The sequence below is a fragment of the Variovorax sp. Soil_C_19 genome (assembly GCF_057657255.1).
In genome coordinates this window covers 277725-335395 of record NZ_JBDGIV010000002.1, presented here as the reverse complement: position 1 = coordinate 335395, position 57671 = coordinate 277725, and the positions used below count along the sequence as shown (strand labels likewise).

Here is a 57671-nt window from a genome sequence, read left to right as displayed (position 1 = left end):
CTCGCGCGCCTGCGGGGGGCGGCTGGTGCTCGAGCTCTGAAGGCGGCGCCCGTGCGCTACGCCATCGCCTCGGCGTGCACGGTGACCGCCAGCTTGCGATAGATGTTCTTCGTGAGGCAGGCCACCGTCAGCCGGGAGAGCGACAGCGACTCGGCCATCTCGTGATGGCTCTGGCCTTGCGAGACGAGTTCGAGGATCTTGCGCTCCTGCGATGCGAGCGCAACGGGCACTGGTGCGTCGTCCGTCGCGGGGGCCGCGGCCGACGGCCTGGCCCCGAGCCAGGCCAGGATGCAGCGTGCGATGGTGAGGTCGATCGGTGCGCCACCCTGTTCGATGCTGCGCAGGGCAATGCTCAGTTCGAGGTCGTCGTTTTCCTTCAGCAGGTAACCGATCGCGCCCGCGCGCAGCGCCGCGAAGACGATCTGCTCCATGCGCCGGTCCGCCACGGCCACCGCAGGCACCTGCCGGTGGTGCGTCTGCATCCAGCCGATCAGTTCGACCGCGCCGCCGCCGGGCAGGCCCACGTCGACCAGCACCACGCCGTAGGCCTGGGCGCCCCGGCGGCGGTGCTGCGCATCGAGCAGTTCCCTGGCCGCGGCAACGCTGTCGGCCCACGCGATCTCCGGCTCGTCGCAGCCCAGTGTCGACAGCACATAGGCCAGCCGCTCGCGCATGGCCGGATCGTCCTGGACCACCAGCGGGGGGCTCAGGGTCACGGCTTCGACTTCTTCCAGCAGCAGGTCCGGCATGACGGCAGCGTTGCGATGTGACGCGTGTTTGTAGGTCGTTCTAGTTGGTTTCTGCTGGATTTTGACAGATTGGCATCATTTGTTTCCTGCAATCCCTCCGCCGATAAGGGGAAAGTTCGCCGACCGGAAAGAGGGCCACCATCGACAATCGCCGCATGCCGGACCTCCACGAACTCATGCGGCAGTTCCCGCGCGCTGGCCGGCTCGACGCGATCTTGCTGCGCCCGGCCCGCCGGGTGGCGGTTCAATCGGTGCAAGAGGCCAGGGCGCTCGACGGCCGGGGCCTCGAAGGCGACCGCAGCAGCGCCGCCGCACGCGCAGGCGGCAAGCGGCAGGTCACGCTGATTCAGCAGGAGCACCTGCCGGTGATCGCCGGGCTCGTGGGCCGGCCCCGCGTCGATGCAGAAGGCTTGCGGCGCAACCTGGTCGTGTCGGGCTTGAACCTGCTGGCGGCGCGTTCGCTGTTTGCCGACCAGCCGCTGGTGCTGGCCATCGGTGCCGAGGTGCTGCTCGAGATCAGCGGCCCCTGCGAGCCCTGCTCGCGCATGGAGGAACTGCTGGGCCCCGGAGGCTACAACGCGATGCGCGGCCATGGCGGCGTGACGGCGCGGGTGCTGCGCGGCGGCGTGCTGCGCGTGGGCGACGGCATCTGGTGCCGGCCGGCTTCAGAGCAGGTTGCGTAGCGCCGCTTCGATCGCCGCCGCGGTGGCGAGCGGCTTTTCCATCGGGAACAGGTGGCTGCCGTCGAGCATCGTGATGCGCCCCTTGGTCACCCGCTCGGTCATCGCCATGCCGACCTGCTTCATCTCGACCGACTGCCGCCCGCCGATGAAGGCCGCCTTGCACTTGAGCGGATGCCGGCGCAGCAGCGCGGCCAGGTTGTGGGGCAGGGTGTTGTAGATCGCGGTCTCGACGTCGCGGTCGAAGCTCAACTGGCGGTTGTCGTCGCCGCCGTCGAAGGTGCCGTGGTCGATGTAGTCGTGCAGCACCTGCTCGTCCCACTTGGCGAAGGCCTTCTTGCTGCGGAAGTGCTCGAACACCGCCTCGCGGTGGGCCCAGGTGTTCTTGCGCTTGCGGCTGATGGCGCCGGGCGAGATGCTCTTCATGAGCGGCGTGCGCTTGACCATGTTGAGCGTGTTGGCGCGCCAGCCGCCGAGGATCGGCGAATCGACCATCACCACGCCGCAAGCGAGCGCCGGATGCTCGGCCGCGCACATCAGGCTCAGGAAGCCGCCGAGCGAATGGCCGACCAGCAACACCGGGCTGCCCGCGCGGTCGGCGCGCGCCTGCGCGAAGTCGGCCAGCTGCCGCACCAGGTGCGGCCAGTTGTCGGTGACTGGGTACTTCGGGTCGTGGCCGAACTTCTCGATCGCATCGACCTCGAAGCCGCGGTTGCGCAAGCTGTCGAGCACGACGCGGTAGGTGCTCGCAGGAAAGCTGTTGCCGTGCGAGAAGACGACCGGGGGCAGGGCCATGGGAAGAGCCGCTGTTAGATGAGCTTTTCGTCGGGCGTCGAGATCTTGCGCAGCGGGCTGTGCCGCGTGACGGGCATGCGCAGCGGATGCGCGGTGGCGCCGTCGTCCCACACCGGGTCCTCGATGCTGTCGAACACCTCGCGCAGCTTCTGGCCCCAGCTGTTGTGCATCATGCGGTAGTAGGGGTTTTCGTGGTCGATGCAGATCACGCGGTCGGTCTCGAGCTTGTTGGCTTCGTACACCACAAGGTCGAGCGGCAGGCCCACCGAGAGGTTCGACTTCATGGTCGAGTCCATCGACACGAGCGCGCACTTGGCGGCCTCGTCGAGCGGCGTTTCGGGCGTGAGCACGCGGTCGAGCACCGGCTTGCCGTATTTCGACTCGCCGACCTGGAAGTACGGGGTCTCGGTGGTGGCCTCGATGAAGTTGCCGGCCGCATAGACCAGGAACAGCCGCATGCCTTCGCCCTTGACCTGGCCGCCGAAGATGAAGGAGACGTTGAAGTCGAGGCCCGCATGCTTGAGCGCCTCGGCATCGCGGTCGTAGACGTGGCGCACCGCCGAGCCGAGCACGCGCGTGGCGTCGAACATGCTCTTGGCGTTCCAGATGGTGATCGGATCGCCCAGCGTGCCGTCTTCGCGGGTTTCACGCAGCTCCTCGACCTGCAGGATCTCGCGCACCGACTGCGAGATGCTCAGGTTGCCCGACGACAGCAGCACCATGAAGCGGTCGCCCGGCTGCTCGTAGACGATCATCTTGCGGAAGGTGCTGATGTGGTCCACACCCGCATTGGTGCGGGAGTCGGAGAGGAACACCAGCCCGGCGTTGAGTTTGATGCCGACGCAGTAGGTCATTGTGGGGTCTCGCAAGGCGGATGCCGGTTCACGCGGCGCTGCGTTCGCGCGCGTTCAGTTTTTGCAGTGCATAGAGCGCGTCGAGCGCCTCCCGCGGCGTCATGGCGTCGGGGTCGAGCGCGGCCAGCGCGGATTCTACGGCGCTGGCCATCGGCGTTTCGGCGGCCGGCGGCGGCGCGAACAGGTCGACCTGAGCGCGGGTCTGCGCATGCTGCGACTCCAGCGCCTCGAGCGCCTGCCGCGCATGGTTGACTACCGCGGCCGGCATGCCCGCGAGCCGCGCCACCTGGATGCCGTAGCTCTTGCTGGCGGGGCCGGGCTGCATCTCGTGCAGGAACACGATGTCGCGGCCCGCCTCGGTCGCGCTCACATGCATGTTGACGGCGCAGTGGTGGGTGGCGGGAAACTCCGTCAGCTCGAAGTAGTGGGTCGCGAACAGCGTGAAGGCCTTGCTGCGGTCGTGCAGCTGCGCCGCGATGCCGGCGGCCAGCGCGAGGCCGTCGAAGGTGCTGGTGCCGCGGCCGATCTCGTCCATCAGCACCAGCGACTGCGCGGTGGCACTGTGCAGGATCTGCGCGGCCTCGGTCATTTCGAGCATGAAGGTCGACTGCGCGTTGGCGAGGTCGTCGGCCGCGCCGATGCGCGTGTGGATCGCGTCGATCGGCCCGAGCCGGCAGCCCGCCGCCGGCACATGCGAGCCGATGGATGCCAGCAGTACGACGATCGCCACCTGCCGCATGTAGGTCGACTTGCCGCCCATGTTGGGCCCGGTGATCACCTGCATTCGCTGCTGCGGCCCGAGCTGCGTGTCGTTGGCGATGAAGCCGCCCGAGGATTTTTCGGCGAGCCGCGCCTCCACCACTGGATGGCGCCCTTGCTGGATCTCGATGCACGGGTGCGAGACGAAGCTCGGCGCCCGCCAGTGCAGCGTGTGCGACCGCTCGGCCAGCGCGCAGAGCGCATCGAGCGCGGCGAGCGCGCCCGCCAGCTGCGTGAGCGCCGGCACCGAGGGCTGCAGCGCGTCGAGCAGCTGTTCGTAGAGCCACTTCTCGCGCGCCAGCGCGCGGTCCTGCGCGCTCAGCGCCTTGTCCTCGAAAGCCTTCAGCTCGGGCGTGATGAAGCGCTCGGCGTTCTTCAGCGTCTGGCGGCGGCGGTAGTTGTCGGGCACCTTCGAGAGCGCGCTCTGCGTCACCTCGATGTAGAAGCCGTGCACGCGGTTGAACTGCACGCGCAGGTTCGAAATGCCGGTGCGCTCGCGCTCGGTAATCTCCAACTGGAGCAGGAAGTCGTCGCAGTTCTCGCTGATGGCGCGCAGCTCGTCGAGCTCGGCATCGTGGCCGGTGGCGATCACGCCGCCGTCGCGCACCAGCGCCGACGGATCGGGCTTGACCGCACTCGCGAGCAGCTCCGCGCAGCCCGGCGGTGGTGCCAGCCGCTCGGCGATGCGCTCGAGCAGCGCGGCCGCCGGCGGCAGCAGCGGCGCGAGCTGCCCGGCCTTGGAAAGCGCGAGTTGCAGTGCCACCAGCTCGCGTGGGCGCACCTGGCGCAGCGCGATGCGCGCCGCGATGCGTTCCACGTCGCTCGTATTCTTGAGCTGCTCGCGCAGCATGCGCCAGGGCGCGGCCGTGCCGCCCAGCACCGTGGACTGCAGCGCGCCGATGGCCTCGAGCCGCGCCTCGGCATCGTGGCGGTCGCGCCGCGGCGACAGCAGCCAGCGCTTCAGCAGGCGGCTGCCCATGCCGGTCATGCAGGTGTCGAGCAGCGAGAACAGCGTGGGCGCGTCTTCGCCGCGCAGCGTCTGCACCAGTTCGAGGTTGCGCCGCGTGGTCGGCGGCAGTTCGATCAGCTCGCCGTCGCGCTCCACCGACAGGCGCTGCACGTGCGACAGCGCGCGCCCCTGCGTGTGTTCGGCATAGCCGAGCAGTGCTGCCGCCGCGGCATGCGCATTGACGAGCGCTTCGGCGTTCCAGGCCGCAAGGCCCTGGCTGCCCATCTGCTCGCTGAGCTTGCGCTCGCCCAGGCCGCCATCGAACTGCCAGGCCGGGCGGATCGACAGCGTGAACGGCGTGGCCGCGCGCGCGGCCTTCAGGCGTTGCTCGAAAGCGGGCGTGACCTCGGCGCTGTAGAGCAGCTCGCTGGGCGCAATGCGTGCGATCCAGGTCTCCAGCGCATCGGCCGGGCATTCGGCCAGCCGCAGTTCGGCCCCGGTGACGCTGAGCCAGGCCAGCCCGCAGAAGTTGCGCGTGCCCGCATGCACCGCCAGCAGCAGCGATTCGCTCTTGTCGTTGAGCAGTTCGGCGTCGGTGAGCGTGCCGGGCGTGACCACCCGCACCACCTTGCGTTCGACCGGCCCCTTGCTGGCACCGACCTCACCCACCTGCTCGCAGATGGCCACCGACTCGCCGAGCTTGATGAGCCGTGCGAGGTAGGTGTCGACCGCATGGAAAGGCACGCCGCACATCACCACCGGCTGCCCCGCGGACTGCCCGCGCTGGGTCAGCGTGATGTCGAGCAGGCGCGCGGCTTTTTCGGCGTCGGCCCAGAACAGCTCGTAGAAATCGCCCATCCGGTAGAACAGAAGGGTGTCCGGATGGTCGGCTTTCAGGCGCAGGTACTGCGCCATCATGGGGGTGTGCGCAGCAAGTTCTATTTTATCCATTTAAATCAACAACTTATAGATTCTGCCGTGGTGCAAGTATGGGGCACTTTGTGCCATGTATTGCATGGCCTCCCAGATGCACTCCGGGGCGAAATTTACAGGTGTCTCGTTTTCGGCCGCTCGAACGTCTAGGCAGGGAGAGAGACAGAAAGGTGCCACTGGAAAAAACAGGGCCCTCTTCCGTTCTCAAATGGTAATAAGTCTTATTTACATCTTTGCCCTTGAATACGTCAGGAGTACCCATGGATCTGTCGCTTTCCCCGTCCGCGCCCACGCTGGGGGAAGTCTTCATCGCGAACCGCGCCCAGCTCCAGCGCGTCGCGCAAAAGATCGTCCGGACCGCCGACCTGGCCGATGAAGTCCTGCAGGACGCCTACCTGAAGCTCGCCGACGGCGCTTCGGTGCGCGATGTCCGCAAGCCGCTCGGCTATTGCTGCCAGGTGGTGCGCAACGTGGCGGTCGACTACCACCGTCACCATTCCATCGAGGCCAGCTACCGCACCTACTGCGACGACGTGGAACTCGTGAGCCTGCCCAGCAGCAACGACGCGCCCGACCGCGTGCTCGGCGGCCGGCAGGCCTTGGTGGCCATCGACCGCGTGCTCGAAGCGCTGGCGCCGCGCACGCGCCTCGCGTTCGAACTCAACCGCCTCGGCGGCCTGACCCAGCGCGAGATCGCCACGCGCCTGGGCTGCTCCGCCACCCTCGTGAATTTCATGATCAAGGACGCCGACGCCGCACTCGAAAGCTGCCGCTACCTCGTGCAGGCCGGCTGAGTTTTCCGATGCCCCTCATCGGCGCTACGATGGCGGCCGATGAGCAGCAGCAACGACACGCAAAGCGACCCCACTTGGCAGACCGCCTGGGCGTGGGTCCGCCGCCAGCACGCCGGTGAGGGCGCGCTGGATGCCGCCGCGAGCGCCGAGCTTGCGCAATGGCTCGCTGCCGATTCCGCCCATCGTCAGACCTACGCCGAGGCGGCCCGTCTCTGGCTGTTCGTCGGCCTGGTGCCGCCCGCGCACGACGTCCATACGCCCGACGCCGAAGACGCGGCCCGCTAGCCCGCTCCCTCTTTTTTTCGCAGCTCCCCAGCGGGCCCGCCGCGGCGCTGCCGTGCGCAGTTTTCATGCATGGGGGACTAAACACCCGGCCTCGCGGCGCGTCTTGTATCGCAAGGGCAAACCCTGCCCGTCATTGCACTTATCAAGAGGACCGCCCATGTCTACCAACTGTTTCGACCGCGAGGACGAGACCTTCATCGTGCTCGTCAACCACGAAGCGCAGTATTCCATCTGGCCGCACTGGAAGGCCGTGCCCGGCGGCTGGAGCGCTGTCGACGGCGTCAAGGGCGACAAGAAGACCGTGCTCGACTACGTCGAAGCCCAGTGGACCGACATGCGCCCCAAGTCGTTGCGCGACTGGATGGCCGCGCAACAGTCGCAGCAGCAACCCGACAACGCCTCCGCCTGACGCGCATGCAGGCATCGCTGCCCCTGCTGTGCCTGCCTTGCGCGGGCGCCAGCGCCACCATGTACCTGCGCTGGCGGCGGGCGCTGCCGCGCTGGATCGAGGTCGTGCCGGTCGAGCTGCCGGGCCGCGGCGGGCGCCTGGGTGAAAACTTCGTCGACGACTTCGACCGCACGGTCGCGCTGCTGTGCGCCGAACATGAAGGCGTGCTGCGCGGCCACTACGCGCTCTTCGGCCACAGCATGGGCGCGTTGCTCGCCTGGGGCATGGCGCAGCACCAGCGGCAGCAGCACCGGCCATTGCCGTGCGCGCTGATCGTCTCCGGCAGTGCGGCACCCTCGCAGCGCGACCCCGACCGCTTCCTCGACATCACCGACGACGCGGCCCTCGTCGCCGACCTGCGCAAGCAGGGCGGCACGCCCCAGGAGCTGTTCAACAGCCCCGAGCTGCTGCGCATGACGCTCGACACCCTCGGCGCCGACTACCGCCTGTGCCGCAGCTTCGTGCACACCGATCCCACGCCGCTGTCCGTGCCGCTGCATGTGCTGGCTGGCCGCCAGGACGACATCGCCCCGTGGCGCATGCAGGCCTGGGCCACCGAGAGCGCGCACGCGCGCTTCACGCTCGACTGGTTCGAGGGCGGCCATTTCTTCATCCGCCAGCACGAGACCTCCGTGCTGGCCGCGCTGGCGCGGCACCTCGCGCCGGCGGTGATGGCGGGAGGCGTCGATGCGGCTCGTGCCCTGGCATGACCCCTTGCCGCAGGGCATCGCGTTGCACCGCATGGACCTGGACCTTGCGGCGGAGGACGGCGATGCCTGGGCCGACCTCACGCCCGACGAGCGCGCACGCGCCCATCGCTTCGCCCGCCGCGCCGACCGCGTGCGCTTCGCCCACACCCGCGCCGCCGTGCGCCGCCTGATCGCGCAGCACCTCGCCTGCCGTCCGGCGGACGTGCCGCTGCGCGCCGACGCGCACGGCAGGCCCTTCGTCGAAGCCGCTGGGGACAACGCCGCACCGCTCTTCAATATCTCCCACGCTGGCGATCACGCGCTCATCGCACTGGCCGATCCGGCACACGTGCGTTGCGTCGGCGTCGACATCGAAGCCTGTGCGCGCGATCTCATGGCCGACGCCGATGCGTTGCTCGCCATGGCCTTCACCGCACGCGAGCAACGCGAAATCCGCAGCGACACCGACCTGCCGCGCGCCTTTTACCGACGCTGGGTCGGCAAGGAGGCCGTGCTCAAGGCGGCAGGCGTCGGCATGGCCGAGCACCTGCAAAGCATCGGCATCCACCCCGAGGCCAACGGCGCGCTCACCGTCGACTGCGCCGTCCCCGCGTGGGCCGGCATCGAAGCGATGGCGCTGGCCGCGCCGCCGGGCTACGCCGCCGCGCTGGCCTGGCGCAACAAGGAACAACCCCTGTGAACCCGATGCATCCCGTGGACTTCGTGACCCATCTGCGCAGCCTCGCCACGCAGCGACCCGACGACGTCGCATTGATCGCCATCACCGATCGCGCTGGCAGCGCGCTCGACACGCCCATCAGCTACCGCACGCTCGATACACGCGTGCGCGGCTTGGCGGCGCACCTGCAGCAGACTTTCGCATCCGGTGGCCGCGCGCTCATCATGTTGGACAACAGCGACGACTACGTTGTCAGCTTCTTCGCCTGCCTCTACGCAGGCCTCGTCGCCGTGCCGGTGTTCCCGCCCGAGTCCACGCGCAAGCGCCACCTGGGCAAGCTCGAAGGCATCGCCGCCGACGCGGGCGCCTGCTGCGTGCTGACCCACGCCACCATCCGCGACGCGGTGGCCGGCGCAGACGCTGCCTTCGCGCAGGCCGTGTTCATCGCCGTCGACGCAATCGACGCCACAGGTGCCGACGCATGGCGCCCGCACACGCCGGCCGCCACCGACATCGCGTTCCTGCAATACACCTCCGGTTCCACCTCGGCGCCCAAGGGCGTCATGGTCACGCATGCGAACCTGATGGCCAATATGCGCGCGATCGAGGAAGGCCTTTCGGTCAGCCCCAGCGACACCTTCGTCACCTGGCTGCCGCTGAACCACGACATGGGCCTCATCGGCGGCCTGCTGCAGGCGATGCATCGCGGCGCGGTCGTGGCGCTGATGTCGCCGCGCTACTTCCTCGAGCGGCCCGTGCGCTGGCTCGAGGCCGTGTCGCGGCTGCGCGCGACCGTCAGCGGCGGGCCCGACTTCGCCTACCGCCTGTGCCTCGACCGCGTGTCCGATGCGCAACTGGCCACGCTCGACCTTTCGTGCTGGCGCCTCGCGTTCTCGGGCGCCGAGCCGGTGCGCGCCGACACGCTGCGCGCGTTCCAGCAACGCTTCGCGCCCGCGGGCTTTCCGGCCGAGGCGGCCTACCCGTGCTACGGCCTCGCCGAGTCGACGCTGTTCGTCACGGGCGGACACCGCGGCACCGGCATGGTCGCGCACAGCTTCGACAAGGCCCGCCTGGCACAGGGAGCCGTGGTGCGCGACGACGAGGGCGCCGTGCTCGTCGGCTGCGGTCGATCGGTGGCGCACCACGCGGTGCGCATCGTCGATCCGGCCACGCTGGCAGTCCGCGCGGAGGGGGGCGTCGGTGAAATATGGGCCTCGGGTCCGAGCCTGGGCAGCGGTTACTGGAACAAGCCCGAGGTGTCGCAGAAGACCTTCGTCGAGCACGAGGGCGCGCGCTGGCTGCGCACCGGCGACCTGGGCTTCGTGCACGAGGGCCAGTTGTATGTGGCCGGACGCATCAAGGACATGGTCATCGTGCGCGGCCACAACCTGTACCCGCAGGACATCGAGCGCGAAGTGGAGCGCGAGGTCGAAGCCGTGCGCAAGGGCCGCGTCGCGGCCTTCGCGGTCGACGGGCCGGAAGGCGAGGGCATCGGCCTGGCGGCCGAGGTGTCGCGCAGAATCCAGAAGCTGGTGCGCCCCGAGGTGCTGGTCGAGGCGCTGAGCGCCGCCGTGAGCGAACAGTGCGGCGAGCCGCTGTCGGTCGTGATGCTGCTCAATCCGGGCGGCTTGCCGAAAACCACGAGCGGCAAGCTGCAGCGCAGCGCCTGCCGCCAGGGCTGGATCGATCGCACGGCCGACGCCTATGCGATCTACGCCCACGGGGCGTTCGTGCTGGGCGGCGGCGCGCCTGCAGTCGACCCTTCCGAAACCTTGCTCGACGATGTCGAGCGGGCCCTGTCCACGATCTGGCACGAGGTGCTGCGCCGCCCCGCCGAACGACCGCTGGCGCGCGACGCGCACTTCTTCACCCACGGCGGCAACTCGCTCGCCGCCACGCAGGCGGCCGCGCGCATCGGCGAGCGCTGGGACATCGACTTTCCGCTGCGCGCGCTGTTCGAGCAACCGCGTCTGGGCGACTTCGCGCGCGAAGTGCGGCGCGTGCTGGCGCTCGGCCAGCGCCGCGTGCACCAGCCGATTCCAGCCCTACCGGCCAAGCGCCGCGCGGGGTTGCTCGCGCTGTCGCATGCACAGGCGCGCCAGTGGTTCCTGTGGCAGCTCGATCCGAAGAACAGCGCGTACCACGTGGGCGTGGCGCTGCGCCTGTCGGGCGCGTTGCATGCCGATGCACTGAAGGCGGCCCTCGAAGGCCTGCTCGCACGTCACGAGAGCCTGCGCACCGTGTTCCGCACGGCGGCCGACGGCACGGTCGGCCAACAGGTGCTGCCGACCGCACCGCTGGCGCTCACCCGCATCGATCTGCGCGCGTTACCGGCCGACGACCGCGAAAGCGTGGCCGCTGCGCAAACGCGCAGGCTGCAGGCCGAACCTTTCGACCTCGCGGCCGGCCCCGTGCTGCGGGCCGCGTGGCTCCAGCTCGGCGACGAGCGCCACATCCTCGCGATCGTCACGCACCACATCGTGTCCGACGGTGCCTCGCTGCAGCTGCTGCTCGACGAGTTCGGTGCGGCCTATGCCGCACGCGCGAAAGGCGAAACGCCGTCGTTCGCAGCCCCGCGGATCCAGTACGCCGACTACGCCGCCTGGCAACGCGACTGGCTCGCCGCGGGCGAAGCCGAACGCCAACTGACCTACTGGCGCACCCAACTCGGCGACACGCACCCCGTGCTGGCCCTGCCCACGGACCGCCCCCGCCACGCGGTCGCGAACTACCGCGCGGCTTCGCATGCCTTCGAGCTCGACGCGGCCCTCGTCGCGCGCCTGCACGCCACCGCGCAGGCGCATGGCGCCACGCTGTTCATGGTGCTGCTCGCGGGCTTCCAGGCGCTGCTGCACCGCTACACGGGCCAGCCCGATGTGCGCGTTGGCGTGCCCGTCGCCAATCGCCACCGCCCCGAGACCACGGGCCTCATCGGCTTCTTCGTCAACACGCAGGTGCTGCGCGCCACGCTGAGCGGCCGCACCCCGTTCGCGCAACTGCTCGCGCAGACGCGCGAGGCCGCGCTCGGCGCGCAGGCCCACCAGGACCTGCCGTTCGAACAACTCGTGGACGCCCTGCAACCGCAGCGCAGCCTGAGCCACAACCCGCTGTTCCAGGTCATGTTCAACCTGCTGCGCGAAGACGCGGCCGTGCTGCGCGGCCTGCCGGGCCTGGCGGTGGAGGAGTACCGCATGGAGGACAGCGCCGCGCAGTGCGAGCTCGCGCTCGACATCCGCGAGCGCGCCGACGGCGAGGTGCGCGCGGTGCTCACCACCGCAGCCGAGCTGTTCGATGCCGCGACGGTTGCGCGCATGGCTGCGCACTACCACGCGCTGCTCGAGGCGTTGACAACAGACCCGGCCGGTGCTGTCGGCGATGCGCCGTGGCTTGCCGCCGAAGAACAAGCGCAACTGCACACCTGGGGCACGGGAACGTCGCTCGCACCCGCAGCGACGCCCGCCCACCGACTCTTCGAAGCGCACGTCCGCCGCGCGCCAGATGCCGTCGCGCTGATTGCCGGCGACACCGAAATCTCCTACGCCGAACTGGACCGTCGCTCCAACCGCCTCGCGCACCGCCTGCTGCGCCACGGCGTGCGCCCCGACACGCTGGTCGCCGTGGCCGTTGATGCCCCGGTCGATCGTGTCGCCAGCCTGCTTGCCGTACTGAAGGCCGGCGGCACCTACCTGCCGATGGACCCGTCGCACCCGCCGCAGCGGCTGTCGCAACTGCTGACCGACAGCAGCGCAGCGCTGCTGCTGACGGGCAGCCAAAGTTCGGTGGGTGAGGGCGATGCCATCGCGCGCCTCGCAATCGATGACGCATCGCTCGGCGACGAGCCGAACGAGGCTCCGAAGGTCGCGCTGCAAGACGGTCACCTGGCCTACGTGATCCATACCTCGGGCACCACCGGCCGTCCCAAGGGCGTGGCGGTCGCACACGGCGCGCTGTCGATGCACCTCCAGGCCATGGCCGACACCTGCGGCTTCACGGCGGACGATCGATCGCTGCAGTTCGCGCTGCCTCACGTCGATGCGGCCATTGAACAGTGCCTGCTGCCGCTGGCCACCGGCGCCGCGCTGGTGCTTCAGCCGCAGTGGTGCTCGCTCGCCAGCGAACTCGACGCCTTGCTGCAACGCCACCGCGTCAGTGTGGTCGACCTGCCGCCGGCCTACGCGCGCCAGCTGCTGCAAGACCGGCCGCCGTTCCAGCACGCCGTGCGTCTCGCGCTCTTTGGCGGGGAAGCCTGGACCGGCGAAGACCTCGCGCTGATCCGACGCGTGCTGCGCCCCGCAAGGGTCGTGAATGCCTATGGCCCAACCGAGGCCGTGATCACGCCGATGCTGTGGTCTGCGCGGGCCGAGGCCATCGTGCAGGGCTACGCCCCCATCGGCCGCCCGGTCGGCCGCCGCACCGCCCATGTGCTCGATGCCGACCTGCAGCCGGTGCCGCACGGTGTTCCCGGCGAGCTGTACCTCGGCGGCGAAGGCCTGGCGCGTGGCTACCTCGGGCGCGCGGCACTCACGGCCGAGCGCTTCGTGGCCGACCCGTTCGATGCCGCAGGCGGGCGGCTGTACCGCACCGGCGACCTCGTGCGATGGCGCGCCGATGGCCAGCTCGACTACCTCGAACGGCTCGACCACCAGGTGAAGGTGCGGGGCTTCCGCATCGAGCTTGGCGAGGTCGAGGCGTGCTTGCGCGAGCAGCCCGACGTGCGCGAGGCGCTGGTATGCCTGCACGAGAGCGTGGCCGGCCCGTCGCTCGTTGCCTACGTCGCGGCGGCCGCGGGCGCATCGCTGGACGCAACCACGCTCAAGACGCGACTGGCGCAGGCGCTGCCCGACTACATGGTGCCTTCGGCGCTGATGGTGCTCGACAGCTTCCCGCTCGCCGCCAACGGCAAGGTCGATCGCCGCGCGTTGCCAGCGCCGGCCGCCGCTGGCACGCAAGGCTACGAAGCGCCCCGGGGCGACGTCGCCCAGACAGTGGCCACGATCTGGGCCGAGCTGCTCAAGGTCGAAAAGGTCGGCCTGCACGACAACTTCTTCGACCTCGGCGGCAACTCGCTGCTCGTGATCCGCATGCACCGGCTGGTGGAAGACCGCCTGCAGCCGGGCCTCGCGGTGGTCGATCTCTTCAAGTACCCGACCGTCGGCGCGCTGGCCCGGCACATCGAACAGCTCGCGCGCGGCCCCGCCGCTGCCAACGACGACGCCGCCGCACTGGCGAAGCAGCGCGCGCAGCAACAGCGCGCGGCCCTGCTGCAGCGCCGCCGACCCACGGAAAGAACCCTCTGATGCACGCGCAAGACGACACCCCGCTTTCCCCCGAAACCACGGGCCTCGAGATCGCCATCGTCGGCATGGCCGGTCGCTTTCCCGGCGCGCCCGACGTGGACGCCTTCTGGCGAAATATCCGCGACGGCGTCGAGTCGGTCACGGCCTTCAGCGACGACGAACTGCGCGCGCGCGGCGTGCCCGAGCGCGCACTGGCCGACCCCGACTACGTGAAGGCCGGTGTGCTGCTCGACGGCTTCGACCGCTTCGACGCCGGCTTCTTCGGCTACTCGCCGCGCGAGGCCGAGCACCTCGATCCGCAGCAGCGCATCTTTCTCGAATGCGCCTGGGAGGCGATGGACCACGCGGGCTGGCCGACTGGCCCGAAGGGCGGGGCGCCGGTCGGCGTCTACGCGGGCGATGGCCCCAACCTCTACCTCATGAAACACCTGCTGCCCGCCTTCGGTGTGGACGCAAGCACGGGCATCGCCGACATGCTGGGCCTCATGAGCGGCAACTCCGCTGGCTCGCTGTGCACGCGCGTGGCCTACAAGCTCGACCTGCGCGGCCCGGCCGTCAGCGTGCAGACCGAATGCTCGACCTCGCTCGTGGCCGTGCACATGGCCTGCCAGGGCCTGCTGAGCCACGACTGCGACATGGCGCTGGCCGGCGGCGTGTGGCTCAACCTGCTGCAAGAGGGCGGCTACCGCTACCAGAACGGCGCCATCCTCTCGCCCGACGGCCACTGCCGCGCCTTCGACGCCCAGGCCGCGGGCACGGTGATCGGCAGCGGCGCGGGCATCGTCGTGCTGCGCCGGTTGGCCGACGCACTGCGTGACGGCGACGCCATCCACGCCGTCATCAAGGGCACGGCCGCCAACAACGACGGCGCCGACAAGATCGGCTTCACCGCACCGAGCGTGCAGGGCCAGGCCGGCGCGATCCGCGCGGCGCAGCTGATGGCCGATGTGCCCGCGCACACGGTCGGCTACGTCGAGGCGCACGGCACCGGCACCACGCTGGGCGACCCGATCGAGCTGGCCGCGCTCACGCAGGCCTTCCGTGCGGACGGCGGCGACGGCGGGCGCTGCGGCTACTGCGCCATCGGCTCGGTCAAGACCAACATCGGCCACCTCGATGCGGCGGCCGGCGTGGCCGGGCTCATCAAGGCGACGCTGGCGCTGCGCCATCGCACGCTGCCGCCGAGCCTGCATTTCGAGCAGCCGAATCCGCAGATCGACTTCGCGAACAGCCCGTTTCGTGTGAGCACCGAAGCGCGGCCGTGGCCCGAGGGCGACACGCCGCGCCGTGCGGGCGTCAGCTCGTTCGGCATCGGCGGCACCAACGTGCACGTCGTGCTCGAAGAGGCGCCGCCTGTGGTCGCGACAACCCCTGCGGCTGGCTGGCAGGTGCTGCCACTGTCGACACGCAGCGCGTCCGCCACGCGCCAGGCCGCGCAGCAACTCGCCGAGCACCTGCGCGTGCACCCCGCACTGCCGCTCACCGACATCGCCCACACCTTGCAGGCCGGCCGCCGCGCCTTCGATCACCGCAGCGCGGTCGTGGCCGACCACGTCGAAGGCGCCGTGCAGATGCTCTCGGCAGGCGAAGGCCTGGCTGTGCGCGCCGCGCCGGCGCAGGCGCCCGAGGTGGTCTTCCTCTTCCCCGGCGGCGGCACGCAGCACGCCCAGATGGGCCGCGCGCTCTACGAGGACGATGCCGCCTTCCGCGACGACATCGACCGCTGCTGCGCGCTGCTGGAGCCTGAGCTGGGCTTCGACCTGCGCACCGTACTGTTCCCCGCACCCGGGGGCGAAGCCGAGGCCGATGCGCGGCTGTTCGACATCGCGCTCGCGCAACCCGCGCTGTTCGTCGTCGAATATGCGATGGCGCAGTGGTGGATGCGCCGCGGCGTGCGGCCCGCGGTAATGATGGGCCACAGCCTTGGCGAGTACGTCGCTGCCTGCGTGGCCGGCGTGTTTCGCCTCGAAGACGCGCTGCGGGTCGCGGCCCTGCGCGGCCGCCTGCTGCGGTCGATGCCGCCCGGGGCGATGACCGCCGTGCCGCTGTCGCAGGCTGCGCTCGCGCCGTTCCTGGCACCGGGCTGCGACCTCGCCGCCGCCAACGCCGAGCAGCTGTGCGTGATCTCCGGTCCGCGCGAAGCGGTCGAGGCCGTCGAAGCGCGGCTGCGCGCGGCGGGCCACCTGCCGCGTCGGCTGCATGTGTCGGTCGCCTCGCACTCGGCGATGACCGAGCCGCTGCTCGCGCCGCTCGAGGCGCTCATCGCGTCGGTGCCGCGCCGGCCGCCGACCATTCCCTTCGTCTCCAACGTCACGGGACAGCTCATCACCGCCGAGGAGGCCATGAGCCCCGACTACTGGGCGCGGCACCTGCGCGGCACGGTGCAGTTCGTCGACGGCGTGCGCACCTTGCTGCAGGTGCCGGGCCGCGTGCTGCTCGAAGTCGGTCCCGGCGAAACACTGGCGGGCCTCGCGCGCCAGCATCCGCTGGCCGACACCGCCGCCGGCGTGTTCGCCAGCCAGGCGCACCCGCAGCAGCAGGCGCGCAACGCGCAGCAGATCGCACAGACGATGGCCCAGCTGTGGGTAGCGGGCGTGGACATCGACTGGGCCGTCTGCCGCGCGGGTGCTGCACGTCGGCGGGTGCCGCTGCCGGCGTATCCGTTCCAGCGCCGCCGCTACTGGGTGGAAGCCCCCGATGGTGCGAAGGCGCCGCAGCGCACCAACCCCGACGCGTTCTATGTGCCCTCGTGGCAGCGCACGGAGCCGCTGGCGCTCGCGTCGTCGGCCGGTGCCAGTGGTTGCCTGCTCGTTCTCGGCGACAGCCGCAGCCTCACGGGCCACCTCGTGCGGCAGCTGCGCGCGCAGGGCCGCACGGTGGTGCTCGCCGAGCGCGGCAGCGCCTTCGAACGCACCGGCCATGGCCACTGGACGCTGCGCCCCGGCGCACGCGACGACCACGCCCGTCTGCAGACCGAGATCGCGGCCGACTTCGGCGCCATCGCCGGCATCTACCACCTCTGGAGCCTTGACGAGGCGCTGCCAGCGCAGCAGCCGCAGGCCGAGCTGCTCGAGCGCAGCTTCTTCAGCCTGCTCGCGCTCCTGCAATCGCTCGAAGCTGGCGACCGCACCCTGCCGTTGGCCGTCGTCGCCAATCAGCTCGAAGACGTCACTGGCACTGAGCCGCTGTGCCCCGAGAAGGCGACGCTGCGCGGCATCGGCAAGGTGATCGGGCAGGAATGTCCGCGCGTGCATTGCCGCGTGATCGACGTCGTGCTGCCCGCGCCCGAAAGCGATGCCGAAGGCCGGCTGGTCGCGCAGATCGTGGCCGAGGCCGCAGCGCTGCAGGCCGAACCCGGCGAGCCGCTCGTGGCCTGCCGCGGCGCGCACCGCTGGACCAAGACCTACGCGCCCGCGACGCTGGCCGCCGCCGCGCAGCCGCGTCTGCGCCGCGAGGGCGTCTACCTCGTCACCGGCGGCCTCGGCGGCGTCGGCCTGGCACTGGCGAAGCACCTGGCCGTGCAGTGGCAGGCGCGGCTGGTGCTGCTTGGTCGCACCGCGCCGCCGGCGCGCGCCGAATGGCCCGCGCTGATGACGGCCAACAGCACGCCCGCCGCGCTGAAGCTGCGGATGCAGCAACTGCTCGAACTCGAATCGCTCGGCGCGCAGGTGCTCACCGTATCGGCCAACGTGTCCGACGCCGACGCGATGCGCGCCGCCGTCGCACAAGCGAACGATCGCTTCGGCCCGCTGCACGGCGTTGTGCATGCGGCCGGTGACGCGGGCGGCGGCATGATGGCCGGGCGCACGCGCGCGCAGGTCGACACCGTGTTCGCGACCAAGGTGCGCGGCACGCGCGTGCTGTTCGATGCGCTCGGCGGCCAGCCGCTGGACTTCGTGCTGCTGTGCTCGTCGATCTCCAGCGTGGCCGGCGGCCTGGGCATGAGCGACTACGCCGCCGCCAACGCCTATCTCGACGCCGTGGCCGTCGCGCATGAGCGGCTCGGCGCGTTCCCCGTGTTCTCGGTCAACTGGGACGCCTGGCGCGGCCTGGGCATGGCCGCGCACATGGACGTGCCCGGCGACATCGGCATGGAAGGCCCCGAGGGCGCACGCGTCTTCGAGCGCATCGTCAACGGCCCGGTGCGCGCACAGACCGTCATCTCGACCGCCGACCTGGCCACGCGCCTGGGCCCGCTCGACAACGGCATGCTCGATCTGCTCGGCGACGAGGCCCCGGCAGCTGCCGCAGGCTCGGCGCATCCCCGGCCGGCGCTGCAGACCCCGTTCGTCGCGCCGCAGGGCGAGGTCGAGACCGCGCTTGCCGTGCTCTGGACCGAGCGCCTGGGCATTGCACCGATCGGCGTGGACGACAACCTGTTCGAACTCGGCGGCGATTCGCTCGTCGCCATCCAGCTGCTGTCGCGCGTGCGCAAGCTCTACGCGACCGAGCTGCATCCCAGCGAGTTCTTCAAGGCGCCGACCATCGCCGGCCTGGCCGCGCGGCTCGGCGTCGCCACGACCACCACCGCGCCGCAGCGCAGCGCGATGGAGATCACGCCCGTCGCGCGCGGCGGTGCGCTGCCGCTGTCGCCGATGCAGCGCCGCCTCTGGCTGGTCGACCGCCTCACCGACGCCGCCAACCGCAGCGGGCGTGCGGCCTACAACATGTCGGCCGGCCTCGCGTTGCACGGCGAGCTCGATATCGATGCGCTGCGCGCCGCCATCGACGCCATCGTGGCGCGCCACGAGGTGCTGCGCACCGTGTTCACCGAAGACGATGAGGGCGAACCCATGGCCGTCGTGCGCCCCGGTGCGCCGCTCGACATTTCAGTGATCGCGCTCGACGATAGCGCGCGCTACGGCCAGCTGTTCGACGAACTGGTGCGCGCACCGCTCGCACTGGCCCAGGGCCCGCTCATCAAGGCCACCGTCGTGCGTATGGCTGCGCGCGAGCATGTGCTGGTGCTCGTGGTGCACCACATCGTGTTCGACGGCTGGTCGATCGCCGTGTTCGCACGCGAGCTGGCCGCGTTCTACGAGCGTGCGCGGCGCGGCCAGCCCCTCCAACTGGCACCGCTGCCCGTGCAGTACGCCGACTACGCCGCCTGGTATGCGCGCGCGCTGGCCTCCGACGGCTTTGCGCCGAAGGCCGCGTTCTGGCGTGAGCGGCTGGCAGGCGCACCGCAGGCCTCGGGCATCAAGCCCGACCACCAGCGCCCGGCCGTGCCCACGCATGCCGGCGATTCGGTGCGGCTCGCGCTGTCGCCCGCGCTGTCGCAATCGCTCTCCGCGCTCGCGCGGGCGTCGGACACGTCGCTGTTCACGCTGCTGCTGTCGTCGTTCTTCCTGTTCTTCCACCAGGCTTCGGGCGCTGACGACATCGTCATCGGCACCGACGTCGCGGGCCGCGGCCACCCGGACCTCGAAGGGCTGCTGGGCTTCTTCGTCAACGTGGTACCGCTGCGCTCGCGTCGCGCGAAGGGAACAACCGATTTCTCGCAATGGCTGGCCGCCACCAAGGCCGACACCCTGGCTGCGATGGACCACCAGGATGTTCCCTTCGACCGCATCGTCGAGCTGTCGGGCGTGCCGCGCGCACGCGACCGCAACCCGCTGGTGCAGGTGCTCTTCGTGCTCCAGAACACACCCGAGATCCGGTTCGCCATCGAAGGCGCCGAGGTCGAGGTGCTGCCCCAGCAGATGAACGAATCCAAGTTCGACCTGGCAGTGTTCGCCAGCGAACACGACGGCGCGCTCACCGCCGAGTGGGTGTTCGCCACCGACCTCTACCGCCGGGAGACCGTCGAAACCTTCACCGCTTCGTGGCACGCGCTGCTGGAGCGGATCGTCGCCACACCCGGCCAGCCCCTCGACGCGCTGGCCCCCATGCCCTTGCAGGAATCCATCGCGATGACCCACGCTCCCAACGCCCGACCGGCTTCGAAACTCGACAAGCTCGACAAGCTCGGCAAACTTGGAAAGCTCGATGCCCTGGGCGCCGGCCGCGCACCCGTGCGCGCCGCTGCGCGACCCGCCGTGCAGACCTCGTTCCTGAAACCCGGCGCCGAGTTTCCCATCGTGCTGCAGGCCACCAGCCCCGAGCTCGACACTGTGGCCTGGGCCAAGGGCCAGGCCGACTACATCGAGATGCTGGTCGCCAGGCACGGCGGCATCCTGTTCCGCGACTTCGGCCTGAAGACCCCGCAGGACTTCGAGGCCTTTGCCGAGGCCATCGAGCCCGAGCTGTACGGTAGCTACGGCGACCTGCCGAAGAAGGAGGGCGGCAAGAAGACCTACCGCTCCACGCCGTACCCCGAGCGCCAGATGATCCTGTTCCACAACGAGAGCGCGCACCTGGACCGCTGGCCGCGCAAGCAGTGGTTCTTCTGCGAGCTGCCGTCGCCCGTGGGCGGCGCCACGCCCATCGTCGACTGCCGCGAGATGCTGCGCCGCCTGCCGGCGGACGTGGCGGCCGGATTCGAGCGCAAGGGCCTGCAGTACGTGCGCACCTTCACGCCCGGCCTGGACGTGCGCTGGCAGGACTTCTACAAGACCGAGCGCCGCGAAGACGTCGAGGCGCGCCTGGCCGCCACCGGCATCGAATGGCGCTGGTTCGACGGCGACACGTTGCAGACGCGCACCCGCTGCCCCGCCGTGATTCGCCATCCGCTGACCGGCGAGCGCGTGTTCTTCAACCAGGTGCAGCTGCACCACGTCGCCTGCCTCGAGGCACAGGTGCGCGAAGACCTGCTGGACATGGGCGGCGTCGAGCGCCTGCCGCGCCACGTGACCTACGGCGACGGTTCGCCCATCGCCGACGACACCATGGCCATCGTCGGCGAAGCCTACGAGGCCTGCGCCGTGCGCTTCGACTGGCGCCAGGGTGACGTCGTGATGCTCGACAACATGCTCGCCGCCCATGCACGCGACCCCTTCGAGGGCCCGCGAATGATCGTGGTGGCGATGGGCGCGATGTTCGACCGCGCCGCGCTCGACGACGGCGCGCGCAGCGCCGATGCCCGCCTGACCGACGCGCAGGACGCATGACTGAAATGACGACCATGACCGGCCACTTCGACGACATGACCTTCCCGCTGAGCCCCGAACAACGCGCGGTGCCGGCCGATGCGCCGCGCCTGCTGCTGCGCGCCGACATCGAGGGCGCGCTCGACGCAGCGCGCCTGCGCGGCGTGGTGGCGCGCGTGCTGGGTGCGCACGGCGCCCTGTGCAGCGCCATCCGCGCGGTGCCGGGCTACCGCGGCCTGCGCCAGCAGTACACCCCGGGCATGGCACCGCCGGCCTGGGCGAACGCAGACCTGCGCGGTGCGCCTGATGCCGCATTGGCCCAATGGCTGGCGGACATGCAAGCCGCGCCGCTGGACATCGCGCGCGGCGAGATGGTCCATGCCGGGCTCGCACGCACCGGTGGAGCACGCCACACGCTGGCGCTTTGCATTCACGCCTGGGTTGGCGACCGGGGCAGCCTGCAGCACCTGTTCGACCAGATCGCCACGGCCTTCGCGGACGAACACGCCTTCGATGCCGCCGAGGTGTTCCCGTATGCGCGCTTCGTGACCTGGCGCCAGGACCTGCTCGATGGCGAAGACGCTGCCGAGGGCCGTGCCTACTGGCAGCGCTACCTCGCGCAAGCCGCCACGCTCGCGCCACCGCGCCTCGTCGGTCGACAGGCTGTTGTCTCGCAGCATGCCGCGCGCGTGCAAGCCGAAGAATCCATCGACGCCGCTTTCGCAAGCCGCATCGCCGCCTGCGCCGACACATTGGGCGCACAGCCCGACACGCTGCTGCAGGCCGTCTGGTGGCTGCTGCTCGCGCGCCTGGACGGCACCGGCCGTTTCGCTGCTGGCTGGCAGCACGACTGCCGCCGCGACTACCCGCCGATGCAGGGCGCGGTCGGCGTGTTCGACAAGGTGCTGCCGCTTATCGTCGAGACCGCGCCGGAAACACGCTTTACCGACTGGCTTGAAAACTTCGACGGCACGCTGGCCGCGCACGTCGAGGCGCAGGAGTACTGGGCCGTCGAAGCACCGCCCATCTCCGCGCACCTCGCGGTCGGCTTCGCGTGCCACGAACGCCCGCGTCGCCACGGTGTCGATCCGCAATGGCAACTGGCCGCGCTGCCGGGGCCGCTGCCGGCTTTCGAACTGGCCCTGCAAGTCGCATGGGATGCTGAAAGTGCCGCGCTGTCGGTGCATGCCGACGCCGCGCGCCACAGCGAGGTGGCGGTGCAGCGCCTGCTGATGCAGTACCTCTGCCTGCTGAATGCTGTCGTCGAACGCCCCGACACCACGCTCGGCGCGCTGCCGCTGGTCGGCCCGCGCGAGCGTGAGTTGCTGCTTCGGTCGCAGGAAGCCGTGGCCGATGTCGGCACGCAGACCGTTACGCAACGCATCGCCCACTGGGCCGCCGAGACGCCCGAGGCGCCCGCACTCGAAGCTGGCGACCAACGCCTGAACTACGGCGAACTCGAACACCGCATCGGCCGCGTCGCCCACTGGCTGCAAGGGCACGGCGTGACACCCGGCACCATCGTCGCGCTGAATCTGCCGCGTGCGCTCGACCTGCCGGTCGCCATCCTCGCGGTCTGGCGCGCGGGCGCCGCCTACCTGCCGCTCGACCCAGACTGGCCCGAGGCGCGCCGCGCGGCGGTGCTGGCGGATGCGCAGCCTGTCTTCACCATCGACGCGGCGCTGCCCGACGCGGCAACGTTGCCCGAGACGCAATCCGATTTGTACGTCGCCGCACCGAGCGACCTCGCCTATGTGCTCTACACCTCCGGCTCCACCGGCGCGCCCAAGGGCGTGGCCGTGGAGCAGGGCGCGCTGCAGAACTACGTGGCAGCCGCTTCGGCGGCGATGCAACTCGACACCTGCCGCCGCTGGGCGCTCACCAGCTCGGTGGCGGCCGACCTCGGCAACACCGCGCTGTTCGGCGCGTTCTACAACGGCGCCTGCCTCGTCGTGGCGGCGCCGCACGAGGCGAAAGACGCAGAGGCCTTCGCGCGCTTCATGCGCGCACACGCCATCGACGCGCTGAAGGTCGTTCCCTCGCACCTCGAAGCGCTGCTCGAAGGCGCCACGCCCTGCCTGCCGCGCACGCTGGTGCTGGGCGGCGAGGCCGCGCCGCGCGCGCTGGTCGAGCGCATCGCGCGGCTGGCGCCGCAGTGCGCGGTCTACAACCACTACGGGCCGACGGAGGCCACGGTCGGCGTCTTGGTGCATGCCGTCGAGGCCGGTGCGCCCGTGCCCGAGCAGCTGCCGCTGACGCGCGTGCTCGCGAACAACTGCGTGCGCGTGCTCGATGCGACGAGCGGCCTCGTGCCGGCCGGTGGGTTGGGCGAGGTCTACATCGGCGGCGCGCAGCTGTGCCGCGGCTACCTGAACCGCGCGAATGCTGACGTGTTCGTCGCCGACCCGTTCCGCGCCGGTGAGCGGCTCTACCGCACAGGCGATCTCGCCTGGGTGCTGCCCGAAGGCGGGCTGCAGCTTGCGGGGCGTGCCGATCACCAGGTGAAGGTCCACGGCTACCGCGTCGAGCCGGCCGAGGTCGAGGCGGCGCTGCTGGCGCGGCCCGGCGTGCGCCAGGCGGTCGTGCTGGCCGTGCCCGACGTGGCCGGTGCAACCACGCTCGCCGCCTTCTTCGTTGGTGACAGCGAGGCGGCCGACGGGCGCGCGCTGCGCGAACAACTGGCCGCGCTGCTGCCCGCGCACATGGTGCCCGCGAGCTGCACGGCGGTGAGCGCGTTCGCGCGCCTGCCGAACGGCAAGATCGACCGGCTCGCGCTGGCGGCATCGGCCCCGGCCGAGGCACCACAACGCCTTATCGCGGCGCCGCGCGATGCGCTCGAAGCGCTGCTCGCCGACGGCATGGCCACGCTGCTGGGTAGCGGGCCGGTCGGCGTGGAAGACGACTTCTTCGAACTCGGCGGCCACTCGCTGCAGGTCATCAAGCTGGTGGCGCGCATCCGAAAGCTGCTGCAGGTCGAGGTGGCGGCCGGCGTGGTGTTCGACCACCCGACGCCCGCGGCGCTCGCTGCCGTGTTGCGCGAGGCCAGCGCAGACGCGGTCGCGCTCGAACAGCTGGCGCAGACACACCGGCGCGACTTGGCGGACGAATCCGTGGGGGAGGCCGCATGAGCATGGCCATGGACGAGATCACCCGCACCGTGCACGACGGCCAGGCGGTGCCGCTGTCGTATGCGCAGGAGCAGTTGTGCTTCCTGCAGAAGCTCGAGCCAGGGCTCACGGCCTACAACCTGCCGCGCGTGTTCCGGCTGACCGGTGCGCTCGACGCCGAGGCCCTGGCGCGTGCGTTCCGGGCGGTCATTGCGCGCCATGCGATCCTGCGCACGCACTTCGTCGAACACGACGGCGTGCCGATGCAGGTGGTGCAGGGCGAGGTGCCGTTCGCGCTGGAGCGCATCGACCTCTCGGACCAGGGCGCCGACGCGCAGCAAGCCGCGGTCGATGCGCTCGTGCGCCGCACCGCGGCACATGTGTTCGACCTGGGCCTTGCGCCTGCACTGGTGGCCCGACTCGCGAAGCTCGCCGACGATCGGCATGTGCTGGCCGTCTGCCTGCACCACATCGTGTCCGACGCCTGGTCGAACCCGATCCTGGCGCGCGACCTCGGTACGGCCTACGCGCTGGCGCTGCGCAGTGAAGACATGGTGCAGCTGCCGCCGCTGCCCGTGCAGTACGCCGACTTTGCCGTGTGGCAGCGCGGCCGCGTGCAGGGCGGGGCGCTCGCGCCGCAGCTCGCGCACTGGAACCGCCACCTCGGCGACGAGGTGCCGTCGCTCGACCTGCCGACCGACCGTGCGCGCCCCGCGCAGCAGACCTTCGCCGGCACCGCGCTGGCCTTCGAACTGCCGCCGGCTCTGGCGGCGGCGCTGCAGAAGTTCTGTCGCGCCGAACGCTGCACGCCGTTTGTCGTGCTGCTCGCGGCCTGGCAGGTGCTGCTATCGCGCTGCAGCGGGCAGGACGATTTCGCGATCGGCGTGCCCAACGCAGGGCGCCACCGCGAGGAGGTGCAGGACCTGCTGGGCTTCTTCATCACGACGCAGGTGTTCCGCGCGAGGCTCGCGCCCCGGCGCACGCTGCGCGAGGTGTGCCGGCAGGTGCGCGCCGACGCGCTGGCCGCGCTCGACCATGCCGACCTGCCGTTCGAGGTGCTGCTGGCCAGCCGCAAGGACCGCCGCGACCCTGCGCGCAGCCCGCTGTTCCAGGCCATGTTCGGCGTGCAGATGGCCGGCGAGGCCGTGGCGCTCGACTTGGCGGGCGTGCGCGCCGAGCTCGAAGAGTTCGACGACGCAGGCGCCAAGTTCGACCTGTCGCTGGACTTCTACATCGACCCGCGCGGCGTGCGCGGTCGACTCGAATACAACACCGACCTGTTCGAGGCCACGACCGCGCAGCGCCTGGTGCGCGCCTACCAGGGCGTGCTGCAGGCGATGGCGGACGATTCCGACCGCGTGCTCGCGAACCTCGTGCTCACCCATGCGGACGACGAGGCGCGGCTGCGCGGCTGGAGCGAGAACCTGCTGCACCGCCCGTACACGCAGCCCGTGCACCAGCGCATCGAAGCGCAGGCGCGCGAGCGGCCCGAGGCGGTGGCACTGGTGTTCGGCGGCACGGTGCTGCGCTATGGCGAACTCGACGCGCGCGCCAATGCGCTCGCGCATCACCTGATCGGCCAGGGTGTGCGGCCCGACATGCCCGTGGGCATCGCCGCCGAGCGCAGCCTCGAGATGGTCGTGGGGCTGCTGGCGATCCTGAAGGCCGGCGGCGCCTACGTGCCGATCGACCCCGAGCTGCCGCGCGAGCGCATCGCCTACATGCTCGAAGACAGCGGCGTGACGCTGCTGCTCACGCAGTCGCATCTGCGCGAAGCGCTGCCGGTGGCGGCGCACGTGCAGTTGCTGGTGCTCGACGCACCCGACCTGTCGGCCGAATCCACCGCCTGCCCGCAGGTCGCGCTGCATGGCGAAAACCTCGCCTACGTGATCTTCACCTCGGGCTCCACGGGCCGTCCCAAGGGCGCGGCCAACCGCCACAACGCCCTCTACAACCGCCTGGCCTGGATGCAGGACGCCTACGCGCTGGGCGACGCCGACACCGTGTTGCAGAAGACGCCGTTCGGCTTCGACGTGTCGGTGTGGGAATTCTTCTGGCCGCTGATGCACGGCGCGCGCCTGGTCGTCGCCGCGCCCGGCGATCACCGCGAGCCGGCACGCTTGGTCGAACTGATCCGCGCGCACGGCGTGACCACGCTGCACTTCGTGCCTTCCATGCTGCAGGCCTTCCTGGCGCACGACGGCATCGAGGCCTGCACCAGCCTGCGGCGCATCGTCTGCAGCGGCGAGGCGCTGCCCGCCGAGGCGCAGGCGAAGGTGTTCGAGCGCCTGCCGGGCGCGGGGCTCTACAACCTCTACGGCCCGACCGAAGCGGCCATCGACGTGACGCACTGGACCTGCCGCGCCGACGGCCTGAACCATGTCGCCATCGGCCGCCCCATCGCGGGCTGCAAGACCCACGTGCTCGACGCGGGCCTGAACCCCGTGCCGCCGGGCGTGGGCGGCGAGCTGTACCTGGGCGGCATCGGGCTGGCGCGCGGCTACCTGAACCGGCTGGGCCTCACGGCCGAGCGCTTCGTCGCCGATCCGTTCAGCGACACCGGCGAGCGCCTGTACCGCACGGGCGACCTCGTTCGCTGGCGCGACGACGGGCAGCTGGCCTACCTGGGCCGCATCGACCACCAGGTGAAGGTGCGGGGCTTTCGCATCGAACTGGGCGAGATCGAGGCGCAGCTGCTGGCGCAGCCGCAGGTGAGGGAGGCGGTCGTGGTGGCCGACGAGGGCCCCGGCGGCACGCGGCTGGTCGGCTATGTGTCGCCGCAGCCCGATGCGGCGGTGGATGCGGCTGTGCTCAAGGCGCGGCTGGCCGAGGTGCTGCCCGAGTACATGGTGCCGTCGCTGCTGTGCGTGCTGCTGGCGCTGCCGCTAAACGCCAACGGCAAGATCGACCGCAAGTCGCTGCCAAAGCCCGAGCGCAGCGGGGCACAGGCCTACGAAGTGCCAGAAGGTGCGGTCGAGCAGGCGCTCGCCGCGGTCTGGGCCGAGGTGCTCGGCCTGCCGCGCGTGGGCCGGCAGGACAACTTCTTCGAACTCGGCGGCGATTCGATCCTGAGCCTGCAGATCGTGTCGCGGCTGCGCACGGCGGGCTGGAAGCTCACGCCGCGCCAGGTGTTCGAGCGGCAGACCGTGGCCGGGCAGGCAGCCGTGGCAGAGCCCACAAGCGCAGCGGTGCAGTCCGAACAGACCGAAGCCGAAGGTGCGGTACCGTTGCTGCCGTTCCAGGCTGCGTTCTTCGAGGCCGATATGCCCGAGCGCCATCACTGGAACCAGTCGCTGCTGCTGCAAAGCCGCGAGGCGCTGGAGCTCCCCGCGCTCGAAGCTGCACTGGCGGCCGTGGTGCAGCACCACGATGCGTTTCGCCTGCGCTTCCATCAGGCAAGCGATGGCCGCTGGCAACAAGCCTACGAGGCGCTGCCGGCGCGCTGGCGCGAGGAATGGCTCTGGGTGCGCGATGCGGCGAACCCCGCGCAGATCGCCGCGCTGTGCGATGAGGCACAGCGCAGCCTGGACCTCGCGCATGGGCCGCTGCTGCGTCCGCTGGTCATCCGCCTGCCGGGCGGTGACTGGCGCCTGCTGCTGGCGGCGCACCACCTCGTGGTCGATGGCGTGTCGTGGCGCATCGTGCTCGACGACCTGGCCGCCGCGTACACGCAGTGCCGCGACGGCCGGCCCGTTGCGCTGCCGCCGAAGAGTGCCAGCCTGCAGGCCTGGGCGCACGCGCTGCAGGCGCAAGCCGCCGCGATGGACGGTGAACTCGCGCACTGGCAGGGCTTCGCCGACGTGCCCGTTGCGCTTCCGTGCGCACGGCCCGACGGCGCGAACACCGTGGCGCGCCGTGCCAGTATCGCGTGGCAGCTCGACCGCGAGCGCACGCAGGCGCTGCTCAAGGTGGCACCGGCCGCCTACCGCACGCAAGTCAACGACCTGCTGCTCACGGCGCTCGGGCGCGCGCTGTGTGGCTGGAGCGGCCATGCGCAATTGGCGATCCTGCTCGAAGGCCACGGCCGCGAAGACATCCTGCCGGCGGAGAAGGCACTCGACCTGTCGCGCACCACGGGCTGGTTCACGAGCCTCTTCCCCGTGCGGCTCGATCCGCTGGGGGCGTGGGGTGATGCGATCAAGCGCGTGAAGGAAGACCTGCGCCGCGTGCCGCAACGCGGGCTCAGCCATGGCGTGCTGATGCACCTGGGCACGGACGCACAGCAGCAGGCACTGCGCGCATTGCCGCGTCCGCAGCTGGTCTTCAACTACCTGGGGCAGGTCGACGGTGCGGCTGGGGCTACGTGGTCGCTCGCGCCCGAAGACGCCGGCGAACCCGTCGCGGCGAGTGCGCCGCTGCTGCACGAATTCAGCGTCAATGCGCAGGTGCGCGACGGTGCACTGCAACTGACGGTGGACTTCAGCGCGGCGCGCCATGCGGCCGACGACGTGCAGGGCTGGCTGAATCGCTTCGGCGACGAACTCGAAGCGCTGATCGCGCACTGCACCTCGGGCGCTACCGGTGTCACGCCGTCGGACTTCCCGTTGGCCGGGCTCGACGCCGCGCAGCTCGACGCGCTGCCGTTGCCCGCGGCGCAACTCGAAGACCTCTATCCGCTGTCGCCGATGCAGTCCGGCATGCTGTTCCATAGCCTGGTCGATGCGCAAGGCGAGGCTTACATCAACCAGCTGTGCATGGACATCGACGGTCTCGACGTCGAGCGCTTCCGCGCCGCTTGGCAGCGCGTGCTGGCACGCCACGAGATCCTGCGCAGCGGCTTCCTGGCCGACGGCGCCACGCCGCTGCAATGGGTGGCGCGCAGCGCCGAGATGCCGTGGGTGATGCAAGACCTGCGCGAGAGCGCCGACCTGCCGGGCGCTCTGGCGCGGCTGGCCGCATCGCAGCGCGCGAGCGGCTTCGACCTCGCGCGCCCGCCGCTGATGCGCATCGCGCTGGCCCGCACGCAGGCGCAGCGGCATTGCCTCGTGTGGACCTACCACCACCTGCTGCTCGACGGATGGAGCGTGGCGCAGCTGCTGGCCGAGGTCCTGCGAAGCTACGCGGGACATGCGGTTGAGCCCGCGCCGGGGCGCTTCCGCGACCACATCGCGTGGCTCGCGGCGCGCGACCAACAGGCCGGCGAGGCGCACTGGCGCAGCGTGCTGACCGGCGTGGAAGAACCGACGCGCCTTGCCACAGCGCTGGTGACGCCCGCCGCACCGCGATCCGGAAAGGCCCGCCAGCGGCTGGTCTTCGCCGCCGAAGCCACGCGCGGCCTGCGCGAAGCCGCGCGCGCCGCGCACGTCACGCTCAACACTGTTGTGCAGGCAGCCTGGGCACTGCTGCTGGGCCAGCGCACGCGCAGCAGCACCGTCGTGTTCGGTGCCACGGTCGCCGGCCGCAGCGCCGAGATGCCGGGCGCCGAGCGCATGCTGGGCCTGTTCATCAACACGCTGCCCGTGGTCGCGCGCCTGCGGCCCGGCCAGCCCGTGGGCGACTGGCTGCGCGAAATGCAGGCGGCACAGGTGGCGTCGCGCGAGCACGCGCACACGCCGCTGCACGAGATCCAGGCCTGGGCCGGGATGGGCGGGCAGGGCCTGTTCGACACGCTGGTGGTGTTCGAGAACTACCCGGTCGATACCGCCTTGCGCGACGACGCGGCGGCGGGCCTCCGCTTCGGTGCGGTGCGCACGCAGGAGGAGACCCCGTACCCGCTGACATTGATGGTGCATGACGACGCGGCGCTGCACATCGACCTCGTGCATGCGCTCGACCTGTGCGACGACATGCAGGCTGCAGCGCTCGTGGGCCAGTTGCGCGCGGCGCTGCTGGCGCTTGCCGGCGATGCGACGCAGGCCGTAGGCCAACTGACGCAGGTCGATGCGGCCGAGCGCGAACGGTTGTCGCGCTGGTCGCGCGGTGCGTTCAGGCCGGAAACGGTCGTCCCCGTCCACCATCTCATCGAACAGCAGGCCGAGGCCCACCCCGACGCACTGGCGTTGGTCACGGCCGACCATCGCCTCACCTACGCAGCGCTCAACCGCCTCGCGAACCGCTGGGCGCACCGGTTGATCGCACAGGGTGTGCGGCCCGACATGCCGGTCGCGATCGCGGTCGATCGCTCGGCCGAGACTGTCGTGGGCCTGCTAGCCGTGCTCAAGGCCGGTGGTGCGTACGTGCCGCTAGACCCGGCGTTCCCGACCGAGCGGCTGGCCTACATGGTCGAGGACAGCGGCGCCTCGCTGCTGCTCACGCGCCGCGCGCTGATGCCGCGTTTGCCCGACGCAGCGAGCGTGCAGCGGCTGGCCTTCGACCTCGACGCGGCCGACGACGGCATGGCCGCCTGGCCCGACCACGACCCGGCGGTGCCGGTGCATGGCGAGCAGCTGGCCTACGTGCTCTACACCTCGGGCTCCACGGGCCGCCCCAAGGGCGTGGCGATGCGCCACGACGCGGTCGCGCGCCTCATCGCGTGGCAGCTGCAACGCCTGCCGGGCGCGAGCCGCACGCTGCTGTTCGCGTCGCCGTGCTTCGACGTGGCGTTCCAGGAAATGGTCAGCGGGCTGGCCGGCGGCGGCTGCCTCGTGCAGACGACCGATGCGCAGCGGCTCGACCTCGACGCGCTGGAAGAGCTGGTGCATCGCGAGGGCGTTGAGCGCATGTTCCTGACCTTCTCGGTGCTGCAGCACTTCGCCGAGCAGTCGCTGGCCTCGGGCCGGCGGCTGCCGGCGCTGCGCCAGATCGTCACGGCGGGCGAGCAGCTCAAGCGCACGCCCGCACTGGCCGAATGGCTGGCGCGCGAATCGCAGTGCCGGCTCCTCAACCAGTACGGGCCGACCGAGACGCACGTGGTGAGCGAGTTCGTGCTCGACGGTGCAGGCCCTGACGACCTGCCGCCCATCGGCACGCCCGCCTCGAGCGCGCGTCTGTTCGTGCTCGATGCCACCCTGCAGCCCGTTCCCGTCGGCGTGGCCGGCGAGCTGTGCGTGGGCGCCGAGGTGCTGGCGCGCGGCTACCTGCACCGCCCCGGCCTGACGGCGCAGCGCTTCGTCGCGGATCCGCTCGATGGGCGCGGCGGGCGGCTCTACCGCACCGGCGACCTCGTGCGCTGGCGCGAGGACGGCCAGCTCGAGTACCTCGGCCGGCTCGACCATCAGGTGAAGGTGCGGGGCTTCCGCATCGAACTCGGCGAGGTCGAGGCGCAACTGCTCGCGCAGCCCGGCGTACGACAGGCCCTGGTGCTGGCGCAGGAAGGGCCGGGCGGTGCGCGGCTGGTGGCCTATGCGGCCGGCGCCGAAGGCGCGCCGCTGCGCCCCGCGGCGCTGCGTGCGGGGCTGGCGGCGGCGCTGCCCGACTACATGGTGCCGAGCGTCATCGTCGCGATGCCGCAGGGGCTGCCGTTGAATGCCAACGGCAAGGTCGACCGCCAGGCCCTGCCGCCGCCCGAGGCCGCGGAAGAGCGCGCGCATGTGCCGCCGCAGGGCGCCACCGAAACCGCGCTGGCGGGTCTCTGGGCGCAGGTGCTGGGGCTGTCGCGCGTGGGGCGTGGCGACAACTTCTTCGAACTCGGCGGGCACTCGCTCGCGGTGCTCAAGCTGCGGCAGCAGGTCAAGGCGCAGATGAGCATCGACCTGCCGTTGCAGCGCTACTTCGAGCTGCCCGACCTGGCGGCGTGTGCGCAGGCGCTCGACGCGCAAGGGCCGGCGCAGGCGCAGCAGGCCGCGCAGGCCGAGAGCGACCTCGATCGCATGGATGAATTGTTGGAAAGTCTGGGGGGTTGAGTGAGAAGTAGCACTGGCAGCAGCGAACGCAGCAGGGCCATCGCCCAACGGCTGGCAGGTTTGCCACCGGCGCGGCAGAAGGAATTCATCGCCGCGCTTCGCGCGCAGGGCATCGATTTCGGCCGCCTGCCGATCGTGCCTGACCCGGCCGCCGTGCCGGGCGCGCCGCGGCCCGCCTCGTACGCGCAGGCGCGCCAGTGGTTCCTCTGGCAGATGGACCCCGAGAGCACGGCGCATCACATCACGGCCGCGCTCACGCTGCATGGCGCGCTCGACCTCGCGGCGCTGCGTGCGAGCCTGCAGGCGCTGGTGGTACGGCATCCGTCGCTGCGCACGCGCTTCGGCGTGAGCGACGCCGGCGTGCCGCAGCAGACCGTGTCGCCCGAGGCCGTTCTCGATCTGCGTGAGGCCGATCTGCGCGCCCACCCCGCGCAGGTGCGCGACGAGGCCGCGCGCCTTGTGCGCACGCCCTTCGATCTGTCGCGCGGCCCGCTGCTGCGAGTGGGCCTGCTGCGCACCGGCGAGACCGCGCACCTGCTGGTGCTGGTGATGCACCACATCGTGTCCGATGGCTGGTCGATGCAGTTGCTGGTCGACGATTTCGGCGCGCTGTATCAGGCACATCGCCAGAGGCACGACGCTGCCGTGCTCGCCGCGCCGGCACTGCAGTACGCCGACTACGCGGCCTGGCAGCGCAACTGGCTCGAAGCGGGCGAGGGCGAACGCCAGCTCGCCTATTGGACCGAACGGCTCGGCGGCGAGCAGCCGCTGCTGCAATTGCCTGCGGACCGCGCGCGTCCGCCGCAGGGGCCGTACCTGGCCGCACGCCACCGGCTCGATCTGCCGCGAGAACTGGCGCTCGCGCTGCGCCGCCGCGCGAGCGCCGAAGGCGCGACGCTCTTCATGGTGCTGCTGGCCGGCTTCCAGGCGCTGCTGCACCGCTACACGGGCCAGGGCGACATCCGGCTCGGCGTGCCCGTGGCCAACCGCGACCGGCCCGAGACGGCCGGCATCCTCGGTCTGTTCGTCAACACGCAGGTGCTGCGCGCCGAGCTGGCCGGTCACACCACGCTGGCCGAGGCCCTGGCGCAGGCGCGCGAAGCGGCGCTGGGCGCGCAGGCGCACCAGGACCTGCCGTTCGAACAGCTGGTCGAGGCGCTGCAGCCCGAGCGCAGCCTGAGCCACCCGCCGCTGTTCCAGGTGATCTTCAACCACCGGCAGCAGGACCTGGGCGCGCTCGACAGGCTCGAAGGCCTGCGCATCGAACCCTGGGAACTCGACGAGCAGGCGGCACCCTTCGAGCTTGCGCTCGACACGCTGGAGCAGGCCGACGGCACGCTCGGGCTCAGCTTCACGTACGCCCGCGCGATCTTCGAGCCCGCGACCATCGAGCGCATGGCCGCGCATTGCGTCGCAGTGCTGCGTCAGCTGGCCGACGACCCCACGCGCACGTTGCGCGAGGTGGCGCTGCTCGGTCCGCAGGAACACGCCCAGCTGCGCGAATGGGGCGAGGGCCAGGACACCGCGTGGGACGAGGTGCCCGTGCACCGACTCGTCGAACGCCACGCCGCGCTGCGGCCCGAGGCCACGGCGCTGATCGTCGACGGCGTGCCGATGAGCTTCCAGGAGTTCGATGTGCGCGCCAACCGGCTCGCGCACGCCCTCATCGCGCAGGGCGTGCGGCCCGAGGAACGCATCGGCCTCGCGGTGGAGCGTTCGCCCGAGATGGTGGTGGCGCTGCTCGGCGTGCTCAAGGCGGGCGCGGCCTACGTGCCGCTCGACCCCGACTACCCGCCCGACCGGCTCGACTTCATGGCGGCCGACAGCGGCGTGCGGTTGCTTCTCACGCAGGCGCGTGTGCGCGATCGGTTGGGCGCGTCGATGCAGGCGCTGCCCGCGTTGTTGCTCGACGGCGGCGTGCTCGACAGCGGCCCCGACGGCGCACCCGATGTCGCGGTGCATCCCGAGCACCTGGCCTATGTCATCTACACCTCGGGCTCCACCGGCCAGCCCAAGGGCGTGGCCGTGGCGCATGGCCCGTTGAGCATGCACATCCAGACCATCGGCCGCGCCTACGGCATGACGCCCGAAGACCGTGAGCTGCAATTCGCCTCGATCAACTTCGACGGCGCGCATGAGCGCATCTGGACGCCGCTGGCTTTCGGCGCCACGCTGATGCCGCGCAGCCAGGAGCTGTGGACCGTGCACCGCAGCCGCGAGGAAATGCGGCGCCACGGCATCACCGTCGCCTGCTTCACGCCGGGCTACCTGCAGCAGATGGCCGATGAACTCGGTGAGGAAGGGCGCGTGCCCACGCTGCGCTCGTACACCGTCGGCGGCGAGGCCATGGGCCGCGTGGCCTGCGAACGCGTGATGCAGACGCTGCAGCCGCCGCGCCTCATCAACGGCTACGGCCCGACCGAGACGGTGATCACACCGACCATCGCCAAGGCCTATGCCGACACCGCCTTCGACGCGGCCTATCTGCCCATCGGCGTGCCCGTGGGCGATCGCCGCGCCGTGGTGCTCGACACCGACATGAATCTGGTGCCGCCCGGCATGGCCGGCGAGCTGTACCTGGGCGGTGCGGGGCTGGCGCGCGGCTACCTGAACCGCGCCGGCCTGAGCGCCGAGCGCTTCGTGGCCGACCCCTTCGACACCGCGGGTGGTCGCCTGTACCGCACCGGCGATCTCGTGCGCTGGCGCGTCGACGGGCAGCTCGAATACCTGGGGCGCCTCGATCATCAGGTGAAGGTGCGCGGCTTCCGCATCGAACTCGGCGAGGTCGAGGCGCGGCTGCGCGCGCAGCCCGGCGTGCGCGAGGCCGTCGTGGTCGCGCGCCAGCGTGCGGGTGGTGCGCTGCTGCTGGCCTACGTGTCGAGCCTCGATGCGCAGCGCCCGGTCGAGGCCTTCACGCTGCGCGACGGTCTGGCGCAGGTGCTGCCCGAGTACATGATGCCGTCGGCGATCACCGTGCTCGCGGCGCTGCCGCTCAACGCCAACGGCAAGGTCGACCGCGCCGCGCTGCCCGAGCCCTTGTTCGCTGCCGCGGCCGACACCTGGGAGGCACCGCAAGGTGCGGCCGAAGAGGCGATGGCCTCCGTTTGGGCCGACGTGCTCGGCGCGCCGCGCGTGGGCCGCAAAGACAACTTCTTCGAACTCGGCGGCCACTCGCTGCTGGCCATGCAGCTGCTCGAGCGGCTGCGCCGGCAGGGCTTCGGTGCGCAGGTGCGCACGCTGTTCCAGAACCCGCGTTTCGCCGACTTCGCGCGCGCCACGCTGGAAGCCGGTGCCTCGCCGCGCCCGGCGCCGGTGGTGCCCGACAGCGCGATCCCCGACGGCTGCACGCGGCTCACGCCGAAGATGCTGCCGCTGGTGACGCTCGACGACGCGCAGCTGCGCCGCATCGAATCCGCCGTGCCCGGCGGCGCGGCCAACATCCAGGACATCTACCCGCTCGCGCCGCTGCAGGAAGGGCTGCTGTTCCATCACCTGATGCAGGCCGAGGGCGACGTCTACGTGCAGTCGCTGCAGATGCGCTTCGACAGCGAAGCGCGGCTCAACGCATTCATGGACTGCCTGAACCGCGTCATCGTGCGCCACGACATGTTGCGCACGGCGGTGCTATGGGAAGGGCTGGCGGAGCCGGTTCAGGTGGTGCACCGTGATGCGCCCGCCGAGGTCGAATGGCTGCCGATCGACGCCGCCGCGGGTGATGTCGCCGCGCAGCTCGAAGCGCATGTGCGCCCCGGCCGCTACCGCCTCGACGTGCGCCGTGCGCCGATGCTGCGCGCCATTGCCACGCACGACGCTGCGGGCGGCGGCTGGCTGCTGCAGCTGCCGAGCCATCACCTGGCGCTCGACCATGTGTCGCGCGACCTGCTGGTCGAGGAGATCACGCTGCTGTTGCAGGGCCGTGCCGATGCACTGCCCGCGCCCGTGCCGTTCCGCAGCTTCGTCGCGCAAGCGCGGCTCGGTGCCGACGTGGCCGAGCAGGAGACGTTCTTCCGCCGCATGCTCGGCGACGTGCGCGAGCCGACCGCGCCCTTCGACCTGTTCGATGCGCGCGGCGACGGTACGGCCGTGGAAGAAGCGCACCTCGAACTCGACGCGGCGCTGGCGCAGGCCGTGCGCACGCAGGCGCAGCGCAGCGGTGTCAGCACAGCCACGCTGTTTCACCTGGCGTGGGCGCTGGTACTGGCCAAGACCACGGGCAAGGACGACGTGGTGTTCGGCACCGTGCTGTTCGGCCGGCTCGCAGGCGGCGAGGGCGCGGGGCGCGCGCTCGGCATGATGATCAACACGCTGCCGCTGCGCGTGACGCTGGGCCGCAGCCACGCGCTGGCCTGCGTGCGCCAGACCCACGCCGCGCTGGCCGGCCTGCTGCACCACGAGCATGCGAGCCTGTCGCTCGCGCAGCGCTGCAGTGCGGTGCCCAACGGCGCGCCGCTGTTTTCGACGTTGCTGAACTACCGATATGTGGCGCAATCGCCCGCTGCGAGCGCCGATGCCGGCGGCTGGGAAGGCATCGAGACGCTCGGCGCGCAGGAACGCTCGAACTACGCCTTCGCGTTGTCGGTGAACGAACGCGCCGACGGCTTCGCGCTGACCGCGCAGGTCGATGCGTCGGTCGGCGCCGCGCGCGTGTGCCAGTACATGCACGACGCGGTGCGCCGCGTGGCCGACGACCTGGCGCAGGCGGCCACGCACCCGGTCGTGGCCTTCGACCTGTACACGGCCGACGAGGCGCAGCGCCTGCAGGCCTGGGGCGTGAACACGCCCGCCTACCAGGACACGGCACCGGTGCATGTGCTGGTCGCACGCCAGGCAGCGTTGCGGCCCGAGGCCACGGCGCTGATCTTTGGCGACCACAAGCTGAGCTACGCCGCGTTGGACGCGCGTGCCAACCGGCTGGCGCACCACCTAGGGCGCGCGGGTGTGCGGCCCGAAGTGCGCGTGGGCCTCGCGGTGCGGCGCTCGGCCGACATGGTCGTGGCGCTGCTCGCGATCCTGAAGGCAGGCGGCGCCTACGTGCCGCTCGACCCGGCCTACCCGCCGCAGCGGCTGGCCTACATGGTGGAAGACAGCGGCGTCGCGCTGCTGCTGGCCGACGATGCCGTCGCGCTGGACCGCATCGGAATGCCGGCTGTGAAGGCACTGACGCTCGACACGCTCGATTTGTCGAACGGGCCGGCGCACGCCCCCGGCGTGGCGGTGCATCGCGACCACCTGGCCTACGTGATCTATACCTCGGGCTCGACCGGAAAGCCCAAGGGCGTGGCCGTGGCGCACGGTCCGCTGGCCATGCATGTGCAGTCCATCGGCGAGGCCTACGGCATGACGCCCGAGGACCGCGAGCTGCAGTTCGCGTCGATCAACTTCGACGGCGCGCACGAGCGCACCTGGGTGCCGCTGGCCTTCGGCGCGGCGCTGATGCCGCGCGACGAAGAGGTCTGGCCGGTGGAGCGCACCTGCGCCGAAATTGCGCGCCACGGCATCACCATCGCCTGCTTCACGCCCGGCTACCTGCACCAGATGGCCGAACTGATGGGCGAGGCTGCGAGCCGGCTGCCCATACGGTCCTACACGGTGGGCGGCGAGGCGATGCCGCGCACCAGCTTCGCGCTGGTGCAGTCGGCGCTGAAGCCGCCGCGCATCGTCAACGGCTACGGGCCGACCGAGACGGTGATCACGCCGATGATCGCCAAGGCCGCGCCGGGCGAGGGCTTCGACGCGGCCTACATGCCCATCGGCCGCCTCGTGGGCGACCGCACGGCCTACGTGCTCGACGGCGCGATGAACCAGGTGCCGCCCGGCGTGGCCGGCGAGCTTTACCTCGGTGGCGACGGCCTGGCGCGCGGCTACCTGCAGCGCGCGGGCTTGAGCGCGGAACGTTTCGTGGCCGACCCCTTCGGCGCGCCGGGCGGCCGGCTCTACCGCACGGGCGACCTCGTGCGCTGGGAGGCCGACGGACAGATGGCGTACCTCGGGCGCATCGACCATCAAGTGAAGATCCGCGGCTTTCGCATCGAGCTCGGCGAAATCGAGGCGCAGCTGCTGGCGCTGCCGCAGGTGCGCGAGGCCGTGGTCGTCGCCAGTCAGGGCGCGGGCGGCGCGCGGCTGGTGGCGTATGTGTCGCCGCTCGCGGGCGAGCGCATCGAAGCTTCGCGGCTGCGTGCGAGCCTTGCGGCGCTGCTGCCCGAGCACATGGTGCCGGCCGTGATCGTGGCGCTCGACACGCTGCCGCTCAACATGAGCGGCAAGGTCGATCGCCATGCGCTGCCCGCGCCGGTGTTCGCCGGCGGCGACGGCTACGACGCGCCGCGCGGCACCACCGAGCACGCGCTAGCGCGCATCTGGTCAGAAGTGCTCGGCGTGGAACGCGTGGGCCGCGACGACAACTTCTTCGAACTCGGCGGCGACTCGCTGCTGAGCCTGAAGGTGATGGCGCAGGCGCGTCGTCTGGGCATGCCGGCGCTCGACCTGAAGTTGCACGACTTCCTGCGCGCGCCGACCATCGCGGGGTTGCTGGGCGGGCGTGCCAATGCGCCGTCGCTGGTCGCCCTGAACGCGGTGATGCCCGGTGCGGCGCCGCTGTTCTGCATGCACGCCGCGCTGGGCACGGTGTACGACTACGCGCCGGTGGCGCGCCGCCTGCAGGGCGTGCGCACTGTGTACGGCCTGCCGTGCCGCATGCTTGCCGACCCCACGCACCGCGACGTGTCGCTGGCGCGCATGGCCGACGACTACGCTCGCATGCTCCGCGGCGTGCAGCCGCAGGGGCCGTACCACCTGCTGGGCTGGTCGCTCGGCGGCGCGCTCGCGGCGGCCGTGGCGGCGCGGCTCGAGGTCGAAGGCCAGGCCGTGGCGTTTCTCGGCCTGGTCGATCCCTATGTGCCCGAGCCTGATGCGCGGATGCAGACGGTGGATGACGACGGCCGGCGTGACTTCGCCGACTTCGTTGCGTCGGCCTGGCCCGCGGCGCGCCTGGAGGGGCTGCTGGACATCGACGACTTCGTCTGCGACGAGGCGACCGTGGCTGCGCTGATCGCACAGGCCCGTGCGCAAGCGCAAGCCCGCGGCGACACGCTCGAGATGCCGGCCTACACGAATCTGCCCGACGACGAGTTGGCCCGCATCTTCCTCACCGGCCAGCAGCTGAAGGCGATCGAGACCGAAGCCCTCGTGCCGCTGCGCTGCTGCGCCGAGTGCTGGTGGATCGCGCGGCGACCGGCAGCGGACCGGGCCGCGCTCGCGCTGCAGCTGGGTCGGTCGGACCTCGCGAGCGCCCCGGCGCTCGACGAGGACCACCATGCGATCCTGCGCAGCCCGGTGTTGTTGGCACAGTTGGGCGAGCGACTGGGTGAGGCTGAGGCCCTGGCATAGAAAAGCACGACCCGGAAGCCGGGTCGTGCGTCAAGGCCACCCTTCTGCCGGTGCCGCCCTATTTCATGTCGCTGGGTGTCAGAGCTTGTAGCTGAGCTTCAGCCAGGCGTTGCGCGGGTTGCCCTGCGTGTAGCCGTTGTAGCCGCCCAGGCCGTTGTAGTAGCGCTTGTCGCCAGCGTTCTCGATGTGCAGCGAGGCACTCAGGCGGTTGTTGATGTCGTAGCGCGCCATCAAGCCGAACAGCGTCAGGCCGCCTTGCGAGGCGCGGCCGAGTTCGTTGAACTCGTCGTAGTAGATGCCGCTCTGGTAGCTCACGCTGCCGCCGACGGTGAGCTTGCTCCATTCGCCGGGCAGGCGATAGCTGGTGCTCACGCGGAACAGGCGGCGCGGGTACTGCGGGTTGAGCAGCACGCCGTCGGCGTCACGCTTGGCGTGGTAGGTGTAGCCCGCAAGCAACTGCAGGCCCGGCAGCACTTCGCCGGCGGCGGTGAGCTCGAAGCCCTTGCTCTTGGCGCCTTGCACCGCGCGGTACGGAATGCCGCCGTCGGGCAGCAGCGAGCTGGCGCCGGTGTCGGTCACGGCCAGGTTGGTTTCGCGCGTCTTGAAGATCGCGGCGCTGGTATTGAGCTTGCCACCGAAGTGTTCGCCCTTCAGGCCCAGTTCGATGTTCTTTCCGCGCTGCGGTGCGATGAGCGAGTTGTTGCGGTCGCGCACCGTGTTGGGCTGGAAGATGTCGGTGTAGCTGCCGTAGAGCGAGAGCTCCTTGCTCACGTCGAACACCACGCCCAGGTAGGGCGTGACCACGCCGTTCTCGCGCGAACTCACGCCGGTACGACGCCAGGTGGTCCAGTCGAGCGTGGAGGAATCGGATTCGTACCAGGTGCCGCGCGCGCCGATGATGACTGACAGCGGGTCGGCCAGCCGCAGGCGGGTCGAGGCGTAGATGGCCTTCTCGGTGGTGCTCGATGGCGCCGTGTACAGCGGGTACGAGAACGAGGTCGGCTCGGGGAAGCTCTGCAGCTGGTAGAAGTTCAGCGGCCGGCGGTCGATGATGCGCGGCACGGCACCGCGCGTGTGGACCGTGGCGTCGTAGGTGTTGTAGTTCATGCCCACCACGGCTTCGTGCGTCCGGCCGAAGGCTTCGAACGGACCCTTCAGGTGGACGTCGAGGCCTTTGTTGGCGCCTTGGGCGGGGTTTTCGCGGATGTCGATCGTAGATGCGCCGGTCCGCTCGTTGATGGCGCGGTAGATGCTCAGGTCGCCCGAGGCACGCTTGCGCTCGCTCTTGAGGTAGCTTGCATCGACCTTCAGCTGCCAGCCGCCGCCCAGCTGCTGGTCGAGGTTGGCGAACAGCTTGTCGCTGTACATGTCCCAATAGCTCCACGGGGCGCTGGAGTTGAACGAGCGCGGCAGGTTGGTGCGCTGGCCGTTGCTGAAGAACAGCGGGCTCTGGCCGTAGTTGGCGCCGTCGATGGCGGTCTTCTGGTGCTCGAAGCCCACCGAGAGGCGGGAGCCCGCCGCGAGGTCGACTTCAAGAATGCCGTACAGCGCGTCTTCGGTGCGCTTCTTGTTCTCGATGAAGTTCTTGCCGTCGGTGCGCGAGGCCATAAAGCGGCCGCGCACGGTGCCGGCCTCGTTGAGTGGGCCACCCACGTCGATCTCGGCGTTGTAGCGGCTCCAGGAGCCGATGCCGCCCGAGATGTGGCCGGCGAACTCGGAGGTCGGGCGCTTGCGCACGAGGTTGATGGCGCCGCCGGGCGAGCCCACGCCGTTGAGCAGGCCGGCCGCGCCGCGGATCACCTCGACGCGGTCGTAGAAAGCGGTGCTGATCATGCTCGACTCGCCGGCCACGCTGTTGAAGCCCAGCGTGGGCACGCCGTCGACCATGGTGCTCAGCGCGAAGCCGCGCGACGAGAAGGTCACGCGCTCGTCATTGCGGTCGGCCACGATGCCGGGCGTCTGGCGCAGCACATCGTCCAGGGTGACGAGGTTCTGGTCGTCGATCTGCTGGCGGCCGATGACGCTGATCGACTGCGGCGTTTCGCGCAGCGACAGGTCCATGCGCGTGGCACCCGCGGCGGCGCGCGTGGTGTACGAGCCCGTGCCTTCGGTGGTGCCGTCGGTGGAGACCTGCGCGGCCACGGTCACGGCGGGCAGCGAGGCACTGGCCGCGCTCTGGCGCTGGATGGTGACGCGCGTGGGGCCGTTGCGCACCGCCACGAGGCCGCTGCGGGCCAGCAGGCGGTCGAGCGCCTGCTCGAAGCTAAGGCGGCCCGACACGGCCGGTGCGGCCAGGCCCGAGACCACGTCACCGGCGGCGAGCACCTGCACGCCGGTCTGGCGCGACAGCTCGTTGAGCGCGGCGCCCAGCGGCTGGGCGGGCACGTTGATGTCGCGCGCTTGTGCAGAGGCCTGGTCGGTGCCCTGGGCGGCGACAAGGCCGTTCCAGCTGGCAAAGGCGGTTCCGAAGGCGGCGGCAAGTGCGGCGCTCAGGAGTCGGTGGCGAGGCGAGAAACGCATGGGTGAAGTCTCCAGACAAGTAAATCGGTGCGACATGAAAACGAGGGCGCGCTGCATCCTTCGATCGGATGCGGGGTGCTTCTGCATGTAAGACGTTTGAACTCGAAAAAGAGAGACAGGCCCGTGACACGCCATCGATCGCCGTGTCGATGCGGGTCGAAAAAACGAGAGGAAAAGGAGCGGCGTGCCCACGGGCACGCCCGGGTCAGCGCGCTTGCAGGCTCACGCTGCCGTCGGGCCGGGCGACCGCCACCAGCGGCAGGATGGCGGGCAGTGCGTCGAGCAGGCCGGCCGAGTCGTTGGTGCGAAAGCGGCCCGAGAGTCGCATCGCGTCGATGCGGGCGTCGGCGCCGGTGATGGGCGCGTTGCGGTAGCTGTTGACCGCGGCCAGCGCGTCGCCCAGCGGGGTGTTGTCGAACACCAGCCAGCCGTCGCGCCAGGCCGAGAGGGCGGCGGTGTCGGCCTGGCGCACCGGATCGGCGCGGCCGTCGCGCACCTCGAGCATGTCGCCGGCGCGCAGGTCGACCACCTGGTCGCTGCGTTCGGTGCCGGCCTGGCGCAGCACCTGCACGCGCACATGGCCGTGCTCGACGCCCACGGTGATCGGGCCGCCGCGGTCGCGCACGGTGAAGGCGGTGCCGACCACTTCGATGATGGCCTCGCGCGTGCGCATCACGAAGGGCCGGTCGGCGTCGGGCGCCACGTCGAAGCGGACCTCGCCGCGTGCCATGTAAACCATGCGGCGGCGGCGGTAGAGCGTGACGTCGACGGCGCTTTGCGGGGCGAGGTCGAGGCGGCTGCCGATGCCGCCGGTGGGCTCATCGGCCAGTGTGACCTTCAGCATCCGCGCGTTGGGCGTCCGATACGCCGCCTGGAACACGGGCTGCTGCCAGTACCACTGCACGCCGCGCCCGGCGACCACGCCGGCGCCGAGCAGCCCGGCGATCGACAGCAGCAGCTTGCGGCGCGAGGGACTGCGCGGCACCGGTGCGGGTGTGGGCTCGTCGAAGTGCGCACGCAGGTCGTCGGCCATGCCGCCCAAGGCTTTCCAGCGCTCGCGCGCCTCGCGCACGGCGGCGGCGTGTTCGGGCGAGCGGGTTCGCCACTGGTCGAGCGCGAGCCGGGCGCTGTTGGCGGCCGGGCTCGGCGGTGCGATCTCGTCTTCGACGATGAGCGCGAGCGCGCGTTCGATCAGCCGTTCACGCGAGACGACCTCGGCAGCCGCGCCGCTCATGAAAAATCTTCAGCCAGTGCCGTGTCGAAACCCGCGTGGCTGTTCAGCGCCTGCGGCTCGATCAATTCCTGGCGCAGCTCGGCGAACACGCGCGAGCAGTCGATGGTGGCGCGCAGCAGGTGCTTGGCGACCGCCATCTCGGTGATGTTCAGACGCTGCGCGATTTCAGCGCGCGAGTGGCCGTAGGCACGGAACAGCAGGAAGACCTCGCGCCGGCGCGGCGGCAGCTGTTCCATGGTTTCGACCACGCGATGCAGCACGCGGTGCTGGGCCACGACATATTCGGACGACGGGGCCGTGAGGTGCGTGCCCACGACGGCATGCGAGACGGCCCAGTCCTGCGCCACCTTGCGATGGCGCGCCTCGTCGATGCACAGGTTGCGCGCCACGCGGAACAGCAGGGCGCGCGGCGACTCGATGGCGGCGCCGTCTCGCAGGCTGAGCGTGTGCGTGTACACGCGCTCGAAGCTCGACTGCGCAATGTCGGCCGCATGGTGCGGGTCGCGCAGGTCGCGCGTGAGCTGCCGGCGCAAGTCCGCGTAGTGAGACACAAGTTCCTGGACGAGGTCGCGCATCCGGTCGCCTTCTCGCAAGCATCGACAAAAGACCCCTGGGCCGATGGCTGGAGCGCGCCGGTTAAGAGGAGGCGAGGGCGCTGGCTTCGGTGACCCCGGGATGGGGTGAATAAGAACTATTCTTATTGAGTGTAGCACCGAAGCGTTGCGTTCCCGTGGCTAAACCACGGGCGCGGCGTGGGCGGGGCGCTCCGCGGCCGGCGCCTGCGGAGGCTGCGGAGCCTGCGCCGCGTGCCGCGGCGTGGCGTTGAGCAGCGCCTGCCCGATCTCGTCGGAACGGATGGCGGTGACCGACAGCAGCGTGTCGCTCAGGCCGTGGCTGGTCTCGCAGGCGCCCTGCAAGAAGATGCCCGGGCGCAGCGCCGGCGTGCCCTGCATGCGGTAGTCACGGTCGACCGAGAAATCGCCCAGGTAGTGCGCCAGCGGCGCCAGCAGCGTGCGGTGCGCGTCGCGCGCGTAGCCGGTGGCAAGCACCACGGCGTCGTAGGCTTTGTCGAGGCGCGCACCGGTGTTCAGGTCGTGCAGCGACAGGTGGATGCCGTCCTGCGCGGCATCCACGGCCGACACCTCGTGCCGCCGCAGGAAGCTGTGGCGCGTCGAGCCGGCCACGCGCTGGCGGTAGAACACGTTGAAGATCTGCTGGATCAACTCCAGGTCGGGCGCGGCGTAGTTGGTGTGCCAGAACTCCTCGAGCAGCTCGGCACGTTCGTTCACCGAGCGGTTGAACACGAAATCGGTGAAGTCGGTGTTGAAGATCTCGTTCACGAACGGGCTGTCGTCCGAGGGCTTGATGGAGCGTGCACGCATGATCAGGTCGACCTGCGGTTTCGCGGGGTGCGATTGCAGGTCCATGAAGATCTCGGCCGCGCTCTGGCCGGCGCCCACGATGGCGATGCGGTCGGCGCCGGGATGGCGGGCAATGGCTTCGAGGTAGGTGCTCGAATGGAACACCCGGCCGTCGTCCTTCAGCGGCTGGAAGCGCGCCGGAATGTTGGCGACGCCGCCCACGCTCACCACCAGGTTGCGCGCCAGGCGCTCGCGCACCGCACCGTCGGCATCGCGCGAACGCACGCGCAGCAGCGAGACCTCGTCGCCCTTCATCTCGGGCGCCACCTCGAACACGGCCTCGCCGTAAGCGCAGCGGTCTTCGAACTGCGCCGCGGCCCAGCCGAGATAGTCGTTGAACTCGTGGCGGCTCGGGAAGAAGCTCTTGAGGTTGATGAAGTCCTGCAAGCGCTCTTTCTCGTGCAGGTAGTTCAAAAAGGTGAAGCGGCTCGACGGATTGCGCAGCGTGGCCAGGTCCTTCAGGAACGAGATCTGCATGTGCGCGTTGTCCAGCAGCATGTTGCGGTGCCAGACGAAGCCCGGCTGCTTCTCGATGAACAGCGAGTCGACGAAGTGGCCCTTCTGGCGCTTCTCGTCGAGTGCGATGGCCAGTGCGATGTTGGACGGGCCGAAGCCGACGCCGATCAGGTCATGGATTTGCATGGATGTCCTCCAGGGATGGCTCGTGTCGACGAGCCGGGGCCGGCGAAGCGGCGGTGGGGTCGGCGCGCGGAATCCACAGCGCCTCGCCGAAGAAACGCTCGCGCCACAGCATGCCCAGCAGGGCGCGCTTGTGCGGAAAGTCGAACTCCTTCACGTGGGCGTAGCCGCAGCGGCCCAGGCTCCGGATCATTTTTTCGTTGTCGGCGCGCGGCTCGATCACCAGGCGCTGCGTGCGCGGGTCGTCCAGGAAGAGGTAGTGCGACACCGACGGCATCCAGGCCGTGAGAAAGGGCTTGCCGCGAAAGCGCGCCTCGCCCACCAGCGCGTGCCAGCCGCGGTCGTGGTCGGCGGCGTCATAGAACGGCGCGATGCGGTCTTCCTTCGCCCAGTAGGCCTCGAAGTAGCCGAAGGGCTCGCCGTCGAAGCGGCCGACGAGGCCCGTCACGCGCGGGTCGGCCGCAATGCCTTCGAGGTACTGGCGGTGGCGTGCGAGGTCGCCTTCCTCTTCCCAGAAATGGGCGACCACAGGGTCGTTCATCCAGCGGTTGAAAACCGGCAGGTCGCGTTCGATGTCGACCGTGTCGAGCGTTAGCGTCTGGCCCAACCACGGGATGTGGCGGCGGTACACGGTGCCTTGCGGCTTGGCAGGGCGCAGCGGGTGGCGCTTGCCTTGCGTGACAACGAAGCGCTGCGCGAAAGGCTCGCGCGGTTGCGGCAGCCATGCGCGCGGCCATTGCCAGAAGGCCTCGCGCGCGACGGTGGGCAGCGCGCCCTCGGCCGGCGCGACGATGCCCGCGTTCACGAGCCGCGTGCCGCTCGGCAACGGCGATTGCAGCGCCAGGTGCCGTGCGGTCGGGTGGCGCTGAAAGACCGCCTCGATCGCCGCCAGCAGGTGCGCTTCGTCCGGCTCGCCCGCGCACGCGCCCAACCATTCGAGGCGTGGCTTGCCGGGCTGCTCGCGCAGGGCCCAGGTGCTGCTGTGGCGGTCGCCGTCGTGCGGCGTCACCTTGAGCGCCGTGCCTTCCAGTCGGACGTCCAGCACCCGGCCTTCGGGATGCGCGTGAAAGCGCCATGCGGTGTCGTGGGCGGCCAAGGAAAACCTCCGTGCTGTGGTCGATGTGGGGATGCAGAAGGAAGACGCGGGCTGCGGCCGAATGTTTAGTCGGCGGTGCTGACACAGCGCTCGCGCTCGAACTCCGGCGAGAGCGGGCACGCGCCGCAGTAGCCCAGGCGCGGCACGAGGTAATAGAGGCAGCACTGCCGGTACAGCGTGACCGGCGGCGCGCTGCGGTCGGCCACGCGCACCCCGCGGCGCGGGGGCATGAACATCGGGTTGTCGCGCAGTTCACCGCACGGTTGCGGCCAGGTCGGGCGATGCAGCAGGTGCTTGAGGTCGGCGGCGACGGCGGGCGACTGGCCGCTCATGCGCAGGCTTTCCTCGAGCACGGGCTCGAGGTAGCGCACGGCGTTGCCCCACAGGATCTTGGGTGCCAGCCGCGTGAGCTGCGTCAGCAGTGTGAACAGCGGCGCGAGGTGCGTCCAGAGCAGCACGTCGTAGCGCGCGGCCGTGTCGGTGCCGGGGCGGGGCGTGCCGAGGTCGGTGATGTGGAAGCTCTCCGGGTCGCCGTCTGCGTCGTCGAGGCTGACCCAGACCTGCTCGGGACTTACCGGAAAGCCGTGCTGCAGCAGGCTCGCGGCCGCGGCCACGGGCGGCAGCAGCGCATGCAGGTAGTTCATGCTCCAGGCGGACGCGACTGCGCGCAGGTCGCGCTCCGGCATGTTCAGCGTGCGCGCCTTGAGGCGCAGCAGCGCCAGCAGGCGCGGCGGGTCGGCCAGCAGGTCGGCCACGCGCACGGACTCCGGCGGCGGGTGCGCGGCGCAAGCCAGCGTTTCGCCGTACGGCGCCCACTCGCCCTGGAAGATCGGCGCGAGCAGGGGGATCACGGGGCGACGCCGAAGGCGGCGTGGAAAGCTTGAAAAAGGCACGAGGGCATGAAGCAGAAGACGCGCCGACGGACCGGAAATTTAGTCCTCCGTGGTGCCGCGCCTAAACAGCGTGCGCCACGCAGCGTCTACTCACTCATCGACAGCAGTGCAGGCGTGCGAATCCCAATGAGCTTCCCGAGACACCGCCCCTCCGACCCGGCCTTCAGCATGGCCTGGCGGCTTTTTCGCGAGCTGCACGACGCGCCGTCGCCCGAGCGCGCCGAGCAACTCGTGGGCTGGCTCGGCCAGGACCCGATTCACGTGCGCGCGCTCGACGAGGTACTGACGCTGTGGGCGCTGGCCGGCGCCTCGGTGGTGGAGGCCGCGCGCGAGGCGGGGCCGGAGCCGCTGCTGCAATAGGCGGCGCGCCCGCCTTCTTCTCTAAACAAGCGGCCGCGCCGAACGTCATTGCAAGGAGCCCGACTCCCTTTGCAACGAACCGTCCGCCGCATGAACATCACACCCGCCAGCGCCCCCGCGTCTGAACTCGTCCGGCTGTTGCGGCCCTACTTCCCGTGGATCGCGCTGTCGACCGTGACCGGCATCGGCGCGGGCGTTGCGACCGTCGCGCTGCTGGCGACCATCAACCAGGTGCTGCACCGCCCCGGCGGCCTGGCCGGTGGACTGCTGCTGAGCTTCATCGGCCTGTGCGTGGTGGCGCTGGTCGGACGCGCCACCTCCGACATGTCGAACAACGTGGTCGGCCAGCGGCTCGTGGCACAGGTGCGCAAGAGCCTGGCGCTGAAGATTCTTGCGGCGCCGATCGATGCGCTCGAACGCTACCGCATGCACCGCCTGATGCCCGTGCTCACGCAAGACGTCGACATGATCAGCGACGTGGCCTTCATGCTGGCCTCGACCATGATCGCGCTGGCCGTTTCCTTGGGTTGCCTCGGCTACCTGGCGTGGCTCTCGCCGCCGCTGTTCGGCCTGCTGCTGGCGGCCCTGCTCGTGGGCATCGCCGTGCAGAGCCTGGCGCATGCGCGCGGCATCTCGGGCTTCTTCAAGGCGCGCGAGCAGGAAGAGGCGCTGCACAAGGCCTACCGCGGCATCAGCGAAGGCGCGAAAGAACTGCGCATGCACCGCGCGCGCCGCGCCAAGGTGTACGAACAGCAGGTGGCGCACACGGTGGAGCGCATCCACGACATCAATCGGCGCGCCATCAACATCTTCGTGCTCGCCTCTTCCTTTGGCTCGGCGCTGTTTTTCTTGTTGATTGCGCTGATCCTCGGCTGGGCCGCGTTCCGCGACACCGCGCCGGTCGTGCTCAGCGGCTTCGTGCTGGTGCTGCTGTTCCTGAAGGGGCCGCTCGACCAGGTGGTGGCGGCGCTGCCGCACCTGGGGCGCGCAAAGGTGGCCTTCGAGCGCATCGGCGACCTGTCGGCGCGCTTTGCCACGCCGGAGCCGCACCTCGACCTGCACGCGCCGCCCGCCACGCCGGTGCTGCACGGCGCGATCGAGCTGCGCGGCGCGCGCTATGCGTTCCCGGCCGTCGAGGGCGCGGAGCCCTTCGTGCTCGGCCCGGTCGATCTGCGCATCGGGCGCCGAGAGATCGTCTTCATCGTCGGCGACAACGGCTCGGGCAAGACCACGCTCATCAAGTTGCTGCTGGGCCTGTATGCGCCGGTGGCGGGCGAGCTGCTGCTCGACGGCAAGGCCGTGACGCCCGAGACGCGCGACGACTACCGCCAGTTGTTCACCACCGTGTTCTCGGACTTCTATCTGTTCGAAGACCTCGTGGCCGGCGAAGAGGGCGGCCATCAGGCGCTGCCCGAGACGGCCTTGCCCTACCTGCAGCGTCTGGAGATCGCGCACAAGGTGTCGGTGAAGGACGGTGCCTTCAGCACCACCGACCTGTCGACCGGTCAGCGCAAGCGGCTGGCGCTGGTGCATGCGTACCTGGAAGGCCGACCGGTGCTGGTGTTCGACGAATGGGCGGCCGACCAGGACCCTGCGTTCCGCCACTTGTTCTACACCGAGCTGCTGCCCGAGCTGCGCGCCAAGGGGCATTCGCTGGTGGTCATCTCGCACGACGACCGCTACTTCCATGTGGCCGACCGCATCGTTCACATGAAGGCCGGGCGCATCGCGCAGGCCACCGAGGCGCCGGCGCCGAGCCTCGCGGCTTGACGGACTGGCACGTGAAGAGCACGCGGCGCCCGCGTGTGCGCTTCGATCACGAGCAGCGACCGGGACATGGGAAGGCTTCCCAAGCTTTACGGCGCTTCGTCCGACACCTGCGCCTTTAGCGCGGAACCAATGTCATCGTGGCATTTCGCCATGCAACCAAGGATGTGCGATGAACAAGGATCAGGCCAAGGGTTCGCTCGAAAAAGCAAAGGGTAGCGTCAAGCAAACCGTGGGCAAGGCGGTCGGGAGCGAGAAGATGCAAGTTGAGGGCACTGTTGACAAGGCTGCTGGTACGACGCAGAAGGCAGTCGGCGACGTGAAAGAAGCAGGGAAAGACGCGGTGAGAACCTCAAACGAAAAGCCATGAGCGGGATGCATCCCAGCGATTGAATTCGGACCGAAAAGCACGTTGGCAGCCCTCTAAAATCCACCGGCGCAACCCCGCGTGGAGATAAAAAAGGCGCCCATGGCTCACCCGGATGAATTCAAAGGTCCCGACGCGGACATGCTGCCGGACACTGCGACCTTGCCCGCCGACCTCGCCGCGCTGTATCTGTGCATGTCGCCAGCCCAGCTTGCGGACCTGCGCAAGCCCTCGCGGCCGGGCAACGCTTCGAGCGTCATCAGGCCCGTCGAGGGCGGCGCTGCGGGGCCGAAGGATCCGGCGCGATACCGGCTCGGCACCCTGCGCGACCATGCAAAGGCACACGCGGCTCCCTGCGCGTTCGATGCCGCGTTGAAGACGGGCCTGCCGAGCTGGCTGACGGTCAAGCTCCCGTTCTTCGCGGAGCGCGAGCCACGCGTCAAGCGCGGCCGGCGCGTGCTGATCGGCGGCGCCTGGGACCGGGCGGACCCACTGCGCGAGAAGCGCTTCGTGGCGCTGGCAAAGGGCCACATCCGCTTCACGTCGCTTACCTGCGCCGAAGCCGCGGCGAGCCTGTGGGCCGACCTGGCCAGTCATCGCGCGCTTGCCGAAACGGGACTCGCCTTGCTCAACCGCGAGACGCAGGCCATCGAATCGTCGCTGGCGGACACCGCGCACCTGGCCGAGGCTTCGCATGCCGACGCGGCGGACCCGGCCCCCTGAACCGCGCATGGACGCAAGCCGATGCTGATCAATTGCGTGGCCTATGAAAACGGCGTCAAGCTCGCCGAAGTTCCGGTCGAGGACATCAGCGAGTACATCCAGCGGCCCGGATGTTTCGTCTGGGTGGCGCTCGGCGATGCCACGCCCGAGGAACTGGACGAGATGCAAAAGGAGTTCGACCTGCATCCGCTTGCCGTCGAAGACGCGCACCACGGCCACCAGCGGCCCAAGGTGGAGGAATACGGCGACTCGCTCTTCGTGGTGATGCACCTGGTCGAGCCCTCGCCCGAAGGCGAGCACTGCGCGAACGTGGGCGAGGTGAACGTGTTCGTCGGCACCAACTACGTGCTGTCGGTGCGCAACCGCAGCCAGCAGGGCTTTCTCGATGTGCGCGAGCGCTGCGAGCGCGAGCCGGAGCTGATGCGCAACGGCCCCGGTTTCGTGCTCTATGCACTGATGGACGCGGTGGTCGACCGCTACTTTCCCGTCATCGATGCGCTCGAGGTGGAGCTCGAATCCATCGAGCAGCAGATCTTCACCCAGGGCGGCGCGGCGCGCGACAAGATCAAGCAGCTCTACGACCTGAAGCGGCGCAGCATGGTGCTCAAGCGCGCGGTGGCGCCGCTGGTGGAAGCCGCGGGCAAGCTGCACGGCGGGCGGGTGCCGCACATCTGCCTGAGTTCGCACGAGTACTTTCGCGACGTGGCCGACCACCTGGGGCGCATCAACGGCTCGATCGACGCCATGCGCGACACCATCGGCACGGCGATCTCGGTGAACCTCTCGATGGTCACGATCGAGGAGAGCGAAGTCACGAAGCGGTTGGCTGCCTGGGCCAGCATCTTCGCGGTCTGCACCGCCTTCGCGGGCATCTGGGGCATGAATTTCGAGCACATGCCCGAACTGAAATTCCGCTATGGCTATGCGGCGGCGCTGGCGCTCATGGCGGGCACCTGCGGCTATCTCTACTACCGCTTCAGGCGCGCCGGCTGGATCTGACGGGTTGGCGCGTCAGGCGTCGTGCGTGTCGTGCGTCGCCGCCGTGCCGCGGCGCCAGTAGCCCGAGGCGCGGGTCCACTTGGGGTTGGCGCCGCGCTCGCCCACCAAATGCGCGCGCAGCGCCTTGGCGATGGCCGACTCGCAGGCGACCCAGGCATGGAAGTCGCCAGCCGGCAGCGTCATGGCGGCCAGGGCGTCGAGCAGCGCGGGGCTCAGGCCGGGCGCGGTGCCTTGGCGGTACACCCACTGCAGCGTGACTTCCGCGCGGGTGTTGTCGAATGCGATGCGGTCGGCCTCACTGTCCACTTCGGCCAGCACCACGGCGCGTGCGCCGGCCGGCAGTTCCGCGAGACGGCGGCCGATGGCGGGCAGGGCCGTGTCGTCGCCGATCAGCAGGTGCCAGTCGAAGCCGGTCGGCACGATGAACGATCCGCGCGGCCCGCCCACACCGAGGATGTCGCCGGGCTTGGCCTGCAGCGCCCATTGCGTGGCAGGGCCGGCGTCGTGCAGCGCGAAGTCGATCTCGAGCGTGCCGGCGGCCGGGTCGTGGTGGCGCGGCGTGTAGTCGCGCATGGCGGGCCGTTCGCCCGCTGGCCACACCGGGCCGTCGGGTCCGACGGTGGGCAGCGTGAGCTGGCCAGTCGCCGGGTCGGGGAAGAAGAGCTTGGCGTGGTCGTCGAAGCCCGGGCTCGTGAAGCCCGCCAGCTCATCGCCCGCGAGCGTGATGCGGATCATGTGCGGCGTCAGGTGCTGCACGGACTGGACGGTGAGCCGGCGAAAGCGCAGTTCGTGGCGCACGCGCTGCGGCATGCGATCGAGGGCAGAGGGGGAGGCCGGGGTGGTGGTGGAGAGGTCGGTCATCGGTAGGTAAGTGGTGGTGTCAGAGGCGTTCGATCTGCTGTGCGGCGTGGTCGAGCACAGCGGCGAAATCGTGGGCTTGTTGTTCTGTCAAGGGAGCGCCCGAGAGCCGCAGGCGCATGGCGAGCTTGAGGTTCTCGATGGCGCGCGCGACCTGCGGCGGGCGTTCGCTGCGCAGGCCCGCGGCGTCGACGCCATCCTTCATGCGCGCCATCATGGCGTCGGCCGTGTCGCGGTTGGCGGCCAGAAAGACCATGCCGCGCGCGGTGATGGTGTAGCGCTTGCGGTTGCTGGTGCCCTCGGCCGCCACCGTGAGGTAGCCCATCTCCTCGAGCATGGTGAGCGTGGGGTAGACCACGCCCGGGCTCGGCGCATAGCGCCCGCCGAGGCGGTCGCCGATGGCCTTGATGAGCTCGTAGCCATGCGAGGGCTTGTCGGAAATGAGCCGCAGCAGCACGAAGCGCAACCCGCCATGGCCGAAGACGCGTCCGCCGCCACGGCCGCCGCGGCCTGCGGAGATGTCGTCTTCGGGCGCGGGCTTGGCGTCGCCGCCCGCGATGCCGTCGTCATGCTCGCTGCGCGACGCACGGCAGGCGTGGCGATGGTGAAAGCCGGAATCGCAATGGCGCATGGCGGTGTCCTTTTCGATGTATATCGAATATATTTTAGATATATCTAAATAAGAGTCAAACCGATGCCGACAGAAGGCCTTGCAGCCGCAGGGGTCAGGCGGAAGGAACGGTCAGCGCATCGAGCGCGGCACGGGTTCGCCGTATCGCCATTTCATGCGGCAGCGTCTGCGGCCCGCGCCCATGGATGCCGGCCTTGCGGATCAGCCGCAGCTGCTCGCGCTGCAGCCGGGTCTTCAAGCGTCTGGCGCGCCGTCCGAAGCGTCTGCCGATGTCGCGCCGCACCTTGTAGCGCAACAGCGGCGCCCCGATGCGCAGCCATTCGTCGTCGCGGATCAGCTCGCGCTCGGGCACGAACGACGCCGCGAGCGCATGCAGGTAGGCCCCGTTCTCGCGCGCCGCCACGCGCCAGAACAGCGCGGCCGCGATCAGCGCGGGCACGCCCTTGACGGCGAGCAGGATCGCCATTTCGCCGTAGCCGCCGTCGAACAGTTCTTCGAGCAGCGGCGAGTTCCAGGTGAAGTGCATGGCCCACGCGAGTGCGAAACACAGCAGCGCGAAAGCCACGCGCGCCCCCATCGGTCGCTCGGGGTGCAGCAGGAACCAGGCGACGCCGAAGGACGCGATCATGGTGTAGGCCGCATGGCTCCACAGCCCGCTCATCAGCCCGCGCGTGAGCAGGTTGAGCAGCACCGGGTAGACCTGGTTCTCGAGCGGGAAGTGGATCGCGGCATTGACCGTGTAGCTCAGGTTCTCGACCACCTGGAAGCCCAGCCCCGTCATCGCGCCGACGATCAGCACCGAGAGGTAGGTCTGGAACTGGTTGCGCGCCACCAGCACCAGCAGCACCACGCCCGCGAGCTTGAGGAACTCCTCGGTGATCGGCCCCGCGACCGCGGGCCCCCAGGCCGCGACGAACTCGGGCGACACCAGCTTGGCGCACAGGCTCTGGATCGCGATGTTGGCCGGCGCGGCGAAGTACACGGCGCCCATGCCGCCCCAGGCGAAAGCCAGCACGAAGGCCTCGGGTGGATGCTGCTCGAGCAGGTCGAGCGTGCGGAACGCGAGCACGAAGGCCAGGGTGTAGCCGGTCCACACCAGCAGGCCCAGCATGGCGGTGACCGGCACCACGCGCACGCCGATCGCGAACAGGTGGACGATGTAGAAAAGCCCGTTGACGATCAGCGCCGCGAGCAGCCAGAAGGCCGCGCGCCGCGGCTGGAAGAACGAGTCGGTGCCGATCGGCCAGAGGGCCTGGTCGCCGTCGACGCGCGCCGTGCTCACAGCGGGGCTTCCAGATCCATGGATTCGAGCATCGCGCGGGCTTCGGGCAAGACCTCGTTGAGCCCGTCGGTGCTGCCGTAGAAGTCGATCTGCACGAGCGACTTGCGCCGCACGTCCACGACCTGCCAGAACCGGCCGGCCAGCTTCGGCCCGTAATAGGCGAAGGTCTTGCCCTGCAGTCCCCAGGTGGTGATGAAGTCGGACACGTCGCCGTCGAGCTGCAGGCCCTGTCCGCGCGCCATGAGCCGCTGCTGCCGCGTCAGCGGGCCGTCGCGCCCGCCCGCCCAGCGGCCCGCGGTCACGACGAACTTGTGGCCGCCCTTGAAGAGCATCAGGGACTGGCCCGCCTTCGAGCGCGAGACGTCCATCTCCCATCCCTCGGCGGGAACGAACCGCGCGGGGCCGACTTCCACCGTCTCGCCTTCGGGCAGGGGGCGGTTGCCCGGCGTGCGGCGGTCCCAGAGGACGACGCCGCCCACGTAGGCGGCAATGGCCAGCAGCACCGCGAGGGCGCCCGGCCAGGTGCGGTAGGGAACGCGGCGGGAAGGCTCGAGCATGCGTCGATCGTGCCATACGCGCATGGCACGAAGCGCTCGTTCGCTGGCGTCGACCCAGCGGCGCTAGCGCTGCGGCATGTCCTTGACGGAATACCCGAGGCTCACCGTCGCGTCCGCCGGGATCGGCGGCATCGTGGCGTTCCAGGCGAGCCAGTCCTCGCGCATCGCGGCCAGGCGCTCGGGCTCCTTCTTCGCGAGGTTCGCGCGCTCGCGCTCGTCGGCCGGGATGTTGAACAAATACTCGTTGCCGTCGACCTTGAGGTACTTCCAGTCGCCGTCGCGCAGCGCTTCCTGGCCGCGGTGGTTCATGCGCCAGTGCAGCGGCCGGCGGAAGCTGTGCGCGGCGTCTTTCAGCACCGGCATCAGCGACACGCCGTCGAGCGGGAACGCCGGGTCGGCCGCGGCGCCGGCCGCGTCGAGCATGGTGGCCGACCAGTCCATCGTCATGCACAGCTGGCGGCTCTCGCCGCCCTTGGCGATGACAGCGGGCCAGTGCGCGATCCAGGGCACGCGGATGCCGCCTTCGGTCAGGTCCATCTTGCCGCCGACCAGCGGCCAGTTGTCGGAGAAGCGCTCGCCGCCGTTGTCGCTCGTGAACACCACCAGCGTGTTGTCGGCGATGCCGTGCTTCTCGAGCGCCGCCATGATCCAGCCGATGCCCTCGTCCATGTGATGGATCATGCGGCGGTAGACGTGGATGTTGCCGCCGGCCAGATCGAACAGGTTGTCCTTCACGAGCGGGGCCTTGTCGGCGTCGTCGCGCGTTTCCCACGGCCAGTGCGGCGCGGTGTAGTGCAGGCTCAGGAAGAACGGGGCGTCCTGCGCCGCCATGCGCTCGACGTAGTCGACGGCGCGCTTCGAGAGCACGTCGGTGAGATAACCCTCTTCGTTGCGCTCTTCCTCGCCGAACCACAGGTCGTGGCGGCCTGCGGAATCGCAGTGCGTGAAGTAGTCGACGCCGCCCGACATCGGGCCGAAGAACTCGTCGTAGCCCGAGCGCAGCGGGCCGAAACTCGGCGGATAGCCGAGGTGCCACTTGCCGATCAGCGCGGTGCTGTAGCCGCTCTTCTTCAGCAGCGAGGGCAGCGTGGGATGGTCGGTCGGCAGGCCGAGCGTGGTGCTGCCACGGCTCTTGCTGTTGATGGGCTCCTCGGCCGCGCCGCGCAGGCGGTACTGGTAGCGCGCGGTGATCATCGCGAAGCGCGTGGGCGAGCACACGGGCGAGTTCGAGTAGCCCTGCGTGAGCTTCAGCCCGTTGGCCGCGAGCCCGTCGAGCACGGGCGACACCGGGCCGAACGCGGCGTCGCGGCCGCCGTAGCAGCCGAGGTCCGCATAGCCGAGGTCGTCGGCGACGATGAAGATGATGTTGGGTCGGGTCATGTCACTTTCTTGCAATGGCTCAAGGCTGATAGCCGGATTTCTGTACCACTGGGGCCCATTGCGCGCGATAGGCTTTCAGCATCGCAACGGTCTGCGCCTGCGTGCTCACCACCGGCACCATGCTCGCGTCCTTGAACTTGCGCCGGGTGTCCGGGTCCTTCATGACCTCGTGGATGGCCGCGGCAAGGCGCTCGACCTTGTCCTTGGGCATGCTCGTGGGCGCGAAGAAGGTGTTCCAGCCGCTCGCGGCCAGGTCGAGGCCGGCTTCCTTGAAGGTGGGAATGTTCGGTGCGAACGGCGAACGCTCGCTGCCCGACAGCGCCAGGATCCGCAGCTTGCCGGCCTCGTGCTGCGGCAGCACCACGTCGGCGGTGTCGACCGCGATCGGGATCTGGCCGCCGAGCAGGTCGTTCAAGAGCGGCGCCGAGCCGCGGTAGCCGATCACCTGCGTCTGCACCTTGGCCTTCTCGCCCATCATGAGGCCGAAGAAGTGCGGCAGGCTGCCGGTGGCCGGCACGCCCACGTTGGCCTGCGAGGGGTTGGCGCGCATCCAGGCGAGCAGGTGGTTGAGCTCGCGCACGGGCAGCGTGGGCGACACCGACAGCGCGAAGTCGTAGGCGTTGACGTGCGACACCGGCACGAAGTCGCGCTCGGGGTCGTAGCCGCTGTCCTTGAACACCAGCGGCGCCACCACCATCACGGCGGGGTTGGCGAGCATCAGCACGTTCTGGTTGGCGGGCGTGGCCTTGACCTGCTGCGCGGCGAGCCGGCCGCCGGCGCCGGGCTTGTTGTCGACGATCACGGTCACGCCGAGCTTGGCGCCGAGCTTGTCGCCCACGATGCGCGCGACGCGGTCGGTGGCGCCGCCGGGCGCATAGCCCACGACGATGCGCAGCGGGGCGTCGGGCGCCTGCGCCGCCGCTGGCAACGCGGCCGCGGCAACGAGGCCGGCCGCGGCGAGCATGACCGCAAGGCGGCGGGTGAGGGGGTTGTTGTTTGTGCGTGTTGTCGTCATGGAATCCTCCTTGGTTATTTGTTTGTCTAGTCTTGAGCCTGGAAATTGGCGGCCTTCATGATGCTCGCCCAGCGCACCGTGTCCTCGCGCATGGTCTTCAGCAGCGCCTCGGGGCCGTCGCCCACAGGGTACATGCCGTTCTGCAGCAGCAGCTGGCGGACCTCGCGCGAGTTGACGGCGCGGGTGAATTCGGCCCGCAGCCGGTCGACGGTCGCGCTCGGCGTCTTCGCCGGCGCGTAGAAGGAGAACCAGGCGGTGGCCACCACGTCCTTGTAGCCGGCTTCCACGAAGCTCGGCAGGTCGGGCATGAGGGGCGAGCGCTTTTCGCCGCTCGTGGCCAGCACCTTCACGCGGCCGGTGGTCAGCATCTGCTGCGCGCCGCCGACAGTGTCGAAGTAGACCGGCACGGTGCCGCCCATCACGTCCTGGCGCGCGGGCGTGGAGCCGCGGTAGGGCACGTGCACCATCTTCAGGCCGGCTGCGCGGTTGAGCATCTCGCCCAGGAAGTGCGAGGGCGTGCCCGCGCCATAGGACGCGAAGCTCACCTTGTCGCCCTGCGCGCGGGCCCAGGCGATGAACTCGGCCAGCGTGTTCGCGGGCACGTCCTTGTGCACCACCAATGCCACCTCGAAGCGCGCCGCCAGGACGATCGGCACGAAGTCCTTGATCGGGTCGTACGAGAGGCTGCGGTAGGCACTCGGGTACATGGTCATCAT

The 57671-nt window shown here is 70.2% G+C and carries 34 protein-coding genes (2 of these 34 cut by a window edge); 17 read left to right on the top strand and 17 right to left on the bottom strand.

Annotated features, from left to right (window positions below; all coding sequences use genetic code 11):
- Positions 1 to 40: the final stretch of a cytochrome P450 gene (locus AC3A6R_RS05980; protein ID WP_487863990.1), read on the top strand. The gene continues 2297 nt to the left of window position 1, outside the view; 40 of the gene's 2337 nt are visible here — the last part of the coding sequence; its start codon lies off the left edge, out of view; its stop codon occupies positions 38 to 40.
- 16 nt (positions 41 to 56) lie between these two features.
- Here AC3A6R_RS05980 and AC3A6R_RS05975 read toward each other — a convergent pair whose 3' ends face one another.
- Positions 57 to 716: a response regulator gene (locus AC3A6R_RS05975; protein WP_487863989.1), complete on the bottom strand. Its 660-nt coding sequence runs from the start codon at positions 714 to 716 to the stop codon at positions 57 to 59.
- A 188-nt stretch (positions 717 to 904) separates the two neighbouring features.
- Here AC3A6R_RS05975 and AC3A6R_RS05970 point away from each other — a divergent pair, with 188 nt between their 5' ends.
- On the top strand, positions 905 to 1432 hold the full coding sequence (locus tag AC3A6R_RS05970; RefSeq protein WP_487863988.1) for an MOSC domain-containing protein: 528 nt from the start codon (positions 905 to 907) through the stop codon (positions 1430 to 1432).
- Here AC3A6R_RS05970 and AC3A6R_RS05965 read toward each other — a convergent pair.
- The 3 genes from AC3A6R_RS05965 to mutS are packed head-to-tail and all read right to left on the bottom strand — an operon-like array spanning position 1415 to position 5704.
- Positions 1415 to 2224 carry an alpha/beta hydrolase gene (locus AC3A6R_RS05965; RefSeq protein WP_487863987.1) on the bottom strand — a complete coding sequence of 270 codons (810 nt, stop codon included), beginning with the start codon at positions 2222 to 2224 and terminating at the stop codon, positions 1415 to 1417. The genes AC3A6R_RS05970 and AC3A6R_RS05965 overlap by 18 nt on opposite strands.
- Before the next feature lie 14 nt (positions 2225 to 2238).
- The gene (locus tag AC3A6R_RS05960) at positions 2239 to 3078 is read right to left on the bottom strand and encodes a proteasome-type protease (RefSeq protein ID WP_487863986.1); all 840 of its coding nucleotides are present in this window, start codon (positions 3076 to 3078) and stop codon (positions 2239 to 2241) included.
- Positions 3079 to 3106: 28 nt separating this feature from the next.
- On the bottom strand, positions 3107 to 5704 hold the full coding sequence (mutS, locus tag AC3A6R_RS05955) for a DNA mismatch repair protein MutS (protein ID WP_487863985.1): 2598 nt from the start codon (positions 5702 to 5704) through the stop codon (positions 3107 to 3109).
- Positions 5705 to 5979: 275 nt separating this feature from the next.
- On the opposite strand from mutS, the gene AC3A6R_RS05950 reads away from it, so the two are divergent.
- The 10 genes from AC3A6R_RS05950 to AC3A6R_RS05905 all read left to right on the top strand — a co-directional run bounded on the left by AC3A6R_RS05950 (position 5980) and on the right by AC3A6R_RS05905 (position 39213).
- Complete coding sequence (locus AC3A6R_RS05950; protein ID WP_487863984.1) at positions 5980 to 6513, top strand: sigma-70 family RNA polymerase sigma factor; 534 nt, start codon at positions 5980 to 5982, stop codon at positions 6511 to 6513.
- 39 nt (positions 6514 to 6552) lie between these two features.
- The gene (locus AC3A6R_RS05945) at positions 6553 to 6798 is read left to right on the top strand and encodes a DUF4880 domain-containing protein (RefSeq protein ID WP_487858122.1); all 246 of its coding nucleotides are present in this window, start codon (positions 6553 to 6555) and stop codon (positions 6796 to 6798) included.
- 157 nt (positions 6799 to 6955) lie between these two features.
- Positions 6956 to 7207 (top strand): MbtH family protein, encoded by a 252-nt coding sequence (locus AC3A6R_RS05940; protein WP_487858121.1) that lies wholly within the window; start codon positions 6956 to 6958, stop codon positions 7205 to 7207.
- A gap of 5 nt (positions 7208 to 7212) precedes the next feature.
- Entirely contained in the window at positions 7213 to 7956 is a 744-nt protein-coding gene (locus AC3A6R_RS05935) for a thioesterase II family protein (protein ID WP_487863983.1), read from the top strand.
- Positions 7934 to 8635, top strand: a complete 702-nt coding sequence (locus tag AC3A6R_RS05930; protein ID WP_487863982.1) for a 4'-phosphopantetheinyl transferase family protein — start codon at positions 7934 to 7936, stop codon at positions 8633 to 8635. Before AC3A6R_RS05935 ends, AC3A6R_RS05930 begins: the two co-directional genes overlap by 23 nt.
- A 5-nt stretch (positions 8636 to 8640) precedes the next feature.
- The gene (locus tag AC3A6R_RS05925; protein ID WP_487864139.1) at positions 8641 to 13911 is read left to right on the top strand and encodes an amino acid adenylation domain-containing protein; all 5271 of its coding nucleotides are present in this window, start codon (positions 8641 to 8643) and stop codon (positions 13909 to 13911) included.
- A complete protein-coding gene (locus AC3A6R_RS05920; RefSeq protein WP_487863981.1) occupies positions 13911 to 20960 on the top strand; it encodes an SDR family NAD(P)-dependent oxidoreductase in 7050 nt (2349 codons plus the stop codon). Before AC3A6R_RS05925 ends, AC3A6R_RS05920 begins: the two co-directional genes overlap by 1 nt.
- A 5-nt stretch (positions 20961 to 20965) precedes the next feature.
- On the top strand, positions 20966 to 24067 hold the full coding sequence (locus AC3A6R_RS05915; RefSeq protein WP_487863980.1) for a non-ribosomal peptide synthetase: 3102 nt from the start codon (positions 20966 to 20968) through the stop codon (positions 24065 to 24067).
- Between the two features lie 8 nt (positions 24068 to 24075).
- Entirely contained in the window at positions 24076 to 31827 is a 7752-nt protein-coding gene (locus tag AC3A6R_RS05910; RefSeq protein ID WP_487863979.1) for an amino acid adenylation domain-containing protein, read from the top strand.
- Positions 31828 to 39213 carry an amino acid adenylation domain-containing protein gene (locus AC3A6R_RS05905; protein ID WP_487863978.1) on the top strand — a complete coding sequence of 2462 codons (7386 nt, stop codon included), beginning with the start codon at positions 31828 to 31830 and terminating at the stop codon, positions 39211 to 39213.
- A 78-nt stretch (positions 39214 to 39291) separates the two neighbouring features.
- Here AC3A6R_RS05905 and AC3A6R_RS05900 read toward each other — a convergent pair whose 3' ends face one another.
- From AC3A6R_RS05900 to fhuF, 6 genes are all read right to left on the bottom strand, one after another.
- Positions 39292 to 41733 carry a TonB-dependent siderophore receptor gene (locus AC3A6R_RS05900; RefSeq protein ID WP_487863977.1) on the bottom strand — a complete coding sequence of 814 codons (2442 nt, stop codon included), beginning with the start codon at positions 41731 to 41733 and terminating at the stop codon, positions 39292 to 39294.
- A gap of 205 nt (positions 41734 to 41938) precedes the next feature.
- Positions 41939 to 42967, bottom strand: a complete 1029-nt coding sequence (locus tag AC3A6R_RS05895) for a FecR family protein (RefSeq protein WP_487858113.1) — start codon at positions 42965 to 42967, stop codon at positions 41939 to 41941.
- Positions 42964 to 43542: an RNA polymerase sigma factor gene (locus AC3A6R_RS05890; protein ID WP_487858112.1), complete on the bottom strand. Its 579-nt coding sequence runs from the start codon at positions 43540 to 43542 to the stop codon at positions 42964 to 42966. The genes AC3A6R_RS05895 and AC3A6R_RS05890 overlap by 4 nt, the downstream gene beginning before the upstream one ends.
- A gap of 159 nt (positions 43543 to 43701) precedes the next feature.
- Positions 43702 to 45030: a lysine N(6)-hydroxylase/L-ornithine N(5)-oxygenase family protein gene (locus AC3A6R_RS05885; RefSeq protein WP_487863976.1), complete on the bottom strand. Its 1329-nt coding sequence runs from the start codon at positions 45028 to 45030 to the stop codon at positions 43702 to 43704.
- Positions 45017 to 46123, bottom strand: a complete 1107-nt coding sequence (locus AC3A6R_RS05880) for a GNAT family N-acetyltransferase (RefSeq protein ID WP_487863975.1) — start codon at positions 46121 to 46123, stop codon at positions 45017 to 45019. Before AC3A6R_RS05880 ends, AC3A6R_RS05885 begins: the two co-directional genes overlap by 14 nt.
- Before the next feature lie 65 nt (positions 46124 to 46188).
- Positions 46189 to 46974 (bottom strand): siderophore-iron reductase FhuF, encoded by a 786-nt coding sequence (gene fhuF, locus AC3A6R_RS05875; protein WP_487863974.1) that lies wholly within the window; start codon positions 46972 to 46974, stop codon positions 46189 to 46191.
- 168 nt (positions 46975 to 47142) lie between these two features.
- On the opposite strand from fhuF, the gene AC3A6R_RS05870 reads away from it, so the two are divergent.
- The 5 genes from AC3A6R_RS05870 to AC3A6R_RS05850 all read left to right on the top strand — a co-directional run bounded on the left by AC3A6R_RS05870 (position 47143) and on the right by AC3A6R_RS05850 (position 51232).
- Positions 47143 to 47376, top strand: coding sequence for a hypothetical protein (locus tag AC3A6R_RS05870; RefSeq protein WP_487863973.1), 234 nt, complete (start codon positions 47143 to 47145; stop codon positions 47374 to 47376).
- A gap of 90 nt (positions 47377 to 47466) precedes the next feature.
- On the top strand, positions 47467 to 49146 hold the full coding sequence (locus AC3A6R_RS05865) for a cyclic peptide export ABC transporter (protein WP_487863972.1): 1680 nt from the start codon (positions 47467 to 47469) through the stop codon (positions 49144 to 49146).
- 169 nt (positions 49147 to 49315) lie between these two features.
- A complete protein-coding gene (locus tag AC3A6R_RS05860) occupies positions 49316 to 49513 on the top strand; it encodes a CsbD family protein (RefSeq protein ID WP_487863971.1) in 198 nt (65 codons plus the stop codon).
- Positions 49514 to 49612: 99 nt separating this feature from the next.
- The gene (locus AC3A6R_RS05855) at positions 49613 to 50233 is read left to right on the top strand and encodes a hypothetical protein (RefSeq protein ID WP_487858105.1); all 621 of its coding nucleotides are present in this window, start codon (positions 49613 to 49615) and stop codon (positions 50231 to 50233) included.
- A 21-nt stretch (positions 50234 to 50254) separates the two neighbouring features.
- A complete protein-coding gene (locus tag AC3A6R_RS05850) occupies positions 50255 to 51232 on the top strand; it encodes a magnesium and cobalt transport protein CorA (protein WP_487858104.1) in 978 nt (325 codons plus the stop codon).
- Positions 51233 to 51244: 12 nt separating this feature from the next.
- Here the strand turns inward: AC3A6R_RS05850 and AC3A6R_RS05845 are convergent, their stop codons facing one another.
- The 7 genes from AC3A6R_RS05845 to AC3A6R_RS05815 all read right to left on the bottom strand — a co-directional run.
- A complete protein-coding gene (locus AC3A6R_RS05845) occupies positions 51245 to 52093 on the bottom strand; it encodes a siderophore-interacting protein (RefSeq protein ID WP_487863970.1) in 849 nt (282 codons plus the stop codon).
- A gap of 19 nt (positions 52094 to 52112) precedes the next feature.
- The gene (locus tag AC3A6R_RS05840) at positions 52113 to 52721 is read right to left on the bottom strand and encodes a PadR family transcriptional regulator (protein WP_487863969.1); all 609 of its coding nucleotides are present in this window, start codon (positions 52719 to 52721) and stop codon (positions 52113 to 52115) included.
- A gap of 94 nt (positions 52722 to 52815) precedes the next feature.
- Positions 52816 to 54003, bottom strand: coding sequence for a PrsW family intramembrane metalloprotease (locus AC3A6R_RS05835; protein WP_487863968.1), 1188 nt, complete (start codon positions 54001 to 54003; stop codon positions 52816 to 52818).
- The gene (locus AC3A6R_RS05830; RefSeq protein WP_487863967.1) at positions 54000 to 54560 is read right to left on the bottom strand and encodes a hypothetical protein; all 561 of its coding nucleotides are present in this window, start codon (positions 54558 to 54560) and stop codon (positions 54000 to 54002) included. The genes AC3A6R_RS05835 and AC3A6R_RS05830 overlap by 4 nt, the downstream gene beginning before the upstream one ends.
- Before the next feature lie 63 nt (positions 54561 to 54623).
- Positions 54624 to 55940 (bottom strand): sulfatase family protein, encoded by a 1317-nt coding sequence (locus tag AC3A6R_RS05825; RefSeq protein WP_487863966.1) that lies wholly within the window; start codon positions 55938 to 55940, stop codon positions 54624 to 54626.
- A gap of 19 nt (positions 55941 to 55959) precedes the next feature.
- Complete coding sequence (locus AC3A6R_RS05820; RefSeq protein ID WP_487863965.1) at positions 55960 to 56955, bottom strand: Bug family tripartite tricarboxylate transporter substrate binding protein; 996 nt, start codon at positions 56953 to 56955, stop codon at positions 55960 to 55962.
- A 26-nt stretch (positions 56956 to 56981) separates the two neighbouring features.
- Positions 56982 to 57671 carry the 3' portion of a Bug family tripartite tricarboxylate transporter substrate binding protein gene (locus AC3A6R_RS05815; protein ID WP_487858097.1) on the bottom strand. The gene runs 306 nt beyond the window's last position, so only the last 690 of its 996 coding nucleotides appear in the window; its start codon lies off the right edge, out of view; it ends in the stop codon at positions 56982 to 56984.

Excerpts from the sequence above, each read along its gene's own strand:
- AC3A6R_RS05970 (WP_487863988.1), top strand. The coding sequence starts at position 905 with ATGCCGGACCTCCACGAACTCATGCGGCAGTTCCCGCGCGCTGGCCGG.
- AC3A6R_RS05965 (WP_487863987.1), bottom strand. The coding sequence starts at position 2,224 with ATGGCCCTGCCCCCGGTCGTCTTCTCGCACGGCAACAGCTTTCCTGCG.
- AC3A6R_RS05960 (WP_487863986.1), bottom strand. The coding sequence starts at position 3,078 with ATGACCTACTGCGTCGGCATCAAACTCAACGCCGGGCTGGTGTTCCTC.
- mutS (WP_487863985.1), bottom strand. The coding sequence starts at position 5,704 with ATGATGGCGCAGTACCTGCGCCTGAAAGCCGACCATCCGGACACCCTT.
- AC3A6R_RS05950 (WP_487863984.1), top strand. The coding sequence starts at position 5,980 with ATGGATCTGTCGCTTTCCCCGTCCGCGCCCACGCTGGGGGAAGTCTTC.
- AC3A6R_RS05945 (WP_487858122.1), top strand. The coding sequence starts at position 6,553 with ATGAGCAGCAGCAACGACACGCAAAGCGACCCCACTTGGCAGACCGCC.
- AC3A6R_RS05940 (WP_487858121.1), top strand. The coding sequence starts at position 6,956 with ATGTCTACCAACTGTTTCGACCGCGAGGACGAGACCTTCATCGTGCTC.
- AC3A6R_RS05935 (WP_487863983.1), top strand. The coding sequence starts at position 7,213 with ATGCAGGCATCGCTGCCCCTGCTGTGCCTGCCTTGCGCGGGCGCCAGC.
- AC3A6R_RS05930 (WP_487863982.1), top strand. The coding sequence starts at position 7,934 with ATGCGGCTCGTGCCCTGGCATGACCCCTTGCCGCAGGGCATCGCGTTG.
- AC3A6R_RS05925 (WP_487864139.1), top strand. The coding sequence starts at position 8,641 with ATGCATCCCGTGGACTTCGTGACCCATCTGCGCAGCCTCGCCACGCAG.
- AC3A6R_RS05920 (WP_487863981.1), top strand. The coding sequence starts at position 13,911 with ATGCACGCGCAAGACGACACCCCGCTTTCCCCCGAAACCACGGGCCTC.
- AC3A6R_RS05915 (WP_487863980.1), top strand. The coding sequence starts at position 20,966 with ATGACGACCATGACCGGCCACTTCGACGACATGACCTTCCCGCTGAGC.
- AC3A6R_RS05910 (WP_487863979.1), top strand. The coding sequence starts at position 24,076 with ATGGACGAGATCACCCGCACCGTGCACGACGGCCAGGCGGTGCCGCTG.
- AC3A6R_RS05900 (WP_487863977.1), bottom strand. The coding sequence starts at position 41,733 with ATGCGTTTCTCGCCTCGCCACCGACTCCTGAGCGCCGCACTTGCCGCC.
- AC3A6R_RS05895 (WP_487858113.1), bottom strand. The coding sequence starts at position 42,967 with ATGAGCGGCGCGGCTGCCGAGGTCGTCTCGCGTGAACGGCTGATCGAA.
- AC3A6R_RS05890 (WP_487858112.1), bottom strand. The coding sequence starts at position 43,542 with ATGCGCGACCTCGTCCAGGAACTTGTGTCTCACTACGCGGACTTGCGC.
- AC3A6R_RS05885 (WP_487863976.1), bottom strand. The coding sequence starts at position 45,030 with ATGCAAATCCATGACCTGATCGGCGTCGGCTTCGGCCCGTCCAACATC.
- AC3A6R_RS05870 (WP_487863973.1), top strand. The coding sequence starts at position 47,143 with ATGAGCTTCCCGAGACACCGCCCCTCCGACCCGGCCTTCAGCATGGCC.
- AC3A6R_RS05865 (WP_487863972.1), top strand. The coding sequence starts at position 47,467 with ATGAACATCACACCCGCCAGCGCCCCCGCGTCTGAACTCGTCCGGCTG.
- AC3A6R_RS05860 (WP_487863971.1), top strand. The coding sequence starts at position 49,316 with ATGAACAAGGATCAGGCCAAGGGTTCGCTCGAAAAAGCAAAGGGTAGC.
- AC3A6R_RS05855 (WP_487858105.1), top strand. The coding sequence starts at position 49,613 with ATGGCTCACCCGGATGAATTCAAAGGTCCCGACGCGGACATGCTGCCG.
- AC3A6R_RS05850 (WP_487858104.1), top strand. The coding sequence starts at position 50,255 with ATGCTGATCAATTGCGTGGCCTATGAAAACGGCGTCAAGCTCGCCGAA.
- AC3A6R_RS05845 (WP_487863970.1), bottom strand. The coding sequence starts at position 52,093 with ATGACCGACCTCTCCACCACCACCCCGGCCTCCCCCTCTGCCCTCGAT.
- AC3A6R_RS05840 (WP_487863969.1), bottom strand. The coding sequence starts at position 52,721 with ATGCGCCATTGCGATTCCGGCTTTCACCATCGCCACGCCTGCCGTGCG.
- AC3A6R_RS05830 (WP_487863967.1), bottom strand. The coding sequence starts at position 54,560 with ATGCTCGAGCCTTCCCGCCGCGTTCCCTACCGCACCTGGCCGGGCGCC.
- AC3A6R_RS05825 (WP_487863966.1), bottom strand. The coding sequence starts at position 55,940 with ATGACCCGACCCAACATCATCTTCATCGTCGCCGACGACCTCGGCTAT.
- AC3A6R_RS05820 (WP_487863965.1), bottom strand. The coding sequence starts at position 56,955 with ATGACGACAACACGCACAAACAACAACCCCCTCACCCGCCGCCTTGCG.